Source organism: Synechococcus sp. WH 8016, from assembly GCF_000230675.1.
Classification (GTDB): Bacteria; Cyanobacteriota; Cyanobacteriia; order PCC-6307; family Cyanobiaceae; genus Synechococcus_C.
This window is the reverse complement of the sequence record NZ_AGIK01000002.1, coordinates 273,167-330,837: the sequence shown is the minus strand read 5'-3', so window position 1 is coordinate 330,837 and position 57,671 is coordinate 273,167. Positions and strand designations below refer to the sequence as shown.

The 57,671-nt window shown below is 50.1% G+C and carries 47 protein-coding genes and 1 pseudogene (2 of these 48 running past the window's edge); 22 read left to right on the top strand and 26 right to left on the bottom strand.

Annotated elements, in window-relative coordinates:
* From SYN8016DRAFT_RS08460 to SYN8016DRAFT_RS08445, 4 genes are all read right to left on the bottom strand, one after another.
* A protein-coding gene (locus SYN8016DRAFT_RS08460) for a glycosyltransferase (RefSeq protein ID WP_006853944.1) crosses the window boundary here: on the bottom strand, window positions 1–503 show its start. It extends 997 nt beyond the left edge of the window; only the first 503 of its 1,500 coding nucleotides appear in the window; its start codon is at window positions 501–503; its stop codon lies off the left edge, out of view.
* The gene (locus SYN8016DRAFT_RS08455) at window positions 500–1,375 is read right to left on the bottom strand and encodes a glycosyltransferase (RefSeq protein WP_216725586.1); all 876 of its coding nucleotides are present in this window, start codon (window positions 1,373–1,375) and stop codon (window positions 500–502) included. Before SYN8016DRAFT_RS08455 ends, SYN8016DRAFT_RS08460 begins: the two co-directional genes overlap by 4 nt.
* 701 nt (window positions 1,376–2,076) lie before the next feature.
* On the bottom strand, window positions 2,077–2,814 hold the full coding sequence (epsC, locus tag SYN8016DRAFT_RS08450; protein WP_006853942.1) for a serine O-acetyltransferase EpsC: 738 nt from the start codon (window positions 2,812–2,814) through the stop codon (window positions 2,077–2,079).
* 80 nt (window positions 2,815–2,894) lie between these two features.
* A complete protein-coding gene (locus SYN8016DRAFT_RS08445) occupies window positions 2,895–3,884 on the bottom strand; it encodes a GntR family transcriptional regulator (protein WP_038014178.1) in 990 nt (329 codons plus the stop codon).
* Between the two features lie 103 nt (window positions 3,885–3,987).
* On the opposite strand from SYN8016DRAFT_RS08445, the gene SYN8016DRAFT_RS08440 reads away from it, so the two are divergent.
* Entirely contained in the window at window positions 3,988–4,782 is a 795-nt protein-coding gene (locus SYN8016DRAFT_RS08440; RefSeq protein ID WP_006853940.1) for a dienelactone hydrolase family protein, read from the top strand.
* Here SYN8016DRAFT_RS08440 and infC read toward each other — a convergent pair.
* Both infC and miaA read right to left on the bottom strand, forming a co-directional pair.
* Window positions 4,773–5,411 (bottom strand): translation initiation factor IF-3, encoded by a 639-nt coding sequence (infC, locus tag SYN8016DRAFT_RS08435; RefSeq protein WP_006853939.1) that lies wholly within the window; start codon window positions 5,409–5,411, stop codon window positions 4,773–4,775. The two genes, SYN8016DRAFT_RS08440 and infC, sit on opposite strands and share 10 nt — an antisense overlap.
* A 53-nt stretch (window positions 5,412–5,464) precedes the next feature.
* Window positions 5,465–6,409, bottom strand: coding sequence for a tRNA (adenosine(37)-N6)-dimethylallyltransferase MiaA (gene miaA, locus SYN8016DRAFT_RS08430; RefSeq protein WP_006853938.1), 945 nt, complete (start codon window positions 6,407–6,409; stop codon window positions 5,465–5,467).
* Between the two features lie 117 nt (window positions 6,410–6,526).
* On the opposite strand from miaA, the gene gyrB reads away from it, so the two are divergent.
* From gyrB to SYN8016DRAFT_RS08410, 4 genes are read left to right on the top strand one after another with little or no spacing between them, the layout of a single operon-like run.
* Window positions 6,527–8,494: a DNA topoisomerase (ATP-hydrolyzing) subunit B gene (gyrB, locus tag SYN8016DRAFT_RS08425; protein WP_006853937.1), complete on the top strand. Its 1,968-nt coding sequence runs from the start codon at window positions 6,527–6,529 to the stop codon at window positions 8,492–8,494.
* Window positions 8,494–8,832, top strand: a complete 339-nt coding sequence (locus SYN8016DRAFT_RS08420; protein ID WP_006853936.1) for an SH3 domain-containing protein — start codon at window positions 8,494–8,496, stop codon at window positions 8,830–8,832. The genes gyrB and SYN8016DRAFT_RS08420 overlap by 1 nt, the downstream gene beginning before the upstream one ends.
* Window positions 8,825–9,235, top strand: a complete 411-nt coding sequence (locus tag SYN8016DRAFT_RS08415; RefSeq protein WP_006853935.1) for a CrcB family protein — start codon at window positions 8,825–8,827, stop codon at window positions 9,233–9,235. The genes SYN8016DRAFT_RS08420 and SYN8016DRAFT_RS08415 overlap by 8 nt, the downstream gene beginning before the upstream one ends.
* Window positions 9,235–9,648 (top strand): CrcB family protein, encoded by a 414-nt coding sequence (locus tag SYN8016DRAFT_RS08410; RefSeq protein WP_006853934.1) that lies wholly within the window; start codon window positions 9,235–9,237, stop codon window positions 9,646–9,648. The genes SYN8016DRAFT_RS08415 and SYN8016DRAFT_RS08410 overlap by 1 nt, the downstream gene beginning before the upstream one ends.
* Here SYN8016DRAFT_RS08410 and SYN8016DRAFT_RS08405 read toward each other — a convergent pair.
* Window positions 9,638–10,117, bottom strand: coding sequence for a glutathione peroxidase (locus tag SYN8016DRAFT_RS08405; RefSeq protein ID WP_006853933.1), 480 nt, complete (start codon window positions 10,115–10,117; stop codon window positions 9,638–9,640). The genes SYN8016DRAFT_RS08410 and SYN8016DRAFT_RS08405 overlap by 11 nt on opposite strands.
* A gap of 77 nt (window positions 10,118–10,194) precedes the next feature.
* On the opposite strand from SYN8016DRAFT_RS08405, the gene mgtE reads away from it, so the two are divergent.
* A complete protein-coding gene (mgtE, locus tag SYN8016DRAFT_RS08400) occupies window positions 10,195–11,649 on the top strand; it encodes a magnesium transporter (protein ID WP_006853932.1) in 1,455 nt (484 codons plus the stop codon).
* A gap of 52 nt (window positions 11,650–11,701) precedes the next feature.
* Complete coding sequence (locus SYN8016DRAFT_RS08395) at window positions 11,702–12,709, top strand: RpoD/SigA family RNA polymerase sigma factor (RefSeq protein ID WP_006853931.1); 1,008 nt, start codon at window positions 11,702–11,704, stop codon at window positions 12,707–12,709.
* On the opposite strand, the gene SYN8016DRAFT_RS08390 is transcribed toward SYN8016DRAFT_RS08395, so the two are convergent.
* The 4 genes from SYN8016DRAFT_RS08390 to SYN8016DRAFT_RS08375 all read right to left on the bottom strand — a co-directional run bounded on the left by SYN8016DRAFT_RS08390 (window position 12,694) and on the right by SYN8016DRAFT_RS08375 (window position 19,110).
* On the bottom strand, window positions 12,694–13,617 hold the full coding sequence (locus SYN8016DRAFT_RS08390) for an alpha/beta fold hydrolase (protein WP_006853930.1): 924 nt from the start codon (window positions 13,615–13,617) through the stop codon (window positions 12,694–12,696). The two genes, SYN8016DRAFT_RS08395 and SYN8016DRAFT_RS08390, sit on opposite strands and share 16 nt — an antisense overlap.
* Complete coding sequence (locus tag SYN8016DRAFT_RS08385) at window positions 13,614–16,868, bottom strand: efflux RND transporter permease subunit (protein ID WP_006853929.1); 3,255 nt, start codon at window positions 16,866–16,868, stop codon at window positions 13,614–13,616. The genes SYN8016DRAFT_RS08390 and SYN8016DRAFT_RS08385 overlap by 4 nt, the downstream gene beginning before the upstream one ends.
* Window positions 16,869–16,872: 4 nt before the next feature.
* On the bottom strand, window positions 16,873–18,000 hold the full coding sequence (locus SYN8016DRAFT_RS08380; protein ID WP_006853928.1) for an efflux RND transporter periplasmic adaptor subunit: 1,128 nt from the start codon (window positions 17,998–18,000) through the stop codon (window positions 16,873–16,875).
* A gap of 72 nt (window positions 18,001–18,072) precedes the next feature.
* Window positions 18,073–19,110, bottom strand: a complete 1,038-nt coding sequence (locus SYN8016DRAFT_RS08375) for a glycosyltransferase (protein WP_006853927.1) — start codon at window positions 19,108–19,110, stop codon at window positions 18,073–18,075.
* Window positions 19,111–19,688: 578 nt separating this feature from the next.
* Between SYN8016DRAFT_RS08375 and SYN8016DRAFT_RS08370 the strand changes: the two genes are divergently transcribed.
* Window positions 19,689–20,852: an ABC transporter substrate-binding protein gene (locus SYN8016DRAFT_RS08370; RefSeq protein WP_253909834.1), complete on the top strand. Its 1,164-nt coding sequence runs from the start codon at window positions 19,689–19,691 to the stop codon at window positions 20,850–20,852.
* A 105-nt stretch (window positions 20,853–20,957) separates the two neighbouring features.
* On the opposite strand, the gene SYN8016DRAFT_RS08365 is transcribed toward SYN8016DRAFT_RS08370, so the two are convergent.
* Entirely contained in the window at window positions 20,958–21,857 is a 900-nt protein-coding gene (locus tag SYN8016DRAFT_RS08365; protein ID WP_006853924.1) for a DUF3598 family protein, read from the bottom strand.
* A 23-nt stretch (window positions 21,858–21,880) separates the two neighbouring features.
* Here SYN8016DRAFT_RS08365 and SYN8016DRAFT_RS15785 point away from each other — a divergent pair, with 23 nt between their 5' ends.
* Entirely contained in the window at window positions 21,881–22,093 is a 213-nt protein-coding gene (locus SYN8016DRAFT_RS15785) for a hypothetical protein (protein WP_253909833.1), read from the top strand.
* A 34-nt stretch (window positions 22,094–22,127) separates the two neighbouring features.
* Window positions 22,128–23,987 carry a recombinase family protein gene (locus SYN8016DRAFT_RS08355; RefSeq protein ID WP_006853923.1) on the top strand — a complete coding sequence of 620 codons (1,860 nt, stop codon included), beginning with the start codon at window positions 22,128–22,130 and terminating at the stop codon, window positions 23,985–23,987.
* 155 nt (window positions 23,988–24,142) lie between these two features.
* On the opposite strand, the gene SYN8016DRAFT_RS08350 is transcribed toward SYN8016DRAFT_RS08355, so the two are convergent.
* Window positions 24,143–26,854, bottom strand: coding sequence for a DUF3854 domain-containing protein (locus SYN8016DRAFT_RS08350; RefSeq protein WP_006853922.1), 2,712 nt, complete (start codon window positions 26,852–26,854; stop codon window positions 24,143–24,145).
* Window positions 26,855–26,922: 68 nt separating this feature from the next.
* Here SYN8016DRAFT_RS08350 and SYN8016DRAFT_RS15345 point away from each other — a divergent pair, with 68 nt between their 5' ends.
* The 3 genes from SYN8016DRAFT_RS15345 to SYN8016DRAFT_RS15160 all read left to right on the top strand — a co-directional run bounded on the left by SYN8016DRAFT_RS15345 (window position 26,923) and on the right by SYN8016DRAFT_RS15160 (window position 28,163).
* Entirely contained in the window at window positions 26,923–27,114 is a 192-nt protein-coding gene (locus SYN8016DRAFT_RS15345; protein ID WP_136988014.1) for a hypothetical protein, read from the top strand.
* A gap of 279 nt (window positions 27,115–27,393) precedes the next feature.
* Window positions 27,394–27,879 carry a hypothetical protein gene (locus SYN8016DRAFT_RS08340; RefSeq protein ID WP_006853920.1) on the top strand — a complete coding sequence of 162 codons (486 nt, stop codon included), beginning with the start codon at window positions 27,394–27,396 and terminating at the stop codon, window positions 27,877–27,879.
* 128 nt (window positions 27,880–28,007) lie between these two features.
* The gene (locus SYN8016DRAFT_RS15160; RefSeq protein ID WP_006853919.1) at window positions 28,008–28,163 is read left to right on the top strand and encodes a multicopper oxidase domain-containing protein; all 156 of its coding nucleotides are present in this window, start codon (window positions 28,008–28,010) and stop codon (window positions 28,161–28,163) included.
* A gap of 24 nt (window positions 28,164–28,187) precedes the next feature.
* Here SYN8016DRAFT_RS15160 and SYN8016DRAFT_RS08330 read toward each other — a convergent pair whose 3' ends face one another.
* Window positions 28,188–28,568 carry a MerR family transcriptional regulator gene (locus SYN8016DRAFT_RS08330; RefSeq protein WP_141561451.1) on the bottom strand — a complete coding sequence of 127 codons (381 nt, stop codon included), beginning with the start codon at window positions 28,566–28,568 and terminating at the stop codon, window positions 28,188–28,190.
* A gap of 58 nt (window positions 28,569–28,626) precedes the next feature.
* Here SYN8016DRAFT_RS08330 and SYN8016DRAFT_RS08325 point away from each other — a divergent pair, with 58 nt between their 5' ends.
* Window positions 28,627–29,325: a DUF305 domain-containing protein gene (locus tag SYN8016DRAFT_RS08325; protein WP_006853917.1), complete on the top strand. Its 699-nt coding sequence runs from the start codon at window positions 28,627–28,629 to the stop codon at window positions 29,323–29,325.
* A gap of 53 nt (window positions 29,326–29,378) precedes the next feature.
* On the opposite strand, the gene SYN8016DRAFT_RS15955 is transcribed toward SYN8016DRAFT_RS08325, so the two are convergent.
* Entirely contained in the window at window positions 29,379–29,504 is a 126-nt protein-coding gene (locus SYN8016DRAFT_RS15955; protein ID WP_255445316.1) for a hypothetical protein, read from the bottom strand.
* Here SYN8016DRAFT_RS15955 and SYN8016DRAFT_RS15780 point away from each other — a divergent pair.
* Together SYN8016DRAFT_RS15780 and SYN8016DRAFT_RS08315 are read left to right on the top strand one after the other, a co-directional pair.
* Complete coding sequence (locus tag SYN8016DRAFT_RS15780) at window positions 29,484–29,573, top strand: DUF3721 domain-containing protein (protein ID WP_244278994.1); 90 nt, start codon at window positions 29,484–29,486, stop codon at window positions 29,571–29,573. The two genes, SYN8016DRAFT_RS15955 and SYN8016DRAFT_RS15780, sit on opposite strands and share 21 nt — an antisense overlap.
* Window positions 29,570–29,839, top strand: a complete 270-nt coding sequence (locus SYN8016DRAFT_RS08315; RefSeq protein WP_006853915.1) for a hypothetical protein — start codon at window positions 29,570–29,572, stop codon at window positions 29,837–29,839. Before SYN8016DRAFT_RS15780 ends, SYN8016DRAFT_RS08315 begins: the two co-directional genes overlap by 4 nt.
* 35 nt (window positions 29,840–29,874) lie before the next feature.
* On the opposite strand, the gene SYN8016DRAFT_RS08310 is transcribed toward SYN8016DRAFT_RS08315, so the two are convergent.
* Window positions 29,875–30,408: a DUF411 domain-containing protein gene (locus tag SYN8016DRAFT_RS08310; protein ID WP_083825902.1), complete on the bottom strand. Its 534-nt coding sequence runs from the start codon at window positions 30,406–30,408 to the stop codon at window positions 29,875–29,877.
* A 263-nt stretch (window positions 30,409–30,671) separates the two neighbouring features.
* Here SYN8016DRAFT_RS08310 and SYN8016DRAFT_RS08305 point away from each other — a divergent pair, with 263 nt between their 5' ends.
* The 3 genes from SYN8016DRAFT_RS08305 to SYN8016DRAFT_RS08295 all read left to right on the top strand — a co-directional run bounded on the left by SYN8016DRAFT_RS08305 (window position 30,672) and on the right by SYN8016DRAFT_RS08295 (window position 33,665).
* Window positions 30,672–31,421 (top strand): recombinase family protein, encoded by a 750-nt coding sequence (locus tag SYN8016DRAFT_RS08305; RefSeq protein ID WP_236629520.1) that lies wholly within the window; start codon window positions 30,672–30,674, stop codon window positions 31,419–31,421.
* Entirely contained in the window at window positions 31,421–32,608 is a 1,188-nt protein-coding gene (gene mutT / locus SYN8016DRAFT_RS08300; RefSeq protein WP_006853912.1) for an 8-oxo-dGTP diphosphatase MutT, read from the top strand. Before SYN8016DRAFT_RS08305 ends, mutT begins: the two co-directional genes overlap by 1 nt.
* A 64-nt stretch (window positions 32,609–32,672) precedes the next feature.
* Entirely contained in the window at window positions 32,673–33,665 is a 993-nt protein-coding gene (locus SYN8016DRAFT_RS08295; RefSeq protein WP_006853911.1) for a carbohydrate kinase, read from the top strand.
* 31 nt (window positions 33,666–33,696) lie between these two features.
* Here SYN8016DRAFT_RS08295 and SYN8016DRAFT_RS08290 read toward each other — a convergent pair whose 3' ends face one another.
* Together SYN8016DRAFT_RS08290 and SYN8016DRAFT_RS08285 are read right to left on the bottom strand one after the other, a co-directional pair.
* Window positions 33,697–34,668: a hypothetical protein gene (locus SYN8016DRAFT_RS08290; protein ID WP_006853910.1), complete on the bottom strand. Its 972-nt coding sequence runs from the start codon at window positions 34,666–34,668 to the stop codon at window positions 33,697–33,699.
* 54 nt (window positions 34,669–34,722) lie between these two features.
* Complete coding sequence (locus SYN8016DRAFT_RS08285) at window positions 34,723–35,871, bottom strand: glutamine synthetase family protein (protein WP_253909832.1); 1,149 nt, start codon at window positions 35,869–35,871, stop codon at window positions 34,723–34,725.
* Between the two features lie 30 nt (window positions 35,872–35,901).
* Here SYN8016DRAFT_RS08285 and SYN8016DRAFT_RS15065 point away from each other — a divergent pair, with 30 nt between their 5' ends.
* Complete coding sequence (locus tag SYN8016DRAFT_RS15065) at window positions 35,902–36,087, top strand: hypothetical protein (RefSeq protein ID WP_141561436.1); 186 nt, start codon at window positions 35,902–35,904, stop codon at window positions 36,085–36,087.
* A gap of 80 nt (window positions 36,088–36,167) precedes the next feature.
* Window positions 36,168–37,622 carry a sodium:solute symporter family protein gene (locus tag SYN8016DRAFT_RS08280; RefSeq protein WP_006853908.1) on the top strand — a complete coding sequence of 485 codons (1,455 nt, stop codon included), beginning with the start codon at window positions 36,168–36,170 and terminating at the stop codon, window positions 37,620–37,622.
* A gap of 7 nt (window positions 37,623–37,629) precedes the next feature.
* Here SYN8016DRAFT_RS08280 and SYN8016DRAFT_RS08275 read toward each other — a convergent pair whose 3' ends face one another.
* Both SYN8016DRAFT_RS08275 and tsaE read right to left on the bottom strand, forming a co-directional pair.
* On the bottom strand, window positions 37,630–40,278 hold the full coding sequence (locus SYN8016DRAFT_RS08275; protein WP_006853907.1) for a 4Fe-4S binding protein: 2,649 nt from the start codon (window positions 40,276–40,278) through the stop codon (window positions 37,630–37,632).
* A 26-nt stretch (window positions 40,279–40,304) separates the two neighbouring features.
* A complete protein-coding gene (tsaE, locus tag SYN8016DRAFT_RS08270) occupies window positions 40,305–40,826 on the bottom strand; it encodes a tRNA (adenosine(37)-N6)-threonylcarbamoyltransferase complex ATPase subunit type 1 TsaE (protein ID WP_006853906.1) in 522 nt (173 codons plus the stop codon).
* 24 nt (window positions 40,827–40,850) lie between these two features.
* On the opposite strand from tsaE, the gene ahcY reads away from it, so the two are divergent.
* Window positions 40,851–42,281: an adenosylhomocysteinase gene (gene ahcY, locus SYN8016DRAFT_RS08265; RefSeq protein ID WP_006853905.1), complete on the top strand. Its 1,431-nt coding sequence runs from the start codon at window positions 40,851–40,853 to the stop codon at window positions 42,279–42,281.
* A gap of 574 nt (window positions 42,282–42,855) precedes the next feature.
* Here ahcY and SYN8016DRAFT_RS14730 read toward each other — a convergent pair.
* The 6 genes and pseudogenes from SYN8016DRAFT_RS14730 to SYN8016DRAFT_RS08240 form a co-directional block, all read right to left on the bottom strand.
* Window positions 42,856–43,653 (bottom strand): 4'-phosphopantetheinyl transferase superfamily protein, encoded by a 798-nt coding sequence (locus tag SYN8016DRAFT_RS14730; protein ID WP_006853904.1) that lies wholly within the window; start codon window positions 43,651–43,653, stop codon window positions 42,856–42,858.
* On the bottom strand, window positions 43,629–47,708 hold the full coding sequence (locus SYN8016DRAFT_RS14540) for a beta-ketoacyl synthase N-terminal-like domain-containing protein (RefSeq protein WP_006853903.1): 4,080 nt from the start codon (window positions 47,706–47,708) through the stop codon (window positions 43,629–43,631). Before SYN8016DRAFT_RS14540 ends, SYN8016DRAFT_RS14730 begins: the two co-directional genes overlap by 25 nt.
* On the bottom strand, window positions 47,705–49,747 hold the full coding sequence (locus SYN8016DRAFT_RS08255) for an SDR family NAD(P)-dependent oxidoreductase (protein ID WP_006853902.1): 2,043 nt from the start codon (window positions 49,745–49,747) through the stop codon (window positions 47,705–47,707). Before SYN8016DRAFT_RS08255 ends, SYN8016DRAFT_RS14540 begins: the two co-directional genes overlap by 4 nt.
* Window positions 49,748–50,294: 547 nt before the next feature.
* Window positions 50,295–56,103 (bottom strand): annotated as a pseudogene (locus SYN8016DRAFT_RS08250) (beta-ketoacyl synthase N-terminal-like domain-containing protein); the annotation flags it as partial.
* A gap of 705 nt (window positions 56,104–56,808) precedes the next feature.
* Entirely contained in the window at window positions 56,809–57,198 is a 390-nt protein-coding gene (locus SYN8016DRAFT_RS08245) for a hypothetical protein (RefSeq protein ID WP_006853900.1), read from the bottom strand.
* Window positions 57,199–57,671, bottom strand: partial view of an HlyD family secretion protein gene (locus SYN8016DRAFT_RS08240; RefSeq protein WP_159098317.1) — the final stretch only. It continues 625 nt past the right edge of the window; 473 of the gene's 1,098 nt are visible here — the last part of the coding sequence; its start codon lies beyond the right edge, outside the window; its stop codon occupies window positions 57,199–57,201. It lies immediately after the preceding gene.

The following is a 57,671-nucleotide window of genomic DNA, read 5'->3' as shown; positions in this document are numbered from 1 at the left end:
ATTTGACTGGCAGTGTAAATATTGTCAAGGCATACTATTCCCTTTACTGACTGTAGGTACTTTAGGCGTTCAGTCCGCATGTTGGGATTATCCGAGACCTCTGTCAAGTCGAATCTTTTCATTTGTTTTTGCCGATATTGTCTTGGCCTACGAATTAGTTCTATCAATAATTGCTTAAAGGGCCTAACTTTATTCATGATAGTATTTAGCATATGGTATTTTCCTCCGACAAAATTATATCTAACTTTTCCCTGCTCAAGGGCATCTAATGTCCTAGAAATAAATATAATTGTTTGTGTTTGTGTTGGTAATTTCTTTAGATCCTTTATATGTGGGGAAAATTGGGTTAGCAGCCATACTTCCGCACCTAGTGCGTTTAAGTGATGGATGAGTGCTTTGGAGTACATTGCAATACCTCGATGTTCTTGTTGTTCAAGATCGAGTGCAGTGATGAGAATTTTCTTTCCTTTCAGAATTGATTGATTCAGTTGAAAATTTTTCATTGATTTTGCTCCAGTTGCTCCTTGAGATCAAGTACCTCTAGGTTTAATTGATGGTACTTCCTTTCAATATCTAAACATTTGTTTAAGTGCTTTTGTTGTTCGTTTATTTTTTTGAATGATGCTTCTGCAACTATTGTTGCTAGGGCAATTTCTTCTCTAAGCATTTTATTATTAGCCTGATTTAAAAAATCTCTTCTTCTTTGTTTCATTTGTTCTATGTCATCTGGCTCGTTACCCATCTCCTGTTGTTTTGCCCGGGTTGCACATTGATAGTGAACAGCACTAAAGCTAGTGCATAATAAAACGCTCTTTTGAAGGATTTCCCGCATGTCAAGACTGAGTTCAACATCTTCTCCGCATCGATTGTACCTTTCGTTGAATAGAAGACATTGAAAATCGCTTCTCCTTGTTAATAACATTGCTCCTGTGACTGCCGCCATGGTTAAAAATTGATGTTCATGGGCAAATTCCTCTATGTCAATAAGATCTTCGAGAAAATGGTATGGGATTAGATCATTCCCAAACATGAAGCCTGCGTGCTGCAGCTTGTTGCTTTTTGATCTGAGGAGTGCCCCTATTAATCCTATGTTTGTGTTTTTGAGCAACATCTCAATCCCGTAATCTATCCCTTTCTTATCAATAATGATGTCATCATTGACAATTAATAAGATTTCTCCTTTGGATTCTGACGCTAGTGCGTTCATATTTCCTGAGAAGTGATAAGGAACTCTCTGTTTGATCTCGAAGTTGTAGCCAGATGTATTTTTAATTGCTTGTTCGTCTTCATCTGATCCATTCCATGAGCATAAAATCTCAACATCTGATCGTGCTAACTGGGTGGCGGTAGAGATGCTGTTAAGTAGTGAGGACAAAAGGGATGGTGTTCTAGACACTACCAGTATGGAGAGCTTCAATTGCTATTTTGATTTATTTGCCATTGTAGCAATTCGCTGAACACTTTTCCCAGTGATGAATTTGCTTAATCTGGTCGATGCCTAGGTGCATGCGTAATATAGTGTTGTTCCACTTTCTTCTTGTGTTCCGGAGTATAGGATTTTCTCAGGTTGGACTGGGATTGTGAAACTTGTTCAGGGTCAGTTTCGCAATTTTGTGGTTTTTACCCCAGAGGTTTTGCTGTGTGCATGTATTTAGCTGTTTAGAGCTTTTCGTTGGGAGAGTCTTCTCGTGATCCTTATGACGCGGGAATGCTGGATTACCACTTAAGAAATGAAGATTGACTTTATCTGATACTGGAATGAGAGTTATCATCACTTTATTAGACAATTTGTGCTTGTTAGCCGCCGCTTAGGTTGTCCACTTCATTGAAGACTGATGTTTGCCTGCGATTGCGGCTGGCATCAGAGTCTTATCTCGCCTTCGATTGTATTTTTTCTTGCTGAGCAGCCATTGATTGCTTGAAAGTCAATAGTTTTGCATATCTGCATTGGTAAATTGATGAGACTTGCTTCTAGGCGCAGACTAGATTGTTCGTATCATGGTGTAGTTAATAGAACCACTTTTTAGGTTATCGGATGACTTCGTCTGACTAGGGCCTCTGACTAATGCTCATCTGTTAGTCCCCAAGAAACTCAAGGATTTCCCGATCCTTGAGGTTTTGGGACTTGCCTGCACTCATCTCACGCATCGGGCGCCCAGCGGACACGGCTTTCAGGCAGCTCTGCAATTCGCCCACCTGGTTTTCCAATTGATCAATCCGCTCCATCAGGTTGCGGATCACATTGGCTTCGGCATCCGGCAACGCCGAGTGCGCCAAGGGGTTGATGCGGACCCCGCTCTGGTGAATCACCCGCCCAGGGATGCCCACCACCGTGCAGTTTTGCTCCACGTTGCGCACCACCACGGACCCAGCGCCAATTCTTGTGTTGGCTCCGACCTCAATCGCCCCCAGCACCTTGGCGCCGGCTCCCACCACCACGTTGTTGGCGAGGGTGGGGTGACGCTTGCCATGGTCCTTGCCTGTCCCGCCGAGGGTCACGCCTTGATACAGCAGGCAGCGATCGCCGATTTCGCTGGTTTCCCCAATCACCACCCCCATGCCGTGATCAATAAACACGCCACGGCCGATCCTGGCGCCTGGATGGATTTCTACTCCGGTAAGTCCTCGCCCCAGCTGGCTCAGCAGCCGTGCCGGCAACTTCAGGGGTAGGCGGGAGCGCCAGAGCCGATGGCTCAGCCTGTGCAAGCTGATCGCTTGAAAGCCTGGATAGCAGAGCAGGATTTCGAGTGGCCCGCGCGCTGCAGGATCCCGTTCGCGGATGATCGCAAAGTCGGCCCGAATTTGATCAAGCATGGCCTTGCCGCTTTGAGCCTGTGGCTAATGCGCTCATCATCTCGTGCGGGCAACCCTCATCGCGGCGGATTAGTGCCCGATCAGTGGCTGACCAGGCCGATTTCTTTGCGCAGCAGTTCGATCGTGTCACCACTGAGGTAGCTCTCGGCGCAGTGCACTTGGGGCATGCGCATCAGTTGGGAGCGGTTTTGACGCAGGCTTTGCTCCACAAGCGGCATGCTGGGGCGATCACAGAGCACGTGGCTAGAGGCGCGTAGAAGGGCCAACAGCCGGCTGCCGATGTCAGGGGTGGCCGTCATCAGCAGCAGGTCATTGCCGCGCATGCTGTGCAGGATCACCTCAGCGGCGCGCAGGATGCCGGGGCTGATGCTCACTAGGCCAACGCAGCTGCCTTGGCGGAGCTCTTTGAGCATCCCCAACTCAGCTTTGAAGTCGTTGAGATCCACGGCCACAGCGCGCACGCCGTGCTTCTTGGCCAGTTCTTCGATCGGTTGGAGGAAGTACCTGCTGGTGACCACCGTGCCGTTGCTGGCGTTTTCGAGCACGCTTTCGAGCTCTTCCATCGGCACCACTTCCACGGGCACGTTGATGTTGGGTTCGAGTTCTTCTGCGATCAGCATCGAAGCGCCAATGTCTTCTCGCGGAGTGCTCACGAGCACCCGGGCGCCGCAGCGCAGGCGCCAATCGATTTCACGGGTGAGCAGTTCTCTGGTTTGCTGCAGGGTGCACCCAGCGTTGAGCAGGCCATCCACGCATTTGCGCACCTCTCGATCGAGATCGGTGACGCCACGATTGCGGATATGGGGCGGCGTTCGGATCTCCCGTGGTTTCTGTTGATCGCGCACGTAGATCCCAGAGCCTGCCATCGCTTCCACCACCCCATCGGTTTCGAGCTGGCGGTACACCTTGCTGATGGTGTTGCGATGCAAGCCTGTCTGCATCGCTAGCTGTCTCGTACTCGGAAGACGGTGCCCAGGCGGGTAGTGCCGGGCGGCGATCGCGAAACAGATCTGGTTGTAGAGCTGGGTCGATGCCGGTATGTCGCTTTCCTGTTGGATGTGGAATCGCACGCCGGTGGACCGGATTGATGTGGCCACCTTAAGGACTGGACGGCTTGGTGACAATTGCTGAGCTGATTCTTGCCCCGATCTAGGGGCTTATCTTCATGCGCTGATGTCTATATCTTATTCTCTTCCTCCCTTGCGGCCCGAGCCATCGCCAGGCTCCTGGCAGATGGTGAACACCGGTCCCGTGCCCTTGCGCTGCTGGTGGGCGCCCACCAGCAGCGCGAAGCCAGCAACCCGTGCCGTCATCGTGCTTCCCGAGATCTTTGGCTTGAACCCTTGGGTGCGGGGTGTGGCCGACCGCTTGTCGGCGGCGGGTGTTCCAGCCCTAGCGATGCCGCTGTTTGCGCGCACGGCTCCAGAGCTGGAGCTGGGGTATGACTCCGAGTCCACCCGTGAAGGGCGGCGCCATAAGGAAGCCACGAGCACCGAGGGGATCCTTGCCGATGTTCAAGCCTCGATCCATTGGTTAGGGCGGACCCTTCCAGCCAATGGCCAACCGCTGAGAATCACGGTGGTGGGCTTCTGCTTTGGGGGACATGCCGCTCTACTGGCCGCCACCCTCGCTGATGTGCAAGTCAGCTTGGATTTTTATGGGGCAGGAGTGAGCCGTGGGCGGCCCGGTGGAGGGCCCCCCAGCTTGGAGCTGCTGCCATTCGTGGAAGGAGAGCTGCATTGTTTGTGCGGCAGCATTGATTCCCTGATCCCAAGCTCAGATCAGCGGGCGATTCAAGCGGCGTTACGAGCGGAGGATCCCACCGGGCTTCGTTTGCGCTACAGCCTTTTGGAAGGCGCTGATCATGGCTTCATGTGTGAGGCCCGTGATCAATATCACCAGGCCTCAGCGAGGGAGGGCTGGCGATTGTTGTTGGATGCAGCGCTATCGGATACCGCTCAGTCTTGAGTGCTGATCCGACGAGCTGGTGAAGGAATGGTGCGCACCGCGTTATTCCCCGTGCCTTCTTCCTTGTCTTTCTTCAAGAGCGGCGCTTTGCGGGGTGTGAGGAACATGATCATGTTGCGGCCCTCGCGCTTCGGGGGCTGTTGCACCTCGGCGGGCTCTTCCAGGTCTTTGGCCATGCGGCGCAGCAAGACCTCGGCCAACGCGGTGTGCTGAATTTCTCGACCTCGGAAAATCACCGTGCATTTCACCTTGTCGCCCGCTTTAAGGAAGCGCTGCGCTTGGCCGATGCGAACGTCGTAATCGTGCTGGTCGATCTTGTAACGCATCTTGACCTCTTTGACTTCGGTCTGATGCGATTTTTTCTTTGCTTCTTTGGCCTTCTTTTCTTGCTCGAATTTGAATTTTCCGTAGTCCATGATCCGGCAAACCGGCGGATCGGCTTTCTCGCTCACCAAAACGAGATCAAGCTCGCGCTCACGCGCAACTTCTAATGCCTTCTCCCGGTCGATCACCCCGAGCTGCTCTCCGTCTGCATCAACAACCCTTAGTTGTGGGTAATTGATGCGGTCATTGATGTTGGGGAGCTCCCGGACGGGGGCGCGACGGTCAAAGCGAGGACGTGGAGGCATTCAGTGTTGTGAAGGACTGCTGATGGAAAGCGTTGCTCAGCAGAGATTGTTCTTCAGCCTAGACCTGCTTCGATCAGGCTTATTGCTTCGCTGAGCGCATCCTGACCTGTGAGCCAGTGGGGGCTGTGTTGGCGGCGGAACCAGGTGCGTTGACGCTTGGCGAATTGCTGGGTGCGCTTGGTGGTGATGGCGATGGCTTGCGCTTCGCTCAGGCCTCCTTGCAGCACCTCGAGAGCTTCGCCATAGCCGATCGTTTTCAGCATCGGGAGGTCAGGGCCGTAGCGCTGGCTCAGCTGCTTCGTTTCTTCGATCAAGCCCTCCTGATAAATCTGTTGGGTTCGTTGGGCGATGCGCGATCGCAGCTCCACGGGGTTGAGTCCAAGCTCCAGTACGCGCCAGGGCGGCGGATTGCTCGACTGTTGCTTGCTCATCGGTTTGCCGCTGGCGTAGAGCACCTCCAGAGCGCGTTGGGTGCGAACCGCGTCTGCGGGGGCGATCTTGGCGGCGGCTTGGGGGTCGGCCTGTTGGAGGAGTTGATGGCAGCGCGTTTGCCCTAGTGCCTGGAGTTGGCGGCGTAGCTCGGCTTGAGGAGGCACCGCCGGAGGCTGCAATCCCTGGGTGAGGGCCTTCAGATACAGGCCGCTGCCTCCGGCCAGAAAGGCCACGCCTCGATCCTGGAGAACTTGGTTCACGGCCGCAGCGGCTTCCTGCTGAAACTCTTGAAGGGTGATCGGTTGATTCGGGGAACGCAGGTTCAGGAGGTGATGGGTCACGCGCCGTTGCTGCTCGGCCGTGGGTTTGGCCGTGCCGATATCCATCTCTCGATAGAGCTGGCGAGAATCGATGTTGAGGATCTCGAGCTGGAAGTGCTCAGCAATCTCCAGCGCGAGCGCGGTTTTGCCGCTCGCCGTTGGGCCCACCAGGGCCACCACAAGGGGAGCCTCTGCGTTCGTCGCAAGCTTGGATGGGGTCCCGAATTCAGGGCTGATCTGATTCATCGAAGAAACGACGGGTGCATCCCCTTTAAAAATGACGCGTCAGAGGCTTCTACGAGCGCCTCTGGGATACCGGTGGTAAGTTGAGGATGAAAAGGTGGCTGGGCCTACGACGAGCGCATGAGCGAAGCCGCAAAAGTTCAAGCTGCCTACGGCGCTGAACAAATTCAGGTTCTTGAAGGCCTGGAGCCGGTGCGTAAGCGCCCGGGAATGTACATCGGTACCACCGGTCCGCGAGGGCTGCATCACCTGGTGTACGAGGTGGTGGACAATGCCGTGGATGAGGCCCTGGCTGGGCATTGCAACGAGATCACGGTTGTTCTCGGAGAAGACGGCTCAGCGTTTGTGAGTGATAACGGCCGCGGAATCCCCACGGATGTTCATCCCCGCACAGGGAAAAGCGCCCTGGAAACCGTGCTCACGGTGTTGCACGCCGGTGGCAAGTTTGGAGCTGGTGGCTACAAGGTTTCGGGTGGTTTGCATGGTGTTGGTGTCTCCGTCGTTAATGCCCTGAGCGAGTGGGTTGAAGTCACCGTGCGCCGCCAAGGCCAGGTGCATCGCCAGCGCTTCGAGCGCGGTGCCGCCATCGGCAGCCTTGTTTCAGAGCCCCAGCCTGCTGAAGAAAAAGGGGTCACTGGCACCAGCGTGTGCTTCAAGCCCGACCACGAGATTTTCACGGTCGGCATTGAGTTTGATTACTCCACGCTCTCGGCCCGTTTGCGTGAGCTGGCTTATTTGAATGGTGGTGTGCGCATCGTGTTTCGCGATGAACGACAGGCTGCCCGGGATTCAGAGGGCCAGCCCCGTGAAGAGCTGTATTTCTACGAAGGTGGAATTAAGGAATACGTTGCCTATATGAATGCGGAGAAAGATCCTCTGCATCCAGAAATTATTTATGTGAACTCGGAAAAAGATGGTGTCTCGGTGGAAGCGGCACTGCAGTGGTGCGTCGATGCCTATTCCGACAGCATTCTGGGTTTCGCCAACAACATCCGCACGGTGGATGGCGGCACGCATATAGAAGGTTTAAAAACCGTTCTTACACGCACCCTGAATACGTTTGCGAAGAAACGGGGCAAACGCAAAGACTCTGATTCAAATCTGGCTGGGGAAAACATTCGAGAAGGTCTTACGGCTGTCCTTTCGGTGAAGGTCCCCGAGCCTGAGTTTGAAGGCCAAACAAAAACGAAGCTGGGGAATACCGAGGTTCGCGGCATTGTTGACAGCTTGGTTGGAGAGTCGCTGAGCCAGTACCTGGAATTCAATCCAGGCGTGATCGACATGATCCTGGAGAAAGCGATCCAGGCCTTTAATGCGGCGGAAGCAGCTCGCCGGGCCCGTGAGCTGGTGCGCCGCAAAAGCGTGCTGGAGAGTTCCACACTGCCTGGCAAGTTGGCCGATTGCAGCACGCGAGACCCTTCTGAATCTGAGATCTACATCGTGGAGGGAGATTCCGCTGGTGGCTCTGCCAAGCAAGGCCGCGACCGCCGTTTTCAGGCGATTCTTCCCTTGCGCGGAAAAATTCTCAATATCGAGAAAACGGACGACGCCAAGATTTATAAAAATACTGAGATTCAAGCTCTGATTACAGCCCTTGGCTTAGGGATTAAGGGTGAAGATTTTGATGTTAAAAATCTCCGCTATCATCGGGTTGTGATCATGACCGATGCGGATGTGGATGGGGCGCACATTCGAACTCTGATCCTTACCTTCTTTTATCGCTATCAAAAGGAGTTGGTTGAAGGTGGGTATATCTATATCGCCTGCCCTCCGTTGTACAAAGTGGAGCGCGGTAAAAATCACACCTATTGCTACAACGAGCAGCAATTGCAAACAACATTGGCTGGATTTGGTGAGAAAGCCAACTACAACATTCAGCGGTTTAAGGGTCTTGGTGAAATGATGCCGAAGCAATTGTGGGAAACCACGATGGATCCCTCCACGCGCATGATGAAGCGGGTGGAAGTGCAAGACGCGCTGGAGGCGGATCGCATCTTCACGATCCTGATGGGCGACAAAGTGGCGCCTCGTCGTGAATTCATCGAAACCCATAGCGCCGATTTGGACATGGCCTCCCTCGACATCTGATGCGCATGTCGCCAGCGGTTGTGTTGCGTTGGAGTTGGCTGCTTGGCGTGGCCTTGATGGCACCTGCGGCCTTGCCCGCAGGTGGTGCTCAGAGGCGGCTTCCCCCCTTGCGCCGGCAGGAGGGCAAAGGCCCCCTGCTCAGCGGTGATAGCTGTGTGTTGCGCTCCAGCCCTTTGGTGGAAGCTCCAGCGCTGCGCCGCCTGGAGTTAGGCACTCCTCTCCAGATGTTGCGCCACTGGCGGGGAGACGACGGCCGCGATTGGATTCAAGTTCAGGTGTCTTCAAGCCAGGGTTTGCCAGCTGGCTTTCAGTCGATTCGGGGTTGGGTGCATGGCTGAAGCCTTCACGGCAGGTCAGGTGGTGCTCGTGGGGATTGGCGCCATTCCTGGTGCGTGGCTGCGTCTACGGATTGTCAATCACTTTGAGCCGATGGTTCCCCGCAAGCATTGGGGAACCTTTGCCGTCAATCTCGTTGCCGCCTTTGCCCTCGGTCTGGTGCTTGGCCTGCAAGTGAATGATCCCTGTGCAACGTCTAAAGGTCTTGCAGGGCTGAGCTTGTTGGTTGGAGTGGGCTTCTTCGGCAGCCTCAGTACGTTTTCCACCTTTGCTGTTGAGTTGCTCAACACCCTCAAGCAGAGGCATTGGCTGGAAGCGCTGCTGCTCGGCGTGGGTTCGATCCTGGGTGGCTTGGTTGCGGCTGGCCTTGGCTATGGGCTTGGCTTGGCCGAAGGAGGTCTCTGATGCCGCAGCCTTCTTCCACCACCACCAACATCGATGCCACCACGCATCAGCTCAGCTTGAGGAAAGACCTGAGCGAACTGTTGCTCGTTGCTCTCGGTGCCGTTCCTGGCGCTGTCATGCGTTGGCAGGTCGGGGCTCATCTGCACGACAACAACGTGATTGTGAACGTGCTCGGTGCGTTCATTTTGGGTTGGCTGGTGGGGCTTCCTCTCCGTCCGAAACGTCAGCTGTTGATCGGTATTGGTTTCTGCGGTTCGCTCACCACCTTCAGTAGTTGGATGGTGGACTGCGTGGTCTTCATCGCTCAAGGCGACTGGTTGGCTGCTCTTGGACTCATCGGAATGACCCTGGGGCTGGGGCTAGGTGCCGCAGCCCTGGGTGTCGTCGCTGGCCGGAGCTTGGTTAGGCGTTAAGGGCGGCTTCGATAGCAGTTTTTAGTTCATCGGAATCGGGCTCAATGCCGCTCTTGAATCGCGCGATCACCGTGCCGTCTTTGCCGACGAGGAACTTTTCAAAGTTCCAAGCCACATCGCCTGCTGGCTCTGTTTTGTTGAGGGTGGTGTATGGCTCCGTGGTGCTACCGGTGGCATGCACTTTGTCGAACAGCTCAAAGCTGGCGTTATAGGTAGTGGAGCAAAAGCTTTTGATCTCCTCTAAGGACCCGGGCTCTTGTGCACCAAAATCGTTGCAGGGGAAGCCCAAAACCTGCAGCCCTTGAGCGCCATAGCTGTCTTGCAACGCTTGAAGGCCGCTGTATTGGCGAGTGAAGCCGCAGCGGCTCGCCACGTTCACAATTAACAGCACCTTGCCGGAATAAGAGCCGAGTGATTTGTTGGCGCCGTCAGGGGTGTTGACGGACACGTTGCTGATGTTGGGAGCCATAACGATGGAGGGTGCAATCGGCGCCGACGATAACCGGCTACAGACCCACTTAGAATCGGAGGGGCTGGGCGGAAAGCATGGAAGAAGCCCACGGCCGCAGTGGTGTGAGCGTCACGAATGATTTGGTGGCTGAGGTTGTCGCTCAGCAACTGGAGTCGATGTTGTCCGTTGGCAATTACGACGGCGTCAAGTTGCTGTTGGCACCGGTTCAGCCTGTCGATGTGGCAGAAGCTGTTGGCTGCCTTCCAAGAACGCTTCAGGCACTGGCCTTTCGCCTGCTCGGCAAGGACGAAGCGATTGAGGTGTACGAATACCTTGAGCCAGCCATTCAGCAGAGCTTGTTGGAGCGGCTGCGTTCCAACGAAGTGCTGGAGCTCGTGGAAGAGATGTCACCCGATGACCGGGTGCGCCTGCTTGATGAGCTCCCGGCCAAGGTGGTTCGCCGTCTTTTGGTGGAGCTCAGTCCTGCCGAGCGGCGTGTGACCGCCCAGTTGCTTGGTTATGCCCCGGAAACGGCTGGCCGTTTGATGACAACGGAATACATCGATCTCAAGGAATTTCAAACCGCTTCGCAAGCTCTCAGCATCGTTCGCCGCCGTGCACGAGAAACCGAAACGATTTACAGCCTCTATGTCACGGATGGGCAGCGACACCTCACCGGAATTTTGTCGTTGCGAGATTTGGTGACGGCTGACCCCAGCGATTGCATTGGTGATGTGATGACGCGGGAAGTGGTGAGCGTTGGCACCGACACCGATCAAGAGGAGGTGGCCCGAGCGATTCAGCGTTACGACTTCCTGGCCGTGCCTGTTGTGGACCGGGAACGTCGTCTCGTGGGGATCGTCACGGTGGATGACGTCATCGACGTGATCGAGCAGGAAGCCACCCGTGACCTCTACGCCGCTGGTGCGGTGGAGGCCGGTGATGAGGATGATTATTTTCAGAGCAATTTGTTCACCGTGGCGCGTCGTCGCGTGGTGTGGCTTGCGGTTCTGGTGATTGCGAACGGCTTCACAACCCAGGTGATCGCGATGAACGATGCGGTGCTGCGTGAGGTGGTGATGCTTGCGGCCTTTATTCCTTTATTGATTGGGACCGGTGGAAACGTGGGTGCCCAGAGCTCCACGGTGGTCATTCGTGGACTGAGCACCCAACGGATTCAACCCTTGGGCCCGTGGCGTGCGGTTGTGAGGGAGGCGCTCGCCGGTGCCTTGCTGGGCCTTCTGATGCTTTTGGTGGTGGTGCCATTCGCTTGGTGGCGTGGCGATGGTCCGCTTGTGGGGATGGCGGTTGGCATCAGTTTGTTGGCGATTACCACCTTGGCCGCCACGGCTGGTGCTGCCTTGCCGTTGCTGTTCAACCGCATGGGCCTCGACCCCGCCCTGATGTCAGCCCCCTTCATCACCACAGCCACAGACGTAGCGGGCGTGTTCATTTATCTGAAAACAGCGGAGTGGTTGCTGCTCCATGCACCCCAGTTGCTCGATGCCACGAGTATTTCTACTCATTTACTCGCTTCGCTCGCTTTCTGAGAGTTCGTTTACGTTTCTTAGGGTTACTCTTTACAGAACTCAATGAAGCGTCATGGCTCCTGCTGCTGCTGTTGCTTCCCGCCCCGCATCTGCCTCCACCGGTCGCGCCTCTGGCGCTGAAGTCGACTTAGTCCGTTCGTATTTGCGAGACATCGGCCGAGTGCCGTTGTTGAGTCACCAGCAGGAGATCACGCTGGGCCGTCAGGTGCAGGAGCTGATGGATCTCGAGGCGTTGGAAGCGGAATTAAAGGACCAGCGTGGCGAAGACCAGGTAGCCCGAGAAGAAGTGGCCAAAGCGGCTGGTGTGAGTGCAGCGCAACTCAAGCGCAAGCTGCAGGCGGGCCGGCGCGCCAAAGAGCGGATGGTGGCTGCCAATTTGCGCTTGGTGGTGAGCGTCGCCAAGAAATACACCAAGCGGAACATGGAACTGCTGGATTTAATCCAGGAGGGAACGATTGGTTTGGTGCGTGGTGTGGAGAAATTTGATCCCACCCGGGGCTACAAGTTCAGCACCTATGCGTATTGGTGGATCCGTCAGGGCATCACCCGTGCGATTGCGGAGAAGAGCCGAACGATTCGCTTGCCGATTCACATCACCGAGATGTTGAACAAGCTGAAAAAAGGCCAGAGAGAATTAAGCCAAGAGCTGGGCCGCACCCCCTCGGTGACGGAACTGGCCTCGTTTGTGGAACTTCCAGAAGAGGAAGTGAAGGATTTGATGTGCCGTGCCCGCCAGCCTGTGAGCTTGGAGATGAAGGTGGGAGATGGCGATGACACCGAACTGCTGGAGCTGCTGGCTGGTGATGGTGAGCTGCCATCTGAACAGGTTGAAGGCGAATGCTTGAAGGGAGATCTGCGTGATCTGTTGAGCCAGCTGCCTGAATTACAGGGCAAAGTGTTGCGAATGCGCTACGGGATGGACGGGGAAGAGCCGATGAGCCTCACGGGCATTGGCCGCATCATTGGCATTAGTCGTGACCGCGTGCGCAATTTGGAGCGTGATGGTTTGGCCGGTTTGCGTCGCCTCAGCGATCAAGTTGAAGCCTACGTTGCTTGCTGATTGAGGATTAGGAGTAAACGTTCATTGACATCAGTTGGTGATTCGTCGTGCGGGCAATGTCCAGCATTGGGGATCACCAATAATGATTGAATGCAATCAAATCGATGCTTCCAGTTTTCAGCTTCCCCTACCGGCTCCCATGGGTCATTTTTGCCCCAGATCATGTGCACTGGCACTGACAAATTATTGAGCAGGTCTGGAGCTAAGTGATCATTGAAAAGGTTGATGAAGCCGCGAAATGCTTCTGCAGCTCCTTTGCGTTGGCTGGGCTCCAGTAAGAGAGACACCAAGTCATCGTCCACATTCTGACCACTCGGATAAGCCTGTTTAAGCACGGAACGAATAAGAGTGGGGCGGGCCGCATTGCGGAACAGCGCTGTGCTCAGCCAGCGTTGACTCACCAGGGTTTTAAGCAGAGGGCGAATCCAGGCCATCCAGGCTGGCTGTGTTGCTAATTGTTTGTCGTCCATTAGCCGCTGAGCGCAGTCGATTAATACCACTTGTTTGCAGCGTTCCTCCCCAAGAAGTTGAGCGGCTCTGAGCGCTACAACGCCACCAATGGAGTTGCCAACCAAAACCACGGGGCGATCAATCACGTCGTGACAAAAATCGGCCACTTGTTGAGCCCATAGATCAAACCCGTAGTGAACGCTGTTATGAGAGGCGAGTTCATCCCTCAGTTGTGCCTGCGGCTGATCACTTCTGCCGAAACCGAGCAGATCGATGGCATAGGTGGGAACTTGCTCGGCGAGTACGGGTTGGTTAAAGCGCCAATGATTCGTATTTGCGCCAAAGCCATGAATCAACAGCACGGCTTCGGGTGCTGTGCGGTCCCCCATCACGGACCAGCCAATGTCATGGGACTCCCAGGTCCAGAGCGACTGCATCGGAACAAGAGGAGCGTTCATTGGCTGGGTGACAAGAGCCTGCTCTCCAGATCTTTGACCAGCACATAAACAGGGGGAACCACTCCCAAGGAGAGCACGGTGGCAACAACCAATCCACCAAAAATCACTGTGCCAAGGGATTGTTGTGCACTCGCTCCTGCACCATTGGCGACCACGAGAGGTAAGAAACCGGCAAGCGCGGCCGTCGCTGTCATCAGGATGGGACGAAGCCGCGATTCGGCTGATTCGATCACGGCGATCACGCTACTTTTCCCCTCCTTAAGTTTTTGTTCGGCGACCTCCACGATCAAAATTCCATTCTTCGCTGCTAAGCCGATCAAGGTAACCAGGCCAATTTGTGCATAGATGTTCAAATCGATGGAGCGAATCGCAAGAAAGGCGAGGGCACCAAGCATGGCCAGGGGCACTGTTGCCAGGATGATGATCGGTGTGATGTAACTCTCGTACTGGGCTGAAAGCACGAGATACACAATCAGCACCCCAAGTCCAAAGACCAGGACGCTCGCGTTGCCTGCGGAGAGCTGCAGCGCTGCCAGACCGGTAAAGGCAGAACCAATGTTGGTGTAAGTCTCAGCTTTAAACAATTGCTGGATTTTGCTCAGGGCCTGACCGCTGCTCTTGCCAATCGCTTCCGCGCCCTGAATCAGCACGGTGCGGCTCAAGTTGTAATGGCTGATCACAGGCGGGGCGCTGCTCAGCTCGGCTTCAGCAAATTGCGACACCTGGACTAGTTCGCCATCATTTGATCGAACGTAGTAACTAAGGATGTCATCGATATTTTCCCGTTGATTTGGCGTTCCCTGCACGTAGATGCTGCGGACTTGTCCGCTCTCGTAGGTGAGTCCGGAGTAGCTACTGCCAGCTAGCGCAGAAATCGTGTCCATCGCCTCTTTGAAGTCGACGTTGAGAGCCCCCATCACCTCGCGATTGAGGTTGAGGCCGATCGCTGGAGCGCTTGGGGTGAACTGCGTGTAAACGCTGGAAAAGTCTCCGCTTGCATCAGCCGTCTTGATCAGTTGGCCCGCCAAATCGGAGAGTTCGTTGAAGCTGTAGGCACCGTTGCTGAGGTCATTGAATTGGAAGTAGAATCCTCCTTGGGCGGAGAAGCCAGGCACCGCTGGTGGGCCTGAAGCCCTAGCGAGGCCGTCGCTTAATTCAATTAATTTGGCATTGAGCCGTTTGACGATGGCATCGGAACTGTGTTCAGCGCCTTTGCGTTCCTCTAAGGGCTGGAGGCCAAAGAAAAAGACACCTTGATCAGGACTGGAGCCATTGAAGCTGTAGCCGTTGATGATTGAGGCATTGGCGACATCGTCTTCTTCACTGAGAACCTTGGCGATTTGGTTGCCAAGCTTTTTGGTTTCCACCAGGGAAGCCCCATTTTGAAGTTGGAAAATTCCCACTCCATAGCCTTGGTCTTCATCGGGGATGAAGGCTGTTGGCAGGGTCGTGAAAGCGAAACCTGTCGCCACGATGCCTACAACCAATCCAGCCAGCACGATCCGGCGGGCTTGGATCATCCGTTTGAGAAGCCTGGAGTAGGTGTTTTCAAGACGCTCGAAATTGCGGTTGAACACCTTGAAGATCAGCGGCAGGTTCGATCCAGCGAGGGCACCGATCACGATGCCCGCGACGTAAGTCCAGTTGCCAAAGGAAGCAGCACTGAAGCGGCCAAAGGCCAATCCCACGATCACTCCCACCACTATCCAACTGCGACCCTTCGCTTCCGGTGGTTTTTTCTGCGAAAGGATCAAACCCGAGAGCATCGGTGAAAACGTCAGTGCATTAAATGCAGAGATGGCTACCGAAAAGGCGATCGTGAGTGCGAACTGTTTGTAGATGATCCCGATCCCACCTGGATAAAAGGCAACGGGAACAAACACCGCCATCAGCACGAGGGCGGTGGCAAGCAGCGCACCGAAGAGCTCGCCCATGCATGCCAGTGCTGCTTCGCGGGGCTTCATTCCTTGGTCGATGTTGGTGGAGACCGCTTCGATCACAACGATGGCGTCATCCACAACAAGGCCTGTGGCCAGCACAAGGCCCAGCAATGTGAGTTGATTGATCGAAAACCCGAAGACATTGAGGAAGGCGAATGTTCCCACCAGAGAAATCGGAATGGCGAGGCTGGGCACGACGGTGGCGCGCCAGTTCTGGAGGAAAAGAAACAGGATGATTAACACCAATACGATCGCCAGTCCGAGCGCGTCAATGACGCCATTAACGGAGGATTCGATGAACTGGCCGATGTCATAAATCTGATTAATCGTGACGCCAGGAGGCACTGTGCTTTTGAACTGGTTGATTTGATCAATAACGCCTTCTGATACATCAAGAGCATTGCTCGAAGGAGTTTGGAAAACAGCAATCGTGAGCGCTTCAGTTTCGTTTTTATCAACGACCTGTATTGAGTACGAGTTGCTGCCGTATCGGACTTCGCCGACATCCTTCAGTTTGAGCAGATTGCCGGAGGGCGAGCGGCTGAGGATCAGGTTGTTGAAGTCATCGATCGAAATCAGGTTGCCGTTGTTCTCCACCACAATCGGATAGGTGTAGGCCTGGTCGCCTGAGGCTGGAGGTCCTCCAACCAGGCCACCAACAGCCACGCTGTTTTGAGACTGCACTGCATTCAGCACGTCTTCAGATGTGAGTTTGTTGGCTGCAAGTTTGCTTGGATCAACAAACAGCCAGAAGGCAGGATTGGCACCTCCCCAGATCGTGACATTGGCAACGCCTTCCACCCGCGAAAGCGGGTAATAGAGCTGTTCGTAGACGAGTCCGTTTAAAAAAGCAGCATCAAATTGTCCTTCGCTGGAACTGATCTCATAGGCAAGAAGGATGGAGGGGTTGCTTTGCGTTACGGAGACCCCTGTTTCTTTCACCTGGTCTGGGAGTTGGGGATTGGCCAGAGACACACGGTTCTGAACATTCACCTGATCGATATCAATGTCTGTTGTTTGGTCGAAATAGACATTGATGGTGCTGTTGCCCGTCATGTCGGTGTTCGAGGAGATGTAGCTCACTCCGGGAACGCCATTGATCTGTTGCTCCAAGGGATTGGTCACCGCTTGCTCGGTGACCTCCGCATTGGCGCCTCCATAGGTCGCACTGACCAGGATCAGAGGATTGGCAATGTTTGGCAGGTTGGCAATGGGCAGAATCGGGATCGAGATCAGCCCGACGAGCACAATTAAAATGCTGCAGACCGTCGTCAGGACCGGTCGCTTGATGAAATTGTCGGAGAAAGCCATCGGCTTAGTTGGCTCCTGCTGAAACGTTCACAGGCATTCCACTGCGTAGCCGACTTGTGTTGCTAATCGCCACTTTGGCCCCGGCTCTCAGTCCGGATATCACCGGATACAGGTTGTTTTGCAGATCCCCCAGTTGCACCTTCGTTTGCAGCACGATCGGGGTGTTGCCTGGGAGCTTTTCCAGTTTTTTCAACGCTTGAGCTGTTGCGTTGGGTGAGCGTTTGATTTGCGGCAGCGCCTTGCTCACGGGAACCACCTCATAAACGAACGGCTGCTGCGCTTGCATCATTACGGCCTGTACCGGTACCGCTAACTGTTCACTCGATCCGGTAATGATTTCGGACGCAACATATTGACCTGTTTTTAATTGTCCGGTGAGGTTGGGGAAAACCGCCTTCACCATTAGCGTGTTGGGAGGATTACCGGCTTTTGGAATTGCATAGTAAGGCGATACAAAGGTGATTGTTCCTTCACCAGTAACTGGTGGGGTGGATTGAGATTCAAGCTGCACAGGTTGCCCCACTTTTACCAGGGATCCCTGCGATGCTGGAATTTCTATCAAGGTCCAGAGAGTGGAGTTGTCCACAATTCCTGTAATAACATCCCCGGTTTTGACGTAATCACCGATCTTTACGGTGTCTAAGTCACCGATCACTCCATTGATTGGAGAGCGCACAAACTTATAATTAAGGTTGGCCTTGTCAGTGATGGCTTGATCTCTTGATGTGATCGCTTTTGTTGCGTAAGCATCACGACGTTTCGCTGATGCGGCTCCTTGTTCATAAAGAAATTGGTATCTTTCAGCATTGACTTTGTCATAACGAGCTTGTGATTTAGAAGCATCGAGCTTGGCGCTCAGTTGCGTGTTGTCGAGCACAAGAATCACCTGACCTGCTTGAACTTGATCTCCTTCCCTGACCAGTTTCTTGATCACCCGGCCATCTGTTTCAGGGCTGAGCGTCACGTTGGTGGTGGACTCAAGAGGGCTAATCGCTTTGATGCTGGGTTTGAAGCTGCCCTGAGAGATTGTTGCGGTGTTGATGGATAAGAAGGTCGCGCCGGATGTCTTGCTCTGCCCGCATGCGGCAAGGGCAACGGTGAGAGTCAGTCCAACAGCAAGGGGAGCCCGCACAATGCAACCGATGAGATGCGCGGACCTTACCTCTTCTTGGAGGCAGATGAGGCCCCAGCTTGTTGCTGACAACTAGCGAGCCAATTCCGAGATGTGTTGGCGGATGCTTTCTGCTTGCCGTTGGACGGATAGGGATTCAGTTAAGACCCGACCGGCTGTGGAGAGTTGTGTCCAGCCAGCTCGATCGTTAAGGAGCGTAGATAGCTGTTGCGTCAGCACTGTTCCATCGTCGTCTGCTGGAAAAAATAACGACGAATCCTGATGAAATTCCTGATGGACGGGTATTGCGCTGATCAAGGTTGGAAGTCCTTCTGCTTTCGCTTCAAGGACCGGGTAGTCGAAGCCCTCATTTAATGAGGCTGAAATCAGCGCCAAGCTGCCCCTCAGGGTTTGTATGAGAGTCTCTGACGTCATGGATTGGATGCACTCAAGTCCGTTGGGCCTAGGAAGAGCGCGTTGGTAGCGTTGAATCATCGGCGTGGATTTACCCTTACGTCCGATGATTCGCAGCACCCCACGCCAGTGTGGGAGCCGTTTTTGTACGGTTGCGAGGGCTCGAACCAGAGCAATCAGATTTTTGTTGGCGTCATGGCGAGCTAGCACCACGAGGTCTTCGCTGGTAGGGGCGCTTAAGGCTGGCCTCTCTATCCGAATTCCATTGGGGACCACGCTGATGTGATCTCCGGGCAGGCCGAATGCGATGAGTTGATTGGCCACATGACGGCTGATCGCAATCACCCGCGTAGCGCAATGGAGGTGTTTGGGTTGCCAAAACCGGTATTTCAACCAAGCTCTCCGACTTGCCGGCAAGGTGAGAGGAGTGAGGTCGTGGCATGTGATCAGCTGAGGAATCTCTGGGAAGCCGAGCAAAGCCTCGAAAAAAGGTGAATAAATCACCTCCAAATCCTCAATGTCGACCTTGCTTTGCAGGACATCCTTCAGGTTGAGACCGTGTTGTGCCATGGCATTGCTCTGCAGCAAGCGCATGAAAAAGTTTGGTGCTTGTGGAGGTGCGATCGAACTCCACTGTTCACGTGGAAGGAGAATGCCTTTCCCGTTTTCGTCAAGCTGAAGCCGCCATCCATCCAGTTCCGGGACGAGGCGTTGCACGTAGCTGCCAAATCCGGAATGGCCTGGACGCCATGAAAGTAAGTTGATCAGCCTGGCCAAAGCGGTGATGTGAGATCTGGCGTTTCTTCACTTTCCCACGTTTGTCATTTTGCTTGCTGAATCGGCCGGCATTGCCGCAATGTGCGGAAGTAACCCCGCAGTTTGCGGGCAGGGCGTTGCACGTTGCTGCTCAATCCGAAATGAATCAGACGGATGAAACCTAGGTGATCAGCTTGGCCAAAGCGGTTCTTTGAGGTGTGACGTTCTTTCCCTTCCTGCGTTTGTCGATTCGCATTCAGATTCGGAATGAGAAGGAGGCTCAGGTGAATTGAGCTGAGTGTCTTATTTTTTATGCCTCACTCTTGCAAGTTAAATATTTTTGTAGGCATCAATAAAGGTTCTCGGATATTGGTGATCAAGTAATTTGCAATGTATTTGCGCCGGTATCTAGTTGCTTGCCAGCTTGCATTGCGTCTGTGATTGTATTATTTTACTAGCGGCTTGTGGGAATTAACGTTTTGAAGATCAGTGCTTTCGTGTCGGAATGATTTATGGGGAAAGTTGTTCGTGGGTTGAGAATGAATCAACTCTTTAGGCGTCGCTTCTTAATTGCTGCTTCTCTGCTGCTTGGCTGGAGTGTATGCGTTCCTGTGGCTGGTTTGGCAGAACCGCGAGTTTTACGGGTCGGTGTCGTTGATGGAAGTCAGCCCTGCAGTTATCGCGAATCTGGTATCTGGAAGGGTCTGGCTGTCGAACTTTGGACGCAAGTTGCACAGCGCGAGAATCTTCATTACAGGCTGATTCGGATGCCTTCCATTGCATCGATGTTGGATGCGACTCGTACTAATGACCTTGATGTGGCTGTTGAATGTATTAATTTAAGCCCTAACCGACTTCGCAATTATAGATTTAGCTTGCCTTTTCAGGAAGATGGCCAGGCGGTCATGGTTGCCAATGATCCGTTCAGCTTGAGTCGAGCTTTTCTTGCAGCGATGCTCAGCCCTTCGTTGTTGCGGATGGTCGCCCTTTTGACATTGTCGTTGTTTGTGATGAGTGCACTTGTTTGGTGGGTTGAAGATTATTCGAGATTGGTCAAATATGGGGGGAAGGGTCGCTTGCATCGATTTGTCAAAATATTTACGATTATTCTGACTGGGGAGGGAGATGCGGAGATTATTAATACGTCCAGAGGCCGCGCTGTGTTAATAGCGGGCTATGTCGTTCGCAATATTTCCAGTGCAGTTTTGGTGGGGTTTCTCACTGTGGAATTAGTTCAAGAGGCACAGGGTTTAGCCAGTCGTCGTTTGAGTTCTTTTGATGAATTATCAGGTATGCGTATTGGCTATAAATCGGGAACTGTGAGTGAAGAGTTATTGAAGGAGATTGGAATTCGGTTGACGGCTTCTTCGCGTCAATCTCAGCCTGGTCGTGTACCTATCGAGTCGATTCGCGATTCCTTGGTGGCGGTCAAGGATGGTCGCGTGAATGCGGTGCTGGCAGACGAGTTGCAGCTTCGTTATCTCCAGTCTCATGCGGCTTCTGCAGGAATCATCCCTGTTTTGGCGATGTCTGGGATCCGCCCTGAGCTTCAAGGATTTGCTTTGTCCCCTGAGCTCAATCCTGAAACGGTGAAGCGAATCAATCTTTCGATTAGCCAGCTCAAACGCAACGGTTTGGTCCAACAGCTTCGCAAGGAAGCACTCGCAGGGCCTGGGGCCACGACCAATCGCACAACGTTTTAATTCCTTGAAGTGCGTCCCAGGTGAGTGTCATCACCGGCAGCGCTTTCCCGGTAAGACGCAGTCCAATCCGTGGTTTGACCGCAAATCTTAAGGTGTGGCCCATGATCAGCTTTCGGGTGTGAGCGCGTGGTGCGTCACAGCCATTAATTGAAACTCGCTGTTGTAGTGAGCTGTGATCGTCTGGAGCTCACCGTCATCCACTAGCCAGATCACGCGAATGAAGAAGGCTTGCCCCGGGGTGATTCGCTCAGGACAGCGCAGGATGATTCGATCCGGTAAGAAGTGGTTGGTCTGGTGGTTGTCTATCCACTGCCAATCGGAGCTCTGCACGGGAACGCGGGAGAGATTGGCTTGGATCTGTCGCTGCTCACCTTTCCAGCGGCCAACGGGATTCCAAGGCTCTACTTGGACAACGGTGTCTGTCCAGTCGATGTCTGATTGGCTTCCGCGCTTTTCTCTAATGCTGGCTGTTCGCAGCAATTCACCATTCTTCCCGTAGAGCACTCCGACGCTGTGGCGAATGTCTCCACGCTTGAGAAAGAGTTCAAAGGGCGCGAACTTGTTGGGTTTGAGGGTGGGAATCAGCCAGGCCGCAGCGCCGTTGTCGAGGGCTAAACCACGCATGGCGTCGCTGGCGGGATGGGCAAATCCATCCGCTTGACTGTGATCCTTGATGTTGAATGCCCACGTTTTCTCGATCGAACGCCCGTCTGCATAGCGGTAGCGATTCACCTGGACAATCTCACTCTTGGCTGGGTCTGCCCTGAAGAGTCGTGAGCTCGCGAAGGTCTCCTTGACCTTGCCGGAGGGGGTATAGCGCGTCCAGCTTCCTCTCCAATCTCCCAGGTGATGCCTCCAAAAGGCGCGCCAGTTGCGGTCGGCATGCGTCGCTGAGCGGTTCAGCTGCTTCAGCTCCTGAGCTTCTGGCTTGCTTCTGGCTGGTTCGACAAAGCCCGCACCAAGCCAGAGAGCGAAAGGCGCCAGAACCGCTAGCCAGTGCACCATGGTTTTCTCGCATCACCACCATCGTGCCCCCCGCTGCTACGGACCCAGGGAACTTGTCTCTTGTCACCCAGGAGAGGAGTTTGCTCTTGCTGGAGTGGTGGCAGGTGGATGGCCGAAGAGATCCGCTGCAGAAACCATGGATGTTCACCGCTGATCAAGCCTGGCCGCTGCCAAATCAGATGTTGTCTCCCTATGGCATTTGGATCGCGGAGGTGATGCGGTGCTCTGCGGCATAGGTGACTAGCTTGTCTGTGTCGGGCAAGCCTCTCCATGGCGCTGGCTTATTCCTATCGCCGCGTTTCCAGTGGTGGCCAGGCACAAGGCGATAAGTCAGGTCTGCAGCGCCAGGAGGAGGCTCTAAAGGATTGGATGCGCAGGCATCCCGACTTTCGTCTTGCTGAGGAACTTCTCGATCCAGGCGTCAGCGCTTACACCGGCCGGAACCGCACCCAAGGGGCGCTGGGGCGGTTTCTAGAGGCAGCTCGCTCCGGTTCTATCCCGAAGGGGTCCGTGCTGGTCGTTGAGGATCACAGGCGCTTCTCCAGGCAAGAGCCTCTGGATGCACTGGAGTCTCTGATCCGGGATGTCTGGGGGCAGGGGCTTGGGTTTGCGGTCTGCAGCTATCAGGGTGGCTCTCCTTTGTTCAGAGAGACGACTGGGGCCCAAGACCTCGCCATGCTGTCGTTCCTCTTCGCACAGGCTCATGCCGAGAGCGACGAGAAGTCGAAATGGTCTCGTGGTGGGTGGCGCAAGATTTACGAGGCGCAGGATCGTGGTGAGAGGCCGCGGCATCGCAATCCCTACTGGATTGACCGGGATGAGTCGTTGCCTGACAACCCATTTCGCTTAAACGGCTACGCCAAGTCGATCGAGGCCATGTTCAAGATGTGCCTGGCGGGGATGGGCCAGACGCAGATTGCCGATGAGCTGAATACGGAGGGCTATGCAGCCCCTCCTGCATCTAAGGACGGTCGTTGGAACCGTGGTCAAGTGAGTCAACGGTTAAGGGACCCCGCTGTCACCGGCTTGTTGCAGCGCAAAAACAGCCATGAGATACCGGGTTATTACCCCTCTGTTGTTGATCAGGAGACCTTCACAAGAGCCCAACGGGCGAAGGCAACGCGTGATCGGAAGCGTTCAACCACCAAGGCGCGGAAAGTTCACTTCCTGTTCAGTGGTTTGGTCCGTTGCGCGGGTTGTGGGTCTCTGTTGACTTACAGGGCGGCCGGTCGATACGCCAGACCCGGGCATCCCGGTTATGTCACCTGTTCTGACAGTGCTGGTGCGGTCGCAAAGCAGGGTGCGACGCGATGTCGTGAGCAGCTTGGTGCTTGGCGGAAGTCGCCGACCATCAATCTTCCTTTGGATGAGGCCGAGGCGATGCTGATGGCGACCTTGTCGTTGGCCGACTGGCAGAACCTCTTCCCCATCCAGATGGGGCCGGAAGTGGAGGATTTGAGCAGGCAGATCCGTACTGCAAACGATCAGCTTCAGGAGCTCAGTGGAAGGATTCAGCGCGGTGAACATCGTCTTGCTGAAGAGCTGACGAAGGAGCTGCCCAACGAGATTCAGGTCTCTGTTCTGACCGGTGCCATCTCTCAGGCGCGTGAGCAAGTTCTAGAGCTCGAGCGAGAGATTTCTGAGTTGAACTACAGGCTCAGCGAGTTACGCCCTCAGGACCCTGTGCTGAAGGCGCAGGACACAGTCGAGATCGTGTCCCAGTTTCTTCAGCATGGGCTTCAAGAGATTCCCAAACGGATGCAGTTCAACTCTTGGCTTCAGCAGCTCGGTATTTCTTGGGTCATGAGTGGAGACTCGATTCAGCTTCACTACAACCGGCTTGGTCCCAATGGGTTTCCGACGGATTCCTGGGGGACTGCGCTTGGAGAGCTGCATGCCCTGCGAGCGATGGGTTACGAGCGCGGCTTTGCCTTCTTGTTCGCTGGCAAGACTTGGTTCAATCAACTGGTGACAGGACGAGGAGGGGTGATCAAGGAGCCTGGCAAGTTTCCGCGGCCTGTCTTCCCCCCAGAGGTTGTGGCTGGTCTCCAAGAGATTGCTCGCTTCCGTGCATCAGAGCTTGGTTACGAAGTTGATCTTGGAGGCGATAGAAGCGAGGGACGACAATGAAAACAAGCGTGAGCTTCAGCAGTTCCCTGAAGGCGCTCTGTTCGAGTTATCAACAGTCTTCTTTGCTTCGAGCTGAGTGTGGCGACTCTATGGACTGGAAAGATGTTGGACGTTGCCCTGTTTTTGTAGTGGGGTGTGTAGATCTATAGACCCCACTACAAGAATGGGGACAGCTCCAACGCGATCACCTCAAAGCGGTAGGTACGGACGCCATCAACCTGGAGCCTCTGCCTCTGGGTGGTGAACCCCGCCACCTTGAGCAGCGCCTTGGCGAACGTTGCGGGGACGTCGTCGTCTGGTCCAGGAATGGTGACGCGGCCACCGAGGATGTCTCGCAGTTCCCGTGCCTCGTGCTTATTCAGGCTCTGCACCTCTGCTGCCATCGCGCGGAACTCAGCGCTATCGACAGTGAATGACCTTGCAGCGATCAGGTCATGCACCCTGACGCGCAGCATCCACACATAGGCATGGCTGGGGTCTACCGCTGCCAGGTCCACCCAAATGCCGTTCTTGGTCTCCCTACTGGCCTCTGAGTTGGCCTGGTCAATGGTCTTCTGACCAGTCATGACCTCATGGATCAGCTGGGTCCGGCGGCTCAGTTCAGCCTGCTTTTTCTGTTTATCCCGCTGAGCCTTCGGGATAACAACAGCGTTGTCGCTGATCAGCTCGTCAAACGGCCGGAGCGTGTAGCCCTGATCCTTGAGGCGGCATGCCAACACGTGCTCGTTATTGACGGCCTCATAGTTGACCCGAGCTTCGAGGGCGACTGAGTAGCGCACGGTTGCCGGGTCAACGCCTTTCAGGTGGTCTCGGTAGAGCTCCTGCATCTTCGGGTCGATCGCAGTGAACCTGGCACGGCTGACCTCTTCTTGTGATGTCCGCCCAGTTCCGATCTTTGCCATCGGTGCTGAGACAGGCGACAGCATGATCCGCCGATCTGCGCTTCGTGCCCTGGCGACGGCTTGCATGGCGTCTTGGGGGGCCATCGCGAATTGCTGCACACAAGCAGCGATGCCAACGGTTGAGGCCTCATACGAGATGCCAGAGACCACAGATGGGCTGTATCCGACCAAGGTGTACTGACCTGCGACCGCATTGGTGTTGGACATCAGTTCAGCGACCTCCAAGGATGAGGAGTTGTCGCTGTGGATCAGAAAGCTGCGAGAAAAAGGTGCGCTGAATTTCTTCAGTGACTCTGCTTCGCCCATCGAGAGCCAGACCTGCTGGCCTTGATCGATGGTCTGTCCGCACAGCTGCTGGAGCTTGTCGATGTTGTCAGCAGTAGCGGCGCCATAGAACAGGTCGGACTGCCGGCGAAACGTGGTGTTGATGACCTGAGGTTGAACACCAGACAGCGCCTGTAGCCATTCCAGCTCGATGTCGCCTATGCCCGCTTCAGCAGCGATGATGATGAGCTCTGGGTTTCGTATCAACCGTTCAACTGACCGGATCGCCTCACGCCTGCTGTCTCTCATCCCGTCAGTCCCGTCCAGGAGCAGATGCAGGGTTGCTTGGGTGAGCTCGTCAAGGAACAGCACAGCTGGCCTGGGGTTCTCCTCCAGGTCGTGGCTCCATCTCCACATGTCCAACTCGCCGCTGTCCTTCTTGATCGATTCGCAGCAGCAGAACAGACCGTCCCTGCGCTCTCCACGTTCACGCTCAAACGTGCCTCTGGATGAGCTGAGGTCCCTGACACCGAACTCAGCAGCGCCTTTGTGGACCAGCGAGGCACGGTGATACAGACCCAGCACGATGACCTTGTGGCCCAGGGCCTGCTCCATCAGGTCAATGGCACCGACTGAGGCCTTGGTCTTGCCAGTACCCGTGGGGCCCTCCAGGGCGATAATTCGCCCCTGCATCCGCGCCTTGACCAGGTCCTCCGGCTCGAACTCGCGATCGATCGTGGTCGTCCGCCAGTTGCCCTTCAGTCGGGAGTAATGGCCCTTTTGACCCTCGTTCAGGTTGAAGCTGTCGGTTTGATCGGCTGAGCGGTCAAACGTGCCGGCGACCAGTGCCTTGCCCTTCGCCGCGAAGTAGTCGTCCGTCTTGGCCTTGCCTGGATCTGTCCAGGTGAACCAGTTGGCATCAGCTCCAGCTCGATTCAGCTGCCCTGCTACTCGCTGCGCAGCGCGCTCAGAGTTGCTGCCGTTGTCAAACCTGACAATCATCCGACGGCCACCCTTCGCGAGCTTCTGCAGGGGCACACGGAGGCGATCTGATCGGGTCTTTTGCCCTGCTGAGTTGATGCCGTTAATGCCGACGGCGAGCTGACCATGGGAGGTCGCAGACAACGCCTTAAGGGCTGATTCCTCGACCCAGATGGGGACCGCCGGGTTACTGAAGATGAACTGCCATGCCATCTCCGGGGTGTACTCCTCCCGAGTGCAGATGAACCCGTGATGATCCAGCAGATGCAAGGCGTACTCCCACGTCAACGGCGGGAGGTAGACCTTCACCTGGGTGCCGGTGCAGTCGAAGCGAACTTCACCCTTCTCTCGGGTGCGGATGCTGGGGTGCTTGCGTTGGCCTGCAAAGTGCAGTCCGGTCAGAAGCACGCCTTTGTTGGTCATCCCGACGCTGTAGATGTTCCAGTTCTCGGGCGGAGTTTCTCGGAACCTGTAGTCCGTCTTGCGAGTGATGGAGCGCTCTTCCCAGGCGACCTCGTTAGGGCGCAGGTTGAGATTTTCTTTGACCTCCTTGATCTGCTCCTGTGCCTTGCGATTTAACGCCTCACGCCAGCCTTCATCAGCGCCAAGCGTGATCGCTCCGCGGATGTAATCGTCAAGATTAATCAGATGGTCGACAACTAACTCGGCTCTGAGTTGCTCAGTTGTGTGGGGCCTGAGGCCCTGAAAGTTCTTGCGCATTGGGTTTGTGTGTGAGGAAGGTCCGGACCGACCACCTCGCACACACAGGGCCAATGAACCCAAACGAGGTGGCTATCCGGCTCAGGGAGCTACTCCTGAGGTTGTTTAAGTTCGCCACAGAAGTGGCAAGAGAGCAGTTGTTGTTCTCGTTGCAAGTGTTCCGAAGCGGTGGCAACTACCTCGAAATGCCAACCCTTCAAGTTACCTGGGCTTGTTCAGGTTCGTTCGGAATGTCGATAACAACCGGAAGCCTGGAGTAGTTACCTCTCTCTCTTGGCTTCCTTTAGAACCGATCTTGATTCCTTTTACAAGGGCCAACCCAATAGATCCTCAGGATGGATGGAGAGAAGGCGTAGAGCCTTCATCGAGAAGCAGTGGGAGGCGACTGGAGGACGTCCACTTCGCTGGGAATGCTGCCCGCTAGATCACTCTGAGCAGCTACAAAATCACCACCAATCCGAATGGTTTGGCTCTTCCGGATGAAGCTCGATGACGCTGCTTGAAGCCCGTTGGAAGCCTGTTGGAAAGCGCACAAGTCGATGAACTCCTTCCCACAACTCCCTGGTGAGCCCGCAGATGCCTTCGAGCAGCTCCTGCTGCATCGAGACTTTGGCCCCAGTCGTCAGTTCAGTCAGACAGCGGATGTTGTGGGCTGCTCTGAATCAACCCTGCGCCGACGAGCAGAACAGTGGCGCTGGAACGAGCGTCTGGCTGACTACGACTCCGGGATGCTTCAGCAGGCATCAGAGGCACGAACGAAGGAGGACCTTGAGCGCTGCAAATACCAGCTTGAGACGTTCCGACAAGAGCAGCTCGCACGAGCTCGCACCGTTGGAGATCGAGCTGAAGAGCTACTGGCGATGGTCGAGCGCAGCGTCAGGCATCACCTGGAAGCTGGCACCGTTCTCCAAGGGCGTGAGCTTCCTTCCGTAATGGCCGCGGCCTGCAAGGCCTTGGAGGGTGCCATGAACATCGAGGCGACGGCTCTTGGGGTCGCAGGGCTGCTTGAAGATTTTTCGAACTAACGAAGACTTTTGACGGAAAGATGGAGTGAACACAGCATGAGAGCTTCTTGAAGCTGGTCCCCGTCAGCGCCATCTGGCTCCAGAAAACCTCCGGCGTTCAGCTCTAAGGTCTTCCATGCGATGGATTGATGAGGCTGGCCTCGATGCGGCCTTTTGTGCAGCATGTAGAAACCGTCCAAGCGCGCACCCGCTTCAACGACTTTGGAGGAAAAAGCGTTTATCATTGCCACGTTTTTGATCACGAGGATCTCGGCATGATGGGAAATATTTTGATTGAAGCCTGAACACTGCGATACTCGTACGACTGATCAAGCCCCGCCACAAGGCTCCCAGCTCTTCAACATCGTTTTGATCTCAGTCTCCAGCACCTTCAATTCATCCAGGCGCTCATGAATCTCGCTTAATTTTTCGCGCATCGTGGTCTTGAGATCACTGCAAGTACAGATTCCAGATCGCTGTGCCTGAATTACTTGTTTCACCAAATCAAGAGGCAAGTCCATGGCCCGCAGACGAAGGATTAGACTAAGATCGTCAAAAACAGACTCATCAAACAATCGATATCTGGAATCGGTACGTGATACTGGCAGCAATAAACCTTCATCACAATAAAAACGAATCGTTTTCACCGAAATGTTGCTTCTTGCAGAGACAACTCCAATCTTGAGTAGATCGCCAGGCGCTTTAGGCACGAAGGGTTGACTCTCCACTTACTGGAGACTCCACGATAGCGACGTGATTGTTCTTTCCATGCGTCGAATCGCTTTTGCTCTGGCCGCCATCTCGGCACTGCCCCCTCAAGTCGCATTGGCCCAAATGGACCAAATGCATCACCCAGCACCTGAAAAAACGAAAGAGGCTGCACCCCCCCATTCCGGCAACCATCAGCACCATGCCCATGGCATGGGACCAGCAGGCAGCACCTACGACCTGCGCTTTATCGATGGCATGGTCGAGCATCACACCGGGGCGTTGCGGATGAGTGAGTACGTCTTCAATATCGGCGCCCCTGGGGTGGGAGCCCTTGCGAACAGCATCTGGGACGAACAGGCCCGTGAGATCAAGGCGATGCGCCAATGGCGCAAGGCCTGGTATCCGGATGCACCGGTTTATCCCGTGGCATTGCGCCCTAACGGGGACCCCAACTCCATGGCAGATCTGGTGCGCATGAGTCCTGATGTGATTGCCGCGATGCGCATGTCGGGAACGAAGCCAACGCGCGACAACAGGGTGCAGTGGTTCTTAGAGGGAATGATTGAGCACCATGGAGGCGCACTTCAGATGGCACATGAGGCTCGGCAAAACTCCACCAACCCCACCGTCCTTCGCCTGGCGCGCGAGATCATCGTCGCCCAGCGCAAAGAGATCATCGAACTCCGCAAGATGCTGCAAAGCGGAGGACTGAATAAGCCGGACTACTACAAATTTGATGGCCTTTTCGCGCTGTGAAAGCAATCACTTTTAATGCCTTCACCACAACGATGATGGGATGGATCTCCATCTCATTCGCCCTCGTCGCTGCTTTCGTTGTCCATCCCATGGCCAGCCATGCTCACAGCAAAGGCATCTACCAATCCAAAGCTGACGCGCAACAACGTGCCAGTGAGATTGGTTGCAATACGCTGCATCAGAACAACGGAAAGTGGATGCCCTGCGCAGATGAGCGTGAACTCCACCGCCAACTTCGCAAGCTATGAACCAACGTCCGCTTTCACGGCGAGCACGCAAGATTCACCGTTGGCTGGTTCCAATCGCCGCTGTTCCGTTGCTGATCACCGCCGGTACGGGATCTCTCTACAGCTTGCTCTTAGAGCAAGGCATTGATGCCTTTTGGCTGCTCAAGATCCACACCGGAAATTTCGGTGTTCTGAACCTTCAGCCCGTCTATCCAATGCTCTTGGGTGGGCTCACCGTCATCGTGACCATCTCAGGTGCGGCAATGCTCTTGAAGCCATCGCGATGACACCTCATTCTCTGTAGCGGTCTCCCTGAAACCGCTCAGTAGCGCGCAAAGACGGAGGTTGTTCCGTCATGGGCAATAGCGAGCACCTCGAAACGTTCAGCCTCAACGCCTGCCACCTCCATCCCAGGGGAACCCATTGGCATCCCTGGAACTGCCAGGCCACGGATATTGGGCCGTTCCGACAAAAGACGGTGGATCGCAGAAGCAGGCACATGCCCTTCGATCACGTATCCCTCCACCACAGCGGTGTGACAAGAAGCCTGTTGCGGACTGACACCACGCGCCTTCTTCACGGCATCCATGTCCTCGGTGACATGGTCCTCAATGCGGTATCCCGCTGAAGCGATGTGGGATCCCCATGACGTACAGCAACCGCAACTCGCCGATCGATACACCGTTATCTGTGGCCCGGTCGCACCACTAGTGACGGGCATCTCACCATCCCCTTTCGCATCACCATGCGCCTCAACCGGTTGAATCACCCAGAACAGTGAGACGACCACGAAGGCTCCGACCAAGCTCTGTCGCAAGGCAGTTGAACACAGGTGCGCAAAACGCGAAGCCTTCATGGATTCCTTTAGGAGACAAATGAGATCAAGCTCCGCATTATCGCGAGTTGAGCTTTGTCCAGACCAGTTCCAGGCTCTTGCTGGCATCGATGCGCAGACAGCACGAATCGTGCTGGAGAACTCGGTAGCTCTGAAGGTGGATAACTCGGGGCTTTATTGAGTTCAGCGTCGGCCTTCATGGCATGCGCTGACTACCCATCGATAAAGTTCGCTGTTACAGGTTCAACCGACGTAGACTTGTGGAACAACCGACTGGATTCCCGTTGTCTTTGCCTGATCGTCCTCTGAGTCCGAGTCGTTGGCTGGCCTACTACCGGGTCAGTACAGATCGCCAGGGAAACTCCGGCCTGGGCCTCGAAGCGCAGCGGGCCAAGGTTGAAGTAATGGCTTCCGAGCGGGGGGCTGTGATTGCGGCTGAATTCGTGGAGGTTGAGAGCGGTCGGAAGAACGATCGTCCTCAGTTGGCCGCGGCTCTGGCTCAGGCTCGCGCGGAGAAGGCTGTCATTGCTGTTGCCAAGATCGATCGTCTGGCTCGTGATGCTGGCTTCGTCTTGAAGCTCGCCAACGAGGCAGAAAAGAACGGGATGGGTGGCTTCATCTTCTGCGACTTGCCAGACATTGATGCCACCACCAGTGCTGGTCGGATGGTTCTCACGATGATGGCCAGCGTTGCTGAGTTCGAGGCACGTCGGATCAGCGAGCGAACTAAAGAAGCGTTGGCCGCGGCCAAGGCCCGAGGCGTGTGTCTTGGGGGGTACCGGGAAGGTGCTGCTCAGAAGGCGTCGGAGCGCAAGCAGAAGGCCATTGCTGAGGCGGAGGGACTGCGCGGGGTTCTTGAGCCAATGGTTCGTGCAGGCTTGAGCTACAGGGCCATGGCTGATGCGCTTGCAGGGGTTGGCAAGCTCAGCAGCACGGGAAAGCCACTGGCTCCGGCGCAGATCGGTCGGATCCTGCAGCGCTTGGGTTTGTCGGGAAAGCTGCTGGGCAGTGACCAGGCTTGGGTCGCTGCCTGATGGGTCAACGACGCAGCGCTGAGCATCGCGACTTCAGTCCTCTAGCGGCTGAGCTCAGTCACTCCCTGCTGGCCTGGTGGGAAGTCCACGGCCGGAAGGATCCTGCGCTGAAGCCGTGGATGTTCACCAAGGACGGAAGGTGGCCCGAGCCCCATGAACATCTCAATGTCCTGGAGTGCTGGATTGCCGAGGTGATGCTGCAACAGACCCAGTTGCAGGTGGCGTTGCCTTACTGGGAGCGCTGGATGGAGGCTTTCCCCTCGATTGAACGACTGGCGGAGGCGCGTGAACACGATGTTTTGCTGTTGTGGCAGGGGCTTGGTTACTACTCGCGAGCCCGCCGTCTTTTGTCTGGAGCAAAGCCATTGCTTGATCAGATCGCTCCTGCGTCAAGCACGAGGCTCTTGGCTTGGCCAAAGGATCTTGACTGCTGGATGGGCCTCCCTGGGATTGGCCGCACCACTGCAGCTGGGATTCTTTCTTCTGCTTTCAACAGCCCGTTGGCGATTCTTGATGGCAATGTGCGCCGGGTCTTGGCACGGCTTCAAGCCCATCCCAGACCTCCAGCACGTGATCAGGCTTTGTGTTGGCAATGGAGTGAGGCTCTTGTTGCAGCCGTACCCAGCCGTGCTCGTGATCTCAATCAGGCGCTGATGGATCTGGGGGCCACCGTTTGCACTCCCCATTCACCAAACTGCGGGGTCTGTCCTTGGCAGAAACATTGCGCTGCTTACGCTGCTGGCGATGTTGGTCGCTATCCCGTGAAAGACACCCCTCGAGCTGTTCCCTTTCAAGTGATTGGTGTCGGTGTTGTGCTGAACGAAGCCGGTGAGGTGCTGATTGATCAACGTCTCAATGAGGGACTGCTCGGTGGCCTCTGGGAGTTTCCCGGCGGGAAACAGGAGCAGGGAGAGCTGATCGTGGAGACCATCTCTCGTGAATTGCGGGAGGAATTGGCGATTGAGGTGGCTGTGGGGGAGGAGCTGATCAGCGTTGAGCACGCTTACAGCCATAAAAAGCTGCGGTTTGTGGTGCACCTTTGCCAATGGATCAGCGGTGAACCGCAGCCATTGGCGAGTCAGCAGGTGCGTTGGGTGAGCCCGCAGTGTTTGGCTGACTATCCCTTCCCTGCAGCGAACGCCAAAATAATTGCGGCGTTGTTGAAGGATTTGCCACGGATGAGTTGATTGTGTAAAAACGGTTGTCGTTGCTGTTGTCTTTGGCCAGCCTGAAGTCAGCCGCCCTGTCCCAATGGCTGAAGGTTCTGCTTTGGCTCCGCGAGTGTTGTGTCTGGGTGAGGCGTTGGTGGATCGGCTTGGTCCCCTGGGGGGGGATCACGCTACGGCTGCACCGGAAGCTTGTGATGATCGCTTAGGTGGTGCACCCGCCAACGTGGCCTGTGCACTCGCTCGGCTCGGCACCGCCGTGGGCCTGATTGGTCGACTCGGTGAGGACGCGATCGGCGCGGACTTTCGGGCGTTGTTCCAGCGGCGTGGTGTTGATGTGCAAGCCCTTCAATCCGATCCAAGCCGACCAAGTCGGGTGGTCTTGGTGCGACGTCATGCCAATGGTGAAAGGGTTTTTCAGGGTTTTGCAGGAGATCAGAGCCTGGGGTTTGCTGACCAGATGCTGGATTGTTCCGGCTTGGAAACGGTCTGGACTGGTGTGTCGAAGCAGGCCCGTTGGTTGTTAGTGGGCACGATTCCATTGGCGACTACGGCGTCCGCCGAAGCTTTGCTGTGGGTGTTGGCTCAGGCAAAGGCGGCGGGTCTTGCGCTCGCTTTGGATGTGAACTGGCGTCCCACATTCTGGGATCCCGAGGCGGATCCAGCGGCTGGTCCTACCGCTGATGCATTGGCGGTGATCAAGCCGTTGTTGGAGCAGGCCTCCCTGATCAAGTTGGCCCGAGAGGAGGCGTTGTGGTTTTTCGGTCATGATGATCCTGTTGCGATTGCTGCATCTCTTCCCCAAGAGCCCGATGTTGTGGTGACCGACGGAGCTGAACCCGTTCGCTGGTGGATCGAGAAGCAGATGGGCAACATGCCGGTGTTTCATCCATCTCAGGTGGTCGACACCACGGGTGCAGGGGATGCCTTCACTGCTGGACTGTTGCACTATTGGGATCGACCGGTGAACGACCGGTTGCGCTTTGCAGCAGCGTGCGGTGCACTCGTTTGTGGCGGTGCCGGTGCCATTGATCCACAACCGCGCGAGCAGGACGTCCTCGCTTTTCTGGCCCCATGATTGAGCGGGCTCATCGGCCTCGGATCGTTGCCTAAAGCGGTGTGATCGGCTTTGGATTTTCGATGTCGTAGTCGATGATCTCGGCAGGTAAGCCTCTCAGGGATTCCTTGGGGTAGATCGTGAAATCTTCGACTCGTTTGAACAGTGGAAGGAGCACCCTCGCTAAGGCATTCGGTGCTCCGTAAAAGAAAGAATGATGCCCGAGGAGGAATTCCGTGGTCCCCGCCTCTTCCTCGCAAGAGCAATCATTGAGGAACTGGCGCATCGTGATGCGCTCTTCCGCTGTAAGGGCTGGGTGAGCCATCACTGGAAAGTCCCGTTGGGCTGCAATTAATCCAGCTTTGCGCCAGTCCACCCTGGAGAGGGTTTGAATCAGAGCCTTGCGTTCGAGGCGGAAGTCAACGCACTCCAGCTGCCGTTCTTCCATCGCCATCACGTCTTCGATGCAGTGGCGCTGAAGCAAGCGCCACTTGGTTCGGGCATCGTCGTGGACGACTAAAGAACAAAGACGCGCGCGTTTGTAGGCACTGATCAGAGCTGTATTCGCCTCGCTACGCCCCAGGAACTGAAAAATGAATTGAGACCCTGTGCCGATGTAGTCATCCAAGATGACGATCGCTCTCTTGCTGCGATCGAGGTGACTCTGATGCAGGGCCTCGATAGTTTTGAAGTGGTTGACAGAGAGCCTATTCGCTTTTCGGTAGACGTATGAAGCCATGTCTCCGCTCTTGCAGACGAATGCTCTTGTGAAGTCGATGTCGCTGAACCCTTCCACATCAAAGCCGTCGTCACGAAGATCCATGCAGAGGCGCTGATGGAGTAACCGACATTCACGAAGCATGCGCGCCCAGCTGTGGAGTTCCATGCACTCCAGAAGGCGGATGGCGATTGGTTGATCATCCACAGGAAATTGCCCCAGCCAGCGCTTGATGGCTGTGAGATTGATCTCCGGTTCATTCCAGGCGTTGCTCAGGCGTTCCAGTTGTTGCGCTGCTGATTGCATCAGAGTTCCATCGCTGCTTGTTCTTGGAGCAGCCGGCGAGCTGCGGTTTAGCTCTTAGATGAGTCCTCCCACGATTGGCCACCAGCAACCGTCACTCACTTGTTGCTCTTCCGATTTGGTTTCTACACGGCCGATTTCAGCAGCAAGGCTGTCTAAGAGCGAACCGTGCAACAGCGGACCCATGGCTTCAAGAAGGACAGCGTCGCTCTCCAGTGCCATTCGTGCCTCAACAAGACTGGCTGGAAGCCTTGGGATGGAGTGATGTTTTACCAATGCAGGATCGCCGATCTGCTCTGGTGGAAGGATGCGTTGATTTCTCATGGCATCCAGAACCTGGGCCTGTAGTGCACCGAGTAAAAGGTAGGGATTTGCAGTGGGATCGACTGCCTTGATCTCCAGGTGGGCCGCACTTTGATCTGTCGCGGTAGGGATGAAGCGAACAGCTGCCTCACGGTTCTCCATCCCCCAGACCTGGAAGGGCGCAGACCAGCTGCTGGGCACGAGGCGTAGATAGGACACGGGCGAAGGGCTGGCCAGCGCTACCAGTCCAGGGAGCTGTTCGAGAACCCCTGCGATCAGAGCTTCGCCTTCAGGACGTAGCCCATAGGGCCCGGAACCGTCCTGTAGCAAGGGGCCTTGAGAATCTCGGACGCTGAAGTGTAAGTGTCCTCCATTGCCGACCCAGTCCAGACGGGGCTTGGCGCTAAAGCTGCTGTACCAGCCGAAGCGGCGGGTCACACGCTGAATCACCAATCGGGCACGAATCAGTTGGTCCGCCGCTTGAAGGGGGTCTTGGGCTGCGAAGGAGAGTTCGAACTGGGAAGGGCCATATTCGGGATGAAACTGGAGCCAGTCCACATCGGCTGCATCCAGCGCCTCGAGCAGTGCCGAGGCGTAATCGAGGCCTTCGATCAAGCGGTCCGCGCCATAGGGCCCACCAGCGATTACCGCCTTTGGAGAGCCGTCGTTGTCTGGGGTGATGACGACCCATTCCAGTTCAAATCCGGCTGTGAGGGACAGCCCTTCTCGATGCAACGTTTCTCCCATGCGGCGGCAGAAGTGGCGCTGATCTGCCTCGTAGGCATCACCGCTGTTGCGGTTCCATCGTTCGCCGGCGGCCCAGCCAAAGCCCTGTTTAGGGTCCAGCATCGCCAGGGAAGATGGATCAGCCTTGAGGCGCAGATCTCCATGTTTGGCGTGCACTGTTTTAAGGATGACGCCTGCTGGGTTCTGATGCTGCGCTCCTGTGGCCTTGGTGTGGTGGGCCTGGATGAAACAGTGATTGATCAGAATCAACGCTCAGAAGGAGTCCGTTTGATGGTTGTCATGCCTAGCCGCTTGCCTTGGTTGGCTTTGCTCGCTGCCGTTGTTTTGGCGTTAGTGGTGCATCTTCAGGCTGATTCAGCCCTGCCCTTTTGAGCTGGCATGCCCGCTTGGGTGTTGATGTTCATCGTCCTGCAGGCGGCACTCACCCTGATCGCTGCTTGGATCGCCCGCCCATGACCACCACCCTGATTTCTGCGCTGATCTCTCTTGTTGTCTACCTGCTGGCTTTGCTCTGGCTAGGTGCTCAGAGTCTTGGGGGACAAACCAACAGCGCCGACTCCTATTTTCTGGCTGATCGCCGGCTGCGAGCCGGCGTGCTGTTTTTCACGCTGATCGCCACGAATTTCAGCGCCTTCTTTTTTCTTGGCTTTGCGGGCGCGGGGTATCGCATCGGCATTGCTTATTACCCGATGATGGCCTTTGGAACAGGATTGGCTGCCCTAAGTTTTGGCAGCCTGGGCTGCCGGGTACGCAGGCTCAGTGCTCAACATGGCCTGATCACTCCGTCCGAATTGATCGGCCATCTCCTCCCTGGGGAAGGGCTGCGTCTGTTGGTGCTTGTGGTCATGGTGTTGTTCACCCTTCCCTATTTGGCTCTGCAGCCTTTGGGCGCAGGGTATTTGCTTGAGAGTCTCACGGGAGGCGCCGTGCCTTTTGCAGTGGGAGCAGTGCTGCTCACGGTTGTGATTGTGCTTTATGTCGTTGGTGGCGGTATGCGTGCTGTTGCGCGTACCGATGTGCTTCAAGGAGTGCTGATGTTTTTGCTGATGCTGATGGCTTTTGTCGCTGTGGCCAAAGGTGTTGGTGGGGTTCAAACCGCAAATCGCACGCTTTTGCAACAGCTTCCTGATCTCTTTAGTGGGGCTGGACGCAATGATTTTTTTACGCCTCGAATGATGGCGAGTTACTTGCTCCTTTGGCCGTTATGTCTTCCGATGTTTCCGCAGATGTTGATGCGTTTTTTCGCTGCTGGGGATGATCGCTCGCTGAAACAGTCGATGGTGATTTACCCCGTCGTGGCGGGAGTGCTGTTTGTCTGTCCCGTGATGATTGGGATGTGGGGGCATCTGGCCTTCCCCGATCTGGTAGGTCGCGCATCCGATCAGATCATGCCCTTGATGCTTGGGCATTACAGCCCGGAGTGGTTAACGGGAATCGTGATGGTGGGGGCCTTGGCTGCGTTTATGTCCACTTTGGATTCGCAATTGTTGGCCCTGTCGTCGATGCTGACTCGCGACTTATATAAAAGGTATTGGCGCCCGCAAGCGTCTTTGTCGGAGCAAGTGCGTGTTGGGCAGCTTGTGGTGATCGCCCTTGCGGTTGCGGGTCTGGTGATCGCCCTTCGTCCGCCGGAGGCGATTCTTTCGCTGGCAACCCATGCCTTTTCGGGGCTCGCCCTGCTGTTCCCGATGTTGGTGGGGGCGGTCTATGGCCTGCGCTGGTCCGTTGTTGGGGCGATGTTGTCGGTGATTGGGGGGGAAGCCGTTTTGCTGGGTTTTGCAATGGGCGTAATTCCGGAGGTGTTTCAGGGGGGCTGTCTGCCTTTGATTCCTGCACTCGTTGTGTCCTGCACGGTTTTGGGAGTGGATTACGTGATCGCACAATGCTCAAGGCCGGCGGAAGCCTGATCTGATTTCAGTGAAGCTGCAGTTTTGTTTTTGGACTGCAGGCCCAGGCCAATTGACGGGTTAGTTCCACTTCAAGCACAGGGGCTACATCCAGTAGCTCTCGAAAGGCTGGCCCATCGAAGGTCAGGGCCATAAGGCCCAAGTGAGTGGCTCGATGATCGTGACGGCTTCCACTCGTGCCTGCACCACCCAGGTAATCCAGTAACCCGAGAAAGCTCAGAGGTGTATTGCTGGTTGCTGGTGCCAACACCAGAGTTTGGCTGTTGAGCTCACAGCCACCTTTCAGCAAAATGGCAACGCCGTCTTCTGGAAGCTTGATTTCTTCTCCTGGAATCCAGGTCTTAAGGGTGCTGATTTTGGGAAGTCTGCTCAATGTTCTTGGCTCCAGCAGGCTCAGCAGCTTTTGTCCAGCTGGTACTTTCAATAGTTCTGCTAGGTCTTCGCTCCCGTTTGGGGTTTGACGGAGTAGTACCGCGTTGGCCCAATGACGTGTGGAGGGATCGAAGGATGTCTTGGCAAGGCTTTCCAGAACTTCTTGCGCTGTTGGCAGGTTTTGAAAATCCAGTGTGGCTTTGGGTTGGTCAGTCAACCAATGCCGAAGCGCAAGCGTTGTGTTGTCTTCACTGCTTAGGAAGGTGAGCACGCTTTCAGGGACTGAAGCAAGCAGGCTCAGCTGATCAGATTTGAGACATTCAGTAGAACGTGCAACCAGGATGCGCTGCTGAAGCTCGACTAAGGACGGCATCAGCCTCGCAATGTGTTTGTCGATGCTCAGAAGTAGAGGGAGAAGAAGCGGGTTGTCCTGACTTCTTTGACGAAGGACCCAGCGTTCGCTGAGATGGATTTCAATTGCCTTGTAAAGGTGTTTGAGCTCTCGTTCACTGCGATTTGAGTTGGGGGAGAATTCAAGGACCGTTTCTTGCCAGCTCTCGTTGTCAAGGCCACTTTCGATCCGGATACGCTCGAGTTCTTGATTTAAAGCGTCTGGGATGCGTTCCGGTGTGATCGTTGTGCAGTGGCTGATACGAAGCAGATTTTCAATTTCTTCCATGGCGGCACTGCAGCGGAGCTCCAGGCCAGCAAGATCCATCGCGCTGAGTTCTTGCAGTTTTGGATTTTCTGCCACCAGTACTTCAATGGCAGCGCGGTGCTCGTCTTGGGTCAGGCCAAGACTGAGGCGGAGCTCCTCGAGTTGCACTAAGGCCGTGCGTCGATCAAGGCGTCCCTGCTCCAATTGTTCTTTCAAGACGTTGCTGTAGATGGATCGTCTTTCGCTCTTGGCCTTGGCGGGAAGTGCTTTTGCCAAGGTGAAGACCTCAGTTGGGCTTAGATCCTTCAGACGACGCCCTCCGAGCAGATCGGAGAGCTGATCCCCAAGTTTGATCAATTGCTTGCGCAAGCTTGTGCTTGTGCTTTCACGTTCATAGAGCTGTTGATTGCGGTTCCAACCCCGATAGAGCCACATGGCCATGATTGCCATCACCACCAGCCTGAATACGGCATGCCCATGTGGTCCCATCCACGGCAACGGGCTTCCCTTGAAGATGAAATAGCTATTCACCGCGATGACGGTGCTCAGCAAGCGGGTTCTATGGATTGCGATTGCCTTGGCATCTGGATGTTCGTTTTGCCGGAAGAGGTCTTCCTGCCAGTGCTCTAGCTGCCGAAATAGGAGCTGGGAGATCACGGCGGCGGCCGAGATGATGATGGGAACGGCGATCAGCCTTGGAAACGTGGGCCAGCCATACGGAAAAATGGAATCCCAGGCCATAGAGGCCAAGCGGTTGTCGTAGGTATAGAGGTGGCTTTTGAGATAGTCGAGGTTCGCAAATTCTGTGTCTGTAGGGGCGTAACTTTCGATGAGTAAAAAGAAGCTGATTACTAAGCCTGGATAGGAATACCAGGCCCAGTTGAGTCCTCGCTTCTTCTGGAGATTGGCCCAGTAATGGCGCTCCGCATCAATGTCCATGCATGGTTTGATGCAGGCCACACAGGCACTGACATCGGCCTGCCCCGCGTCTCCCGCCTTTGTGCGGCACATCGACTGAGTGGTTCGTGATGTTGGGTTGAGATGGGCATCCCGACCAGGAAGGCTCCGCGGACCGGTAATCACTTGCTGTGCCACCCCAAAGGGGCAGACGTACTGACACCACGACTTGCCAGCGTAAGCCCATCCTGTGATGAGCGCCCCGAGAAGAGCAGCCCCACACATCACGGCAAGCACGATGCCATTGCTGTTTGCGATGAGGATTCTCATGCTTAGACCGGTGATCAGCAGGCCCCACTGCAGCTGGATGTGATGACGGCCAAGCCAAGAGGATTCATCAACGAAAACCAGTTTTTGTTTGCCGCGCGTATCGGTAATGGTGCGCTGCGCTCCAAGGGCTTTGGCAAGTTGGGAGACGAAGGAGAGTGGGCAAATGCGGCGCCAAAGTGCATGGCTGAACACTATGCAGAGCAACACAGCAGGCAGGCCGATATTCCAGAAGATGTCGTTCGCGAAGCTGTCGCTGCAGATCTTGAAGTCGCTGCAGATGTCAGGGCGAGCCACGGATCCCGTGGGCACCACCATCATCACAAGCAGAATCAACCATCCTCCAAGCAGAAACCAACGCAGAACGTTGATCCGCTGTTCGCCTTGAGCTTCAGGGTGCATCGTCTCAGCCGAGCCTCATGACATAACTAAGTCTTGTACGGTGATTCGTCATCGGCCGGCTTGCTTGGCATCTGAAGAGTGGCGATTCGTCCGCCGCTCGCGGCATAGCTGAGATCCAAGATCCAGGCGTCTGGAAGGGAAAGGCTGAGCCGCTCCGGCCACTCCACTACAAGCAAGGCTCCTATTGCGTTTGCCTCTTCTTCCTCTTGAAGGAAAAGATCGTCTGCTGCGGCAGCTTGCTCGAGCCGGTAAAGGTCGAGATGGATGAGAGGGGGGGTTCCTTCGGGGTAGTGCTGAGCAAGCGCGAAGGTGGGGCTGGTGATTGGTTCTTGGATTCCTAGAGCCTCGGCAAGGCCTTGCACCAGAGAGGTTTTGCCTGCACCGAGGGGTCCCTCTAGCAGCACGATGTCATTTGGTTGAAGGCGCGCTGCCAACCTCCGGCCAAGGTCTTTTGTGGCCTCGAGATCGTCAAGGATCCTTGTCTCATCTGTAGATTGGCTGACAAGGGAGCCCGAAGCCTCGGCGTCTCCGAAGTATTTATCGTTCACATCCTCCCCAGGGAGCTTTTCAATATGGTGGCAACAGCCGCGGCAACGGCCGAACTTCAGGTCGCAAAGGATTACGTGATTGCGGATATCGGTTTAGCCGATTTCGGGCGCAAAGAGCTTGATATTGCTGAGACCGAAATGCCCGGTTTGATGGCATTGCGTACCAAGTACGGCAAGGAGAAGCCCTTGAAGGGAGCCCGGATCGCCGGCTCCTTGCACATGACGATTCAGACAGCTGTTCTGATCGAAACCTTGGTCGAGCTCGGTGCTGATGTGCGCTGGGCCTCCTGCAATATCTTTTCCACCCAGGATCATGCTGCGGCTGCGATGGCTGCTGGTGGAATTCCCGTCTTTGCCGTCAAGGGTGAGACCCTTGAGGAGTACTGGGATTACACCCACAGCATCCTCGAGTGGGGTGATGGTGGAACGCCCAACATGATCCTCGACGATGGTGGCGATGCCACCGGTCTGGTGATGTTGGGAAGCAAGGCTGAGCAGGACATCACCGTGCTCGACAATCCTTCCAACGAAGAGGAGACCTTCCTGTTCGCTTCGATCAAGAAGAAGCTGGCGAAGGATTCCAGTTTCTACAGTCGCATCAAGGCTGAAATTCAGGGCGTGACCGAGGAGACCACCACGGGCGTGGCTCGTCTCTACAAGATGCAGAAGAGTGGAGAGCTTCCCTTCCCTGCGATCAACGTCAACGATTCGGTTACGAAGAGCAAGTTCGACAATCTTTACGGATGTCGTGAATCGCTGGTTGACAGCATCAAGCGTGCGACCGACGTGATGGTGGCTGGTAAACAGGCCCTCGTGGTTGGCTACGGCGATGTGGGCAAGGGTTCAGCCCAGTCATTGCGTGGTCTTGGCGCCACCGTTTGCATTGCTGAAGTGGATCCCATTTGCGCCTTGCAGGCTGCGATGGAGGGTTACCGGGTTGTCCGCCTTGAAGATGTGGTGGACCAGATGGACATCTTTGTGACCGCCACTGGCAACTACCAGGTGATCCGCAATGAGCACCTGGTGAAGATGAAGGACGAAGCGATCGTTTGCAATATCGGTCACTTCGACAACGAGATTGATGTGGCCTCGCTCAAGGCCTATGAGTGGGACAACATCAAGCCTCAGGTGGATCACATCACCTTGCCAAGCGGCAACAAGATCATTCTTCTTGCCGAAGGTCGTCTCGTCAATCTGGGCTGCGCCACTGGCCACCCTAGTTTTGTGATGAGCAACTCCTTCACGAACCAGGTGTTGGCTCAGATTGAGTTGTTCACCAAGGGCAATGAATATGGCAAAGAGGTGTATGTGCTGCCTAAGCACCTTGATGAGATGGTGGCTCGCCTCCACCTTGAGAAGATCGGCGCCAAACTCACTGAGCTGAGCAAAGATCAAGCTGATTACATCAATGTTCCCGTGGAAGGCCCTTACAAACCAGATCACTATCGCTATTGATCAGTTCGCTCATGACCTATCCACCAGGCCGCAAATATGCCTGGTGGATTTTTACATTTTAAGTTTGATGCCCTGAATAATATGTAGTGCTTCTATCCTATTTTGTGTGAGTATAAAAATTGATCAGAGAGTTGCTCGATGAGATGATGCAATTAGGCTGTGAAGTTTTAGGTTGTCTATGGAGTCATTTCATAAGTAGTATTTGCTAAAAACATCATTCTCATGCATTCTTTTAAGCTTAAGTGGGCTCAGTATCATCTGTCTGAGTGGACGGCTTTTATTAGTAGCGGGTTGTACCCTGCGCGATAAAGTCGTATACATTTACTTATTAATCAGTAGATTAAGAGTCTCCAACTAAAGTTTTTTCTAGTACGCTATATGCATAAAGATTCTTGCAGAGGCCCTAAAAATTGCATTAAAATTAATAACTTTTTTAATTTTTCTAACTAAAATATACATATAGCCTGAAACGCTCTTGACTTACGCGTTTGTGGCATGATTTTGAGCGTGGTCGCCCAGATCCTCTAATAGACTAATTTGCCGAATAACTTTGTAGCTAGGTATGCATAAATGTCTAGGATAAGACAAAAGTAACGAGATTGTCTTCTTCATGTAAGCATTGAACAGGATAAGCAACCCCTGCATGGGAGATTGTTATAATCATTTGAGCAGTGTCAACATCCTTGACCATGAAGTCAAGGGGATTCCATGTTGAGAGGGAATTAGCTTTGTAAACACTTTCTTTGGCAGAAAAAGCACAAAGCAAAATAAATTGATCATATCTTTTCAGAGAATTAAATTCTATTTCTGAAAAGGCAATTTTTAAATCATCAAGGTGTGATATTGATGCATGATTTAATATATCAATGCCTAGCTTATGTGTCAGCGAAGAAATGGCAACTGCTGAGCCAAGGTGATGTGAAATAGAAATACTAGGCACTTGATTGCTTGCAAGATATGGACTTTCTACAAATGGTAGTCCATTATCATTATTCAATATTGATATATCAACAGGAGATAAAAGGATGGAGAACTTATCTTTAACTAGTTTACGAACTGAATTTTTTGCGGCAATACGTCCCATGAGCCAATCTTTTTGATGTTGCGTTGAACGGAGAGCATACCAATGTTTTTTCTCCTTTTTGGAGAGAACAAGATGTGCTAGGACTCTCATCCATATTTTCCATGAGTCTTCCAAAAATCCGTCAGGAAATGCTCTTAAATATTGACAATATAGATGATTAGGCTTGATGTCTTTTGTAATAAATGATGAACTTGGATTTAGACGACATTTGTAGTACTCATTTGGGATATCAAAATATCTATCTTCCCAACCTTCGAGGCAGGCTATGACATCACCTGATTCGTCCACAAACTCAAAATAAGCGGTAGTTTGACGATCTGAAATAAATTTAATTTCGCCTTTACACCGTATTTGCTTTCATCAGGCAAAATATCTGTAAACTGAGAAAAACTTTTGACACTAAAAGGAAAAACATTAAAATCTGTACCAAACTGCTCTGAGACCCAGTAACCAACAAGTTGACCTGCAGCATCAATAAGACCACTATCTAATCTAAATTGCGGTTGTTCTGTGAATTCAAAGAAATTACTTGTTGATATGACCTGTAAAGTTGCATCGATCCCTTTATTAGACCAGCCATTAATCTTTTTTACTCCCTGAAATCTGGGCCCATGGAACATACCGGTTTTATATAATTCGTCATCACTCCATCTAGAGCTCTTCAAGTCAGACTCTAGAAAACTAATAGCATGAGAGGGAATATAATTTCTAAAAGAATTTGAACAAACAACTATACCTTCAAAAACTAATTGAAGGCCAATTTTAGAATCTGGATTATATTGGTAGATCTTGGCATCAATACTTGTTTCCCCATTTGTATTGGAAACGAATTTTGCCTTTACGGTTAAGGTGAGTGAATCTTCATCAATTGCCAGCCATCGATAGCCCCTTATCCCTTTAATTTCGAGAACTTTGTTATTACCACCACAAGCAAAGTCTGCTGCCTCGGAGATTATCTCCATGCTTATTGTAAATGGAATAACAGGTAAACCAACTAATAGTTTATTATTAATTGAAAGATTAGCACCAAGTGTGTGGTCAATAAGGAAAAGGTCTTTGTCAATGGAAAAGGTTCTTTCAAACACTATCTCTGAAGAATTAGCCTCGACAATCGATCCCAATAAGGGGTAAGTATGATGGTTAAGCTCATTGGGATCATGTTTTAAATTAGAATTTTGAATATTTTTATTGAGACTATTGGCAACTAAATTCATTGTATTTTGCTCGCTAATTAGAAAGCTGTTCATTAATTTGCTGTGTTCGTTAATGATTGAAAGATATTCTTGATTATGCTGTAATGAATTACTTGATATTGATTTTGATTGCTCCGGATTTGTACTACTTAAACTTTTTGTCTTGACTTTATTATCTATACTGGCTTGAACTGACTCAGTCTTATTTTCAGTTGAATTAGTAATAACTTCTTTGGATAGATGCTTGAGAGTTGAAGAAAATTCGGCTGCTGTATCGGTACTAAGCCTCATAATAGGCATATTAAGCTTTAAAAGCTGACCATTGTTATTCGATGGTGGATTAATATCCTCAATATTAATATCGATCACCTCTCTGCCATCAAAGAGAAGACTTAAATTAAGATTATGTCTTACTGCAAGTTTTGCAAGGAGTTCCAAAAAGAAAGAAAGAGAATTTTTACTGCGATGATTCGTTGCAAATGCAGCTATAGCATTATCCGGAAAAATATCCTTTATAAAATTTGTAAGATTTGAGCTTGGCCCTACTTCAATAAAAGTATCAATGCCAGACTCCCTTGCTAATTCAATTGTTTTTGCAAAATTAACAGTGTTAGTCCATTGATTAACCGCTAAGTTTACGATTGATTCTTTGTTGTCTGGGAATTCACAAATCGAATAACAACTAAATACTTTTTTATCGCTTCGAGAGTATTCAAAAGACTCATAAAACTCTTGAAAAGCAGTTGCCACTTTATTAAAGAGAGGCGTATGATATGCTCTATTAAAAGGTAATAATTGTATAAAAGCACCATTAATACCTAGATATTCTTGAACCCTACTAGAGACAGAATTTGTACAATATAGGATTTTTTGATTCGGACAGTTATCCATTGCAAGAAAGACATCATTCGGATATTCTGATAAAAGAAAATCAAGTGTCTCATCTTGTATACCACCACATGCAAGTAAATCACCGGTGGCAATTGGTTCATCTTTCAGGCAGTTCTTATAGATTTTATTTAATGAGGACATGACTTCAACTATTTGGTTTTCATTATTAATTGGAATTAAACCGGATGCAACTAGTGCTGTATTTTCACCTGAGCTATGACCTATCATTGCCTTACATGGAACACCAAGTTCTTCTAGCAGTGAATATAATGCAAGGCTTGTAATAAATACTATTTCTGACGAGTAATCCATTTCAAATAATTTCTTTTTAACTTCGTCCTCTGTTTCACCGCTAATAGAGCCCATAGCAGGGTACAGGACTTGGCTAGCAAGTAGATCTCTTTCATTAATTGACATTGAATCTAAGATATCTAGCCAGTGCCTGATACTTGGAAAGTAGATTGCTAGATCTTTAATTATGCCTGAATATTGAGAGCCCTCACCGGGGAACAGGAAGCAATTTGCATTACTATCAATCTCATCAATTTTGTTGGCAAAAATAGATTTAGGAGGTTTTTTTAAATTAATAGGTGAAGAAATTAGCCACATTCTTGCTTTTTCTATTTTTTGAGATAGGTCAGTATAGCTACTGGTGACAAAACTAATTCTATGTGAGCAATTGGGTTCTTTTGATAAATAAAATGCAAGATTTCGTACTTGACAATCTGGATTATTGTCTATAAATTTCTTTAGAACTATTAGTTTTGTATTTACTTCATCCCATGAATTGCCTTGGATTAAAAATAATTCAAAAGGCCATATATTGCTTGATGCTTTTGAATTTTTACTATTATCAGACGGTATGTATTCTTCAAGAACAGCATGAGAATTAATCCCCCCAAAGCCAAAAGCATTAACACCAGCTCTACGTGGATATGGTAAAGAAGAAGAATGAACCCAAGGCTTTGTTTCAGTATTAATATAAAGACGAGTTTTGTGAATTTCTAATTCGGGATTAATGCTTTCACATAGCGTAGGAGGTAGTACTTTATAATACAGTGATAAAGATGTTTTAATAAGACTAGCTACACCTGCTGCTGGAATAGTATGTCCAATCATGGACTTAATACTTCCTACAGCACATGTAGGATGAATTTTTTTTATGTTCCCTAAGACTTTTGATAGAGATCGAATTTCAGTTTGATCACCTAGGGGAATTCCTGTTCCATGTGCTTCTATCAGGCCTATAGTTCCTGCATCAATATTTGCATTCTTATAAGCTCTTTCTAAAGCTAAGATTTCTCCTTCCTCTTTTGGTGCTAATAAACCAAGACCTCTACCATCGCTAGCAGTACCTATACCTTTTATGATTGCATATATACGATCATTATCTCTCTTGGCATCTTGCAATCGCTTAAGAACTACCATACCTAACCCTTCGGATAATAATGTCCCATCAGCATGATCACTAAAGGGTGTGATAGTAGTATCTGATAAAGCTCCTAGTTGACAAAATATCATATTGATTTGTGGTGGTGTTGATGCGTGAACACCCCCTGCTATCATCATATTGCACCTTCTACTATTTAACTCATAAATTGCTTGATCTACAGCGACAAGAGAAGATGCGCAAGCAGCATCAATAATATAGTTTGGGCCCATTAAATCCAATCTATTAGCAATCCTACCGGTGATAATGTTAGGGACTAATCCTGGTGCCATCTCTGCATTGAAAGGTGGCAATGAATCTTCAAGCTCTTTTCTAATTCTATTCTCTAGTGTTGAATCTAGGCTAGGAGAGACTTTTCTCAATATCTCAATTGTTTGATCTATAATTTGACCATGTTGAAGAAGTGTATTATACCCTCTGTTGATATATGTTCCCCTCCCTAGTATAATCCCAGTATTTCTCCTGTCGAAATCTTTTTGAATATACCCTGCATCATTAAGAGCATCATAAGCAAGTTTGAGAGCTAAAAAATGATCTGGTTCTCCACCATCTACTGAATTTGGCATTATCCCATATTTAATCGGATCAAAATGAGATATATTTCCAATAAAACCACCTTTATTGTTATTGATTCTGTTACTTAGCTCTGATCCTTTGTCATAATAGTTTTGACACCAATCGTCCCCAGCTTCTGTAATGCTGTTGACTTTGTTGATTATATTTGACCAATACTCATCTTTATTTTTAGAGCCTGGAAATAATGCTGAGACGCCAATAATGGCTATGTCATTAGGTTGAGAATTTGTCATTGTGAGGATAGACGATTTAACGAGGCAATGCATGTACCTTTTAATCCATTCATTTTGATTACTAGTTCTCCATTCTCGGCGTAGTAAAAAACGTCATAAGTCATATTAATGCCATCAAAATCTTTGATTTTAAGTATACTTATAAAAGTTTCTGAAGAGCTTGTCTTTCGGTATCTAATTACAGAATCGAACTGACTTGGCAAAGGTGTAGTATTATGCATTTTACGAGCCCAGACAATAGCTAATTGAGGCCCAGTATCCAACAGACCAGGATCAAATATCCAGGATTGATCTTGCTTAATAACACTAAACCAGTCTTGTATTGTGCTCCCTTTCACTATACTTGAAATACCACTTGTAGTTGCTTCAGTAGTTTTTTCAATTAGTTGAAATAAAGGACCATGGAATAAACTATTCTTATATAAATCACTGGCGTTCACATTAAACAATAACTTTTCGCTGTTAAAGTTTTCATTACTTGAGTCTGGAAAGCTGTTTCCGAGTATTACAGTGGCTGAATAATAAACTTGATTTGTTGTATTATCTACGATTGATGCAGATACAGAAAATTCATTTGCATAGGCGTGAGTCGAAGGCTTTGCCCTTACTTTTATCGATTTGGACATTAATTCACTTTCGATAACAATTCCTTTTAATACTCGAAGACTTCTTACTTCTGTGACTATCCAGTCTGGCCATGCTTTTTGAACTAATTCAGCCATCAATTCCATGGCTCCAGTAGCAGGAATGACAGGATTTGCATCGATTTTGTGATCATTAAGGAAGATATGATTGGATTTGTCAATTTTAAAATAATAACTGACTGACCCTGTTGGTTCATAGTCTATTTCAGATTCTATAAAAGGCAGTCGTGAACTCTGATCAATAGTAGATGTTAAGCATTTCTCTGTATCATGAGTTTCATACCCAACCCAGGGTCCTTTACCGGCAATCACTTCAACAGTATTTATATACCCACCTAGGAATGCTTTTTCAAACATTAATACACCAGAATGTAACGGTATTGGTATAATTTTTTGCTGCCTGAATCTTTCTTTTACGCTTTCATTAGCCATACCTGTAGTGTCCCACGGTCCCCAACAGATGCTATTTACACAGAGATTAGTATTTAAATGTTTTGCATAACATGCGAATCGTGAGATTGTTTCATTGGCTGATGCGTAGTCTGATTGACCAACATTACCAAAGCGTCCAGCAACTGAACTGAAAAAAATCAATAATGACAGATTCTTGATATCAATGTATCTATATATTGCCTCCAATACTGTTACTTTAGTCTTATAAACTTGTCTAAATGCATCAATGTTCTGATCAAGAAACAATTTATCCTTTAATATACCAGCTGCATGGATGATTCCGTCGATCCTTCCGTATTGGGAATAAGTGTCCTTAACTATTGATTCTAAATCATCGAGCTTCGTGACATCAGCTGTCTTGTATTCAATAGTGACCCGGCTATTTGTCAATATATTTATATTATCATTGATTTCTTTTTGCCGAAGTATATTGCTACATTCCCTATTGATTTCTGCAGGAGATGGAATTTTTTCTCCCTTATAGTGATCTATAAGTGCTTTTCTAAGCTCCTCAAAGTTATTGTAATTTGCAAACTCTTTACGAGAATCTATTTCAAACGACCTGCCGATAATTATTAGGGTACATTCTGTGTCTTGAATATGCTTCAGGCATTCAGCAGTAATTCCCCTTGCACCACCAAATACTAAGATAATTAAATTCTCTGTTGTCCGCTTCTCATAAGTTAGATGAAAAGGAACTTCTTTAACATTGAAAACAATTCTTTTATTATTGATGTATCCAACCTCTAACCTTCCTTCATATTTTATTTCTTCCATTATATTCTTTGCATTAAAGTGACTATCAATTGATGCGTCTAAATCAACTGCTTTGAACTTACAATGGCGGTGTTCAATTGATAGACATTTAAATAGTCCTAAAAAATAAGCTCCATAAATAGAATGCAATGAAGAGACTTTGGTTCTAGCAAAGTCTCCACCCATTAATGTTACAGCAGTAAAAAGAATTGTCTTCTTTATTGAATGCGATCTGCTTAAAGCATAATGTATAAGGCTTCTGAAATATACTAATTCTTTAAATATTGATTCCGTACTGATTGAATCGTTTTCGTCTTCTAAAAAAATAAAAGTTATTCCCTGTAAATCATTTAACTCGATCTTGTTGCGTAGAAAATAGTTGTCCCAGTCATAGTCACCTATACTCCTATCTTCATCTACATAATAAACATCACAATCATCGGCTTCAAGGCAACTCTGTAATTCATCTCCTAATGTATGGAATTTGCCTACTATTAAATGACTACCCTTATAGTTGTTATGACTAATTTGTTGAAGAGGTGAGGCTACGCTGTCGATTAAGTAATTATGAATTTGATTTTCGTCATTTAGGACTTTCCCAGGCCGGTACCCCCAGCACTGCTTAATAAAGATTGAATATTAGATACTAATGCACTTATTGTTTTTAATTTAGTCATGTTCTCCATATTTTCTTGAAGCAACGACGTATTTTCTTCGAATAGTGCACTCTGTATGTTGCTTAATATTTCAACTCTTTTAATAGAATCTATTCCAAGATCTGCTTCAATGTCTTGATTAACATCCAACATTTCCTGAGGATATCCAGTGCGGTCGCTTATAATGTTAATTACAATTCTTTCTATCGATTCAGTATCGATAGATGTACTACTTGCCTGCTCACTCTGAGAGAATAACTTCGACTCTGATGACGGTGAATTAGTAATACTATCTTTATCTGGTTGTAGATAGTCTATTAGTCCTCTTAATGTCTTTATTCCTGTCATAATTTCCATGTTTTCTGTAATTAACTGAACGCTTCTTGTATCCATTTCTTTTTGCAATCCACCGAGTATTTCAACCCTTTTGATAGAGTCAATTCCTAGATCTGCCTCTATATCTTGATCAAGATCGAGCATTTCTATGGGATAACCTGTCCTGTCAGAGACATGAGTTAGTACTAGTGTTGATAATGATTCTGCTCTTCCAGTATTAACTCCCTCTGAATTTTCTATATTAGATGCGGTTTTCGTTGGTGGGCTACTAATTGGTATTGGTTTTGGGGTAATTGTTTGTTCACTATCTAAAGAATTGACTTGCAATGTTTTTTCTATAGGTACATCTGTATTTATTTGATATGACAGGGGTAGAATCTCATTATCTTCTTCGGTAATTATCGCGTCATGGTAATGACTAACATTTGTTTCTGAGCTCGGATTAAGGAATTTACCAATCACACTTTCTTGTACGGCAAGAAACTTCCTCATTGTCTCTTGGTGAGATTGGAACGCAATAAGCAACTCTGATGTGTTTCTTAGATTTTGGTTCAAGTATCTCGTCTCCTTTGCTATGGGTTGATTGAGTGGCTTCTTCAGTATTTTACCATCTGGTGGGCTTTCTGAGGATATTTGCTGCGCCTGCTTCTTAGATTTAATTTTATTTCGGTTTTCGTTTATATCTTCTAGCGTTAATGGGCTAATTCTTCCGTTAGTACCCTTACTAATATTATTACTTGTGCACGAGCCCCCACTGAGTGTTATGCCCGAATCCCTTTTGATGATGTTATTTAATGGATCAAGCCTTGTCGAGTTTCTACCATTAAACAAAGCAGAAAGATTTATCTCTACACCTCTCGACAGGAGATTGCATATTGCGTTGAGAAATGCAGCTAAGCTTGAATCATGTTTTTCGTTTACTGAAATCGTAAAGCTATCTTTATCGCCTAGTGTTTCCTTAATGAAACTTGAAAGTATATTTTTTGGACCTACCTCGACAAAAATACGAGCACCATCTTTATGCATTTCCTCAATCATTCCTTTAAAATTAATGGATGAGGTTATCTGTTTTTGCAGAAGGTTTCTGATACTTGTTTTATCGTTTGGATATATTCCTCCCGTAGAATTGCAATAAATGGGTACTTTAGGGCTTTTTATGTTTAAATCCTCAAGGTGAGTTGATAATGCCTCTTCAGCATCCCTTACATATTCTGAGTGAAATGCTCCGGATACATTTAGCATCTGATTTGTCACTTGCTCTTCTGTTAATTTTTTGGATAATTGCGTGAGATCTACACTGGGTCCAGATAGTATTGTCTGACTGTTTGAGTTTATATTCGCTACAAATATATTTTTTTCGTGTTTTATCCTTTCAATTACTTGCTCATGTTCTAAAAATACTGCTAGCATTGAGCCGTTAAATTTATCGCACGAATCTTGCATTAACTGCCCTCGACACGAAGCAATCTTTACCACATCATCACTATCAATGCATTCAGATGCATACAATGCTGTATATTCACCGAAACTATGTCCAGCTACAAAGTTAGGATTCAAATCTAATCGTTTCAAGAGATCATATAGACCAGTTTCAATAACCGCTAACGATGGTTGAGCTATTTTTGTTTGAGATAAATGTTCTTTTTGTTTGTTTCTATATACTTCTGAATAGCTGCTTGGTGGATATATAGCATCCTTGATTGACAAGCCGGTGTCTTTATTAGATAATACCTTTTCCGACTTTTCGATTGCTTGACGTATTTCGGGCATATAGGTCGCTAATTCTTGCATCATTTCCAAATACTGTGACCCTTGACCTGGAAATACGAATGCTAATGATTCTTTTTGATTTCTTAATTCAAGATTGAGGCAAATTTTGTTCGATAGTATTGTTTTGTCTGGTGTTTGCAGGTATTCGATTATATTTGTAAGGTCATTGGAGAGTTCACCCAGGCTACTTGCTGTAAACGCTATAATACATTCTTTTACGCTAATGTCTTGATACTTGTTTATGCTCCAATATGAGGCTTGCGAGAGGTCTTTGAAATAATTGTTATCGATATATCCCTGTAGAACCTTTACGGATTTTATTAAGTCTGTTTTACTTTTTCCTGTAATAGTTATTATTTCAAACGGCCAAATATCTCCACCTGATGCGTCATTATGGGAATCATTATATTCTTCAATGACCGCATGAAAGTTTGTTCCTCCAAACCCAAAAGCGCTAATTCCAGCTCTTCGAGGTATCTCAGAGGTTTTGAACCATGGCTTAATGTTTTTGTTTATGTAAATTGGTGAATTGGCGTGTGCAATTTCATCAATTGGCTCCTCCACGTTAATATGTGGTGGAATTGTTTTGTAATAAATAGACTGCAGTGCTTTGACCATTCCAACTACTCCAGCAGATGCTTTTGTATGTCCGACAAATGTTTTCGCTGATCCTACTGAACATGTTTTTGGCTGTGCGTTGGCATCTCTCATTACACTTGATAATGTTTGAATTTCTGTTCGATCACCTACAGCTGTTCCCGTGCCATGTGCTTCGTACATTCCTAACGTTGCCGGCGAAAACCCTGCTTTTTTATAAGCTCTATTTATTGCTCTTACTTGTCCTGCGGATTTAGGTGCTGTCATCCCAAGCCCTTTCCCATCACTTGATCCAGCCACTGATTTGATGACTCCATAGATTTTGTCACCGTCCCTTTCTGCATCTTCAAGTCTTTTTAGGACTACAACAGCTAATCCTTCACTTATGCAAATACCGTCAGCATTTTGATCAAATGTAAAGCATTTTCCTCTGGGAGATAATGCTTGTGACTTGCTAAAACAGTAATACGCATATGGGCTCTGAATTGTATCTATTCCACCTGCGATTGCGAGATTTGAATGTCCACTTTCCAAGTCTTTCACCGCTACATCAATGGCAGCGAGTGAAGATGCACATGCAGCATCAATTGTAATATTAGTTCCACCAAGATTGAATCTGTTTGCTGTTCTTCCTGCTATTACATTTAACAATATTCCAGGAAATGACTCCTCTGTCCATTCTGGAAGTCTTGACCAGGTATGAATATCTGGATTTTCAACGAATCTAGGTATTTCTGATCTGGTTGCGTATTGTTGGCCGAGGTCAGCTAGACCACCACCGGCTCCAAGTACTACAGATGTGTTTTCTCTGTCGAAATTTCTGTCAGCGTACCCTGAATCCTCCAAAGCTTGTTGGACTACTTCTAAAGTTAGTAGCTGCAATGGTTCTATGGAATCGAGTGATTTAGGCGGAATCCCAAATTTTATTGGATCGAAGCTTATTGGGGAAATGAATCCGCCCCATTTTGAATATATTTTATCTCTTGCTGTTTTATCCGAATCGTAATATATTCTCCAATCCCATCGTTCTCTAGGTATTTCTGTAATTGCATCAATTTTGTTTTGTATGTTTAACCAGAAATCTTCAGGCCTATGAGATCCTGGTAAAAGACTTCCTATGCCTATTACAGCAATGTTAGATGGTGATGAGGGGCCATAATCTCTGCAAATAGTACTCTTATCCTGCTCAGCTATTAACATTTCTTCGCCTCCCTGAATAATTTCTTCGTGCAATTCATCAATTGTTGTTATTTCACTTCTCAAAGTTGCAGCTTGTCCAATCATAAACATTCCATCATTATATATTTTCTCTTCTTTAAGCTCTTCGAATTTGCCTGATTCGTTGCGAATTTTTCCTTTCGAGGCAATTCGAAGTCTTCCTAGGCTAAGCCCTTCTAGTTTATCTTTTATCTCGTCGGAACTATATTTATCAACAAGCATATCTTTTCTGACTTTTTTGAATTCATTCGCGAACGGTGTCACCGCACACCTACTCGCATGACCGATCCCAGTTTCAAGATTCACTGTATTTACACATTTGATTGCTTCTTTCTGATATCCGTCTAATATTGCTCCGCATGAAACTGATTCTTTGGTGAATAAATATGCTGTTCCCATTAGGATTCCTATTTTACAACCCTTAGAACTAATCTTTGTGGTTAGGGCCGCAATGAATGCTGCTGATATTCTGTCATGAATACCACCTGCAAATAGCATCGATATTTCTGGATGATACTTCTTATCAATATCACTAATTACTGTTTCTATCATTCTTTCCCATAGAACTAGACTGCTAATTGGACCTACATGACCCCCGCATTCTCGACCTTCAAAAATAAACCGTCTCGCTCCTTGATCAATGAATATTTTCAATAGGGCTGGAGCTGGAACATGAAGGTAGCTTGCTATTCCTTTTTCTTCAAGATCTCTTGCTTGATCAGGTCTCCCACCAGCTATTAATGCAAACTGAGGCTTTACTTCTAGTACTGCTTCTAGTTGCTTATCCCGTATTTCTTTTGGTGCAAAACCTAAAATACCAACGCCCCACGGTCTTGATTCAAGTAGGTCTTTAGTTTTTAGAAGCAATTCCCTTGCCTGTTCACCTTTCATCATTGCTAGTGCGAGCATTGGCGGAGCACCTCCACAACTTACGGAATCAGCAAATTCGGCAGTATCGCTTACCCTTGTCATGGGCCCCTGTACGATAGGAAATTTTGTCCCATGCGATTTTGCTAGTTTTGAATCTTTTCTTAAGGGATTTTCCAGTATTGCGTCAGTTAAATAAGAGCAAGTCTCGTACAAATAAGCTCTCACTAAATTATATGTTGTCTTGTATTTGTTCGTTAATACTTCCGTTAATCCTATAGTTTGTCCTATCGGCCAGGCGACAACTTTTGGATCACCCCATCCAATTCTATTCATTAAACCCTTTTCCCATTCATTCATTTCTTCATTTGAGCTTTGATTTTTCTCTTCTATTGACTTCAATAGGCTTTTTAACGTCTCTACTGCTTCTAGTCCTGGCTTCGAAAACACTCTGCAGGTAATACCAATATTTTCACCTAGTGGAATTGCTTCTTGGCCAGAGACATTTCGAAAATATTTTTTGAAATTTTCTAAAAAGGGCGACTCCGGCATTAGCCAGAGTTGGTCGTCTAATACAACTCCACTTGCCCCTGTTGCTCTAAATGCACCCGCGGTATTAATACCAATACCTCCCCTTACAAACAGATTTACTCTATTTTTTACAATCTTATAACTTTTCTGAAATAAAATAAATGTACTATCTTCACCAACCATTCCTCCACATTCGTTTCCTTTTACAATAATTCCGCTAAATCTTTCGAGCTCTTTTTCTATACTTTCCAATGTGCTTACTCTGTCTATCTCCAGAATCACTTTTACTCTCAACCCTTCTATTGCCTTGCTTATATTCTTCACGTTGTCAACATCGATGCTAATTATTACTTCTTCTATCGAATCTGTATGATTAAGTATGTTTATTTTAACATCCTCTAATTGCCTTATGTTAGCTTTAACAGTTATTTTTTTGTTTAATTGTTTATGTTGTGTATGGTATTGCGCTTCATCAATTATCTTCCTCCAGTTTGGAGAACTCTCGTATTCAATATCGAATACAGGAGTGCCACCAGCCGCTCTCACAGCGTCTCCAAGCTTCCTCATCTCCATAGAGGTTGGAATTAGACACAGGCACGCGAAGCTTTGATCCACTTTTAGCAAAATCAACTTACTTTCATTCTAGCAAAGAGTTGCAATTATTGCCTGCAGATCATTTGCAGTGTTGTCAACTTGTTAATATTAAAATCTTTTAATAATCCCATTCTTTGCATCTAGGATTGATCCGTATCAATACTTACTGTTTCTATATTGTTAAATCAATTCTGTCTCCAGCACATCTGAAGTCTATGTTTTTAATTTAATATCCATTTTATTTTCCTTGTTTGGTAATTCCTGGTCGCCCTTAACGAGATTCCGCGTAGGTCTTAAATCATAACTCTTGGATCAATACTCTTATCTCTTTGTCTTTTTGCCCTAAATATATTTAACAAGTATCTCAGGATATGCTATAAATACTGTTAATAACCTTGCTCTTACGTAATTATATATTTTTTTATAAATTTCTATAATGAAAATCTAATGACTGTGGCTTATATTTCTTACAATGTATTTTATGGGGACTAATCTCTTATGGCTGTGTTTTTCATGATATGTTAAGCAAACTGTTCTACACTATGCATATTGGAATATTTTTCATAGCTTAGAACTTATAATCAGTTGTTTTTCTAATATTTCCAGCTTGCAACACTTATAGGCTATTATTGACTTAAATCACTTTTCATTCTATGAATCAATTCTAGCTTTCTTATGTTACGTTATAGATTCTTCCTTGTCCGTATCATCACTCCCATAATATTGTCTTATCTGCTTACTAAGTAATTTTATTTCGCCTTCTTGTGCGAGTTTTATCCTGTTCAGTATTGGCAAGTACTTTTTGATTACCATATCTATGTCAAGGTCATCGTTTTTTTCTAAAGCTAGTATCATTTTTATCCGCTTTTCAAATAATACCATTTCTTTTTTCTTATCTTCATCTTTTGTATCGCCTGTTAAGTTTCCGCCTGTTTCTCCGTCTGATTGCCGAATATTGACTTTATTAATATTTTCTAGTATATAGTTTGTTAGTGACAAGTTATATTCTACCAGATCTCTGCGTTCTTTGATATCTTCAAGATTGCTTGAATGTTCTCTTTCAGTCATTTATGGGAACCAGGACCATACTTCGATCTGTACGAATCTAAATAGTGATTTAGCAAACGCCCAGAATAATGGAACATATCCTCCTGATACCTTCCCCCAGCCTGTCAACCCAGGAACAAGTCTAACACCTTGTGAGTCGATAATTTTAACCTTAACTTCTAAAATCTTTCCAGTTGTATCTTTGACAATCTTTACATTATTGCCACTATCTATATTTTTACTTGTTTGTCCTTTTGATTCATTCGCTACTGCTGCTTGATTTATTTGTACCACTCTACCGCTCAAGGTTTTTAATGGATCTGATGACAATCTAATATCTACTTCTTTGTTGATTTTTATTACACCTGCGGTATTTTCTGAAATTTGCATTAATCCAAAGTATTGCCGTATTTTACTTGCATTTGCAATATTGTCTCCAGCATTTACTTGGCTTCCTATTCTTGAGCTTAGATTTTGGGAATATATATAACCAT

Coding starts and splice junctions, on each gene's coding strand:
- SYN8016DRAFT_RS15065 (WP_141561436.1), top strand. CDS start 35,902: ATGCTGCGCTCCTGTGGCCTTGGTGTGGTGGGCCTGGATGAAACAGTG.
- SYN8016DRAFT_RS08310 (WP_083825902.1), bottom strand. CDS start 30,408: ATGAAGGCTTCGCGTTTTGCGCACCTGTGTTCAACTGCCTTGCGACAG.
- SYN8016DRAFT_RS15160 (WP_006853919.1), top strand. CDS start 28,008: ATGAGGCTGGCCTCGATGCGGCCTTTTGTGCAGCATGTAGAAACCGTC.
- SYN8016DRAFT_RS08415 (WP_006853935.1), top strand. CDS start 8,825: ATGGCTGAAGCCTTCACGGCAGGTCAGGTGGTGCTCGTGGGGATTGGC.
- SYN8016DRAFT_RS08325 (WP_006853917.1), top strand. CDS start 28,627: ATGCGTCGAATCGCTTTTGCTCTGGCCGCCATCTCGGCACTGCCCCCT.
- SYN8016DRAFT_RS08290 (WP_006853910.1), bottom strand. CDS start 34,668: ATGCAATCAGCAGCGCAACAACTGGAACGCCTGAGCAACGCCTGGAAT.
- SYN8016DRAFT_RS08385 (WP_006853929.1), bottom strand. CDS start 16,868: ATGGCTTTCTCCGACAATTTCATCAAGCGACCGGTCCTGACGACGGTC.
- SYN8016DRAFT_RS08350 (WP_006853922.1), bottom strand. CDS start 26,854: ATGCGCAAGAACTTTCAGGGCCTCAGGCCCCACACAACTGAGCAACTC.
- SYN8016DRAFT_RS08440 (WP_006853940.1), top strand. CDS start 3,988: ATGTCTATATCTTATTCTCTTCCTCCCTTGCGGCCCGAGCCATCGCCA.
- SYN8016DRAFT_RS14540 (WP_006853903.1), bottom strand. CDS start 47,708: ATGACAAATTCTCAACCTAATGACATAGCCATTATTGGCGTCTCAGCA.
- SYN8016DRAFT_RS15955 (WP_255445316.1), bottom strand. CDS start 29,504: ATGCAGCGTATTGCAACCAATCTCACTGGCACGTTGTTGCGCGTCAGC.
- gyrB (WP_006853937.1), top strand. CDS start 6,527: ATGAGCGAAGCCGCAAAAGTTCAAGCTGCCTACGGCGCTGAACAAATT.
- SYN8016DRAFT_RS08340 (WP_006853920.1), top strand. CDS start 27,394: ATGAACTCCTTCCCACAACTCCCTGGTGAGCCCGCAGATGCCTTCGAG.
- epsC (WP_006853942.1), bottom strand. CDS start 2,814: ATGCTTGATCAAATTCGGGCCGACTTTGCGATCATCCGCGAACGGGAT.
- SYN8016DRAFT_RS08315 (WP_006853915.1), top strand. CDS start 29,570: ATGAACCAACGTCCGCTTTCACGGCGAGCACGCAAGATTCACCGTTGG.
- mutT (WP_006853912.1), top strand. CDS start 31,421: ATGGGTCAACGACGCAGCGCTGAGCATCGCGACTTCAGTCCTCTAGCG.
- ahcY (WP_006853905.1), top strand. CDS start 40,851: ATGGTGGCAACAGCCGCGGCAACGGCCGAACTTCAGGTCGCAAAGGAT.
- mgtE (WP_006853932.1), top strand. CDS start 10,195: ATGGAAGAAGCCCACGGCCGCAGTGGTGTGAGCGTCACGAATGATTTG.
- SYN8016DRAFT_RS08405 (WP_006853933.1), bottom strand. CDS start 10,117: ATGGCTCCCAACATCAGCAACGTGTCCGTCAACACCCCTGACGGCGCC.
- SYN8016DRAFT_RS08275 (WP_006853907.1), bottom strand. CDS start 40,278: ATGCACCCTGAAGCTCAAGGCGAACAGCGGATCAACGTTCTGCGTTGG.
- SYN8016DRAFT_RS08295 (WP_006853911.1), top strand. CDS start 32,673: ATGGCTGAAGGTTCTGCTTTGGCTCCGCGAGTGTTGTGTCTGGGTGAG.
- SYN8016DRAFT_RS08280 (WP_006853908.1), top strand. CDS start 36,168: ATGACCACCACCCTGATTTCTGCGCTGATCTCTCTTGTTGTCTACCTG.
- miaA (WP_006853938.1), bottom strand. CDS start 6,409: ATGAATCAGATCAGCCCTGAATTCGGGACCCCATCCAAGCTTGCGACG.
- SYN8016DRAFT_RS08355 (WP_006853923.1), top strand. CDS start 22,128: ATGGCGCTGGCTTATTCCTATCGCCGCGTTTCCAGTGGTGGCCAGGCA.
- SYN8016DRAFT_RS08395 (WP_006853931.1), top strand. CDS start 11,702: ATGGCTCCTGCTGCTGCTGTTGCTTCCCGCCCCGCATCTGCCTCCACC.
- infC (WP_006853939.1), bottom strand. CDS start 5,411: ATGCCTCCACGTCCTCGCTTTGACCGTCGCGCCCCCGTCCGGGAGCTC.
- SYN8016DRAFT_RS08420 (WP_006853936.1), top strand. CDS start 8,494: ATGCGCATGTCGCCAGCGGTTGTGTTGCGTTGGAGTTGGCTGCTTGGC.
- SYN8016DRAFT_RS08245 (WP_006853900.1), bottom strand. CDS start 57,198: ATGACTGAAAGAGAACATTCAAGCAATCTTGAAGATATCAAAGAACGC.
- SYN8016DRAFT_RS08390 (WP_006853930.1), bottom strand. CDS start 13,617: ATGAACGCTCCTCTTGTTCCGATGCAGTCGCTCTGGACCTGGGAGTCC.
- SYN8016DRAFT_RS08365 (WP_006853924.1), bottom strand. CDS start 21,857: ATGGTGCACTGGCTAGCGGTTCTGGCGCCTTTCGCTCTCTGGCTTGGT.
- SYN8016DRAFT_RS08410 (WP_006853934.1), top strand. CDS start 9,235: ATGCCGCAGCCTTCTTCCACCACCACCAACATCGATGCCACCACGCAT.
- SYN8016DRAFT_RS08255 (WP_006853902.1), bottom strand. CDS start 49,747: ATGGGTGGAGACTTTGCTAGAACCAAAGTCTCTTCATTGCATTCTATT.
- SYN8016DRAFT_RS08370 (WP_253909834.1), top strand. CDS start 19,689: ATGAATCAACTCTTTAGGCGTCGCTTCTTAATTGCTGCTTCTCTGCTG.